At 66.5% G+C, this 56595-nt stretch carries 49 protein-coding genes (1 of these 49 only partly in view); 32 read left to right on the top strand and 17 right to left on the bottom strand.

The genetic code is table 11. The annotated features are described in order from the left end of the window. From J2T47_RS00245 to J2T47_RS00230, 4 genes are all read left to right on the top strand, one after another. On the top strand, positions 1–752 hold the 3' portion of the coding sequence (locus tag J2T47_RS00245) for an ABC transporter substrate-binding protein (protein ID WP_253441415.1). 295 nt of this gene lie to the left of the window's left edge; 752 of the gene's 1047 nt are visible here — the last part of the coding sequence; its start codon lies beyond the left edge, outside the window; it ends in the stop codon at positions 750–752. A 66-nt stretch (positions 753–818) separates the two neighbouring features. Beyond that, on the top strand, positions 819–2210 hold the full coding sequence (locus J2T47_RS00240; RefSeq protein WP_054909650.1) for a purine-cytosine permease family protein: 1392 nt from the start codon (positions 819–821) through the stop codon (positions 2208–2210). After that, a complete protein-coding gene (locus tag J2T47_RS00235; protein ID WP_253441413.1) occupies positions 2207–3319 on the top strand; it encodes a class II histone deacetylase in 1113 nt (370 codons plus the stop codon). The genes J2T47_RS00240 and J2T47_RS00235 overlap by 4 nt, the downstream gene beginning before the upstream one ends. Before the next feature lie 158 nt (positions 3320–3477). After that, entirely contained in the window at positions 3478–3870 is a 393-nt protein-coding gene (locus tag J2T47_RS00230; protein WP_253441411.1) for a lysozyme inhibitor LprI family protein, read from the top strand. Between the two features lie 191 nt (positions 3871–4061). Here the strand turns inward: J2T47_RS00230 and fdhA are convergent, their stop codons facing one another. From fdhA to glyA, 7 genes are all read right to left on the bottom strand, one after another. Beyond that, on the bottom strand, positions 4062–5261 hold the full coding sequence (fdhA, locus tag J2T47_RS00225) for a formaldehyde dehydrogenase, glutathione-independent (protein WP_253441409.1): 1200 nt from the start codon (positions 5259–5261) through the stop codon (positions 4062–4064). Positions 5262–5582: 321 nt separating this feature from the next. Beyond that, on the bottom strand, positions 5583–6440 hold the full coding sequence (locus tag J2T47_RS00220; RefSeq protein WP_253441407.1) for a formyltetrahydrofolate deformylase: 858 nt from the start codon (positions 6438–6440) through the stop codon (positions 5583–5585). A 55-nt stretch (positions 6441–6495) separates the two neighbouring features. Next, positions 6496–7131, bottom strand: a complete 636-nt coding sequence (locus J2T47_RS00215; protein WP_253441405.1) for a sarcosine oxidase subunit gamma — start codon at positions 7129–7131, stop codon at positions 6496–6498. Positions 7132–7308: 177 nt separating this feature from the next. After that, a complete protein-coding gene (locus J2T47_RS00210) occupies positions 7309–10329 on the bottom strand; it encodes a sarcosine oxidase subunit alpha (RefSeq protein ID WP_253441403.1) in 3021 nt (1006 codons plus the stop codon). Further along, positions 10329–10655 carry a sarcosine oxidase subunit delta gene (locus tag J2T47_RS00205; protein WP_253441401.1) on the bottom strand — a complete coding sequence of 109 codons (327 nt, stop codon included), beginning with the start codon at positions 10653–10655 and terminating at the stop codon, positions 10329–10331. Before J2T47_RS00205 ends, J2T47_RS00210 begins: the two co-directional genes overlap by 1 nt. Positions 10656–10786: 131 nt before the next feature. Further along, a complete protein-coding gene (locus tag J2T47_RS00200; RefSeq protein WP_253441399.1) occupies positions 10787–12037 on the bottom strand; it encodes a sarcosine oxidase subunit beta in 1251 nt (416 codons plus the stop codon). A 114-nt stretch (positions 12038–12151) separates the two neighbouring features. Then, positions 12152–13405 (bottom strand): serine hydroxymethyltransferase, encoded by a 1254-nt coding sequence (gene glyA, locus J2T47_RS00195; protein ID WP_081519121.1) that lies wholly within the window; start codon positions 13403–13405, stop codon positions 12152–12154. A 237-nt stretch (positions 13406–13642) separates the two neighbouring features. On the opposite strand from glyA, the gene J2T47_RS00190 reads away from it, so the two are divergent. The 4 genes from J2T47_RS00190 (at position 13643) to J2T47_RS00175 (ending at position 16580) form a co-directional block, all read left to right on the top strand. Next, on the top strand, positions 13643–14170 hold the full coding sequence (locus J2T47_RS00190; protein WP_253441397.1) for a hypothetical protein: 528 nt from the start codon (positions 13643–13645) through the stop codon (positions 14168–14170). 65 nt (positions 14171–14235) lie between these two features. Then, the gene (locus J2T47_RS00185) at positions 14236–14916 is read left to right on the top strand and encodes a hypothetical protein (protein ID WP_253441395.1); all 681 of its coding nucleotides are present in this window, start codon (positions 14236–14238) and stop codon (positions 14914–14916) included. Positions 14917–15035: 119 nt separating this feature from the next. Next, positions 15036–15461, top strand: coding sequence for a hypothetical protein (locus tag J2T47_RS00180; protein WP_253441393.1), 426 nt, complete (start codon positions 15036–15038; stop codon positions 15459–15461). 75 nt (positions 15462–15536) lie between these two features. Then, positions 15537–16580, top strand: coding sequence for a threonine aldolase family protein (locus J2T47_RS00175; RefSeq protein ID WP_253441391.1), 1044 nt, complete (start codon positions 15537–15539; stop codon positions 16578–16580). 185 nt (positions 16581–16765) lie between these two features. On the opposite strand, the gene J2T47_RS00170 is transcribed toward J2T47_RS00175, so the two are convergent. Next, positions 16766–17083, bottom strand: a complete 318-nt coding sequence (locus J2T47_RS00170) for a heavy metal-binding domain-containing protein (protein WP_253441390.1) — start codon at positions 17081–17083, stop codon at positions 16766–16768. 913 nt (positions 17084–17996) lie between these two features. On the opposite strand from J2T47_RS00170, the gene fusA reads away from it, so the two are divergent. After that, positions 17997–20045, top strand: coding sequence for an elongation factor G (fusA, locus tag J2T47_RS00165; protein ID WP_253441389.1), 2049 nt, complete (start codon positions 17997–17999; stop codon positions 20043–20045). A gap of 235 nt (positions 20046–20280) precedes the next feature. On the opposite strand, the gene gbcB is transcribed toward fusA, so the two are convergent. Then, positions 20281–21384: a glycine-betaine demethylase subunit GbcB gene (gene gbcB, locus J2T47_RS00160; RefSeq protein WP_253441388.1), complete on the bottom strand. Its 1104-nt coding sequence runs from the start codon at positions 21382–21384 to the stop codon at positions 20281–20283. A 429-nt stretch (positions 21385–21813) separates the two neighbouring features. Here gbcB and gbcA point away from each other — a divergent pair, with 429 nt between their 5' ends. The 9 genes from gbcA (at position 21814) to J2T47_RS00115 (ending at position 32752) form a co-directional block, all read left to right on the top strand. Beyond that, positions 21814–23103: a glycine-betaine demethylase subunit GbcA gene (gbcA, locus tag J2T47_RS00155; protein ID WP_253441387.1), complete on the top strand. Its 1290-nt coding sequence runs from the start codon at positions 21814–21816 to the stop codon at positions 23101–23103. 602 nt (positions 23104–23705) lie between these two features. Beyond that, the gene (locus tag J2T47_RS00150; protein WP_253441385.1) at positions 23706–24683 is read left to right on the top strand and encodes a dipeptidase; all 978 of its coding nucleotides are present in this window, start codon (positions 23706–23708) and stop codon (positions 24681–24683) included. A gap of 170 nt (positions 24684–24853) precedes the next feature. Further along, the gene (locus J2T47_RS00145) at positions 24854–25384 is read left to right on the top strand and encodes a 4-vinyl reductase (RefSeq protein WP_138213637.1); all 531 of its coding nucleotides are present in this window, start codon (positions 24854–24856) and stop codon (positions 25382–25384) included. 74 nt (positions 25385–25458) lie between these two features. Continuing rightward, on the top strand, positions 25459–27519 hold the full coding sequence (gene dgcA / locus J2T47_RS00140; protein WP_253441383.1) for a dimethylglycine demethylation protein DgcA: 2061 nt from the start codon (positions 25459–25461) through the stop codon (positions 27517–27519). Positions 27520–27708: 189 nt separating this feature from the next. Next, positions 27709–29676, top strand: a complete 1968-nt coding sequence (gene dgcB, locus J2T47_RS00135; protein WP_253441375.1) for a dimethylglycine demethylation protein DgcB — start codon at positions 27709–27711, stop codon at positions 29674–29676. 238 nt (positions 29677–29914) lie between these two features. Then, positions 29915–31147 (top strand): electron transfer flavoprotein subunit alpha, encoded by a 1233-nt coding sequence (gene etfA, locus J2T47_RS00130; protein WP_253441373.1) that lies wholly within the window; start codon positions 29915–29917, stop codon positions 31145–31147. A 40-nt stretch (positions 31148–31187) separates the two neighbouring features. Further along, a complete protein-coding gene (etfB, locus tag J2T47_RS00125; protein ID WP_253441371.1) occupies positions 31188–31964 on the top strand; it encodes an electron transfer flavoprotein subunit beta in 777 nt (258 codons plus the stop codon). Positions 31965–32228: 264 nt separating this feature from the next. Beyond that, positions 32229–32459 carry a hypothetical protein gene (locus tag J2T47_RS00120; protein ID WP_138213642.1) on the top strand — a complete coding sequence of 77 codons (231 nt, stop codon included), beginning with the start codon at positions 32229–32231 and terminating at the stop codon, positions 32457–32459. Beyond that, positions 32456–32752 (top strand): cell division protein ZapA, encoded by a 297-nt coding sequence (locus J2T47_RS00115; RefSeq protein WP_253441369.1) that lies wholly within the window; start codon positions 32456–32458, stop codon positions 32750–32752. Before J2T47_RS00120 ends, J2T47_RS00115 begins: the two co-directional genes overlap by 4 nt. Positions 32753–33037: 285 nt before the next feature. Here the strand turns inward: J2T47_RS00115 and J2T47_RS00110 are convergent, their stop codons facing one another. Next, entirely contained in the window at positions 33038–34462 is a 1425-nt protein-coding gene (locus tag J2T47_RS00110) for an aspartate ammonia-lyase (protein ID WP_184597676.1), read from the bottom strand. Positions 34463–34673: 211 nt separating this feature from the next. Between J2T47_RS00110 and J2T47_RS00105 the strand changes: the two genes are divergently transcribed. From J2T47_RS00105 to J2T47_RS00090, 4 genes are all read left to right on the top strand, one after another. Further along, the gene (locus J2T47_RS00105) at positions 34674–35588 is read left to right on the top strand and encodes a LysR substrate-binding domain-containing protein (protein ID WP_045214108.1); all 915 of its coding nucleotides are present in this window, start codon (positions 34674–34676) and stop codon (positions 35586–35588) included. A gap of 126 nt (positions 35589–35714) precedes the next feature. After that, the gene (locus J2T47_RS00100) at positions 35715–36302 is read left to right on the top strand and encodes an RNA polymerase sigma factor (RefSeq protein ID WP_253441367.1); all 588 of its coding nucleotides are present in this window, start codon (positions 35715–35717) and stop codon (positions 36300–36302) included. Next, the gene (locus tag J2T47_RS00095; protein WP_253441365.1) at positions 36299–37303 is read left to right on the top strand and encodes a FecR family protein; all 1005 of its coding nucleotides are present in this window, start codon (positions 36299–36301) and stop codon (positions 37301–37303) included. Before J2T47_RS00100 ends, J2T47_RS00095 begins: the two co-directional genes overlap by 4 nt. Positions 37304–37418: 115 nt before the next feature. Next, positions 37419–39845, top strand: coding sequence for a TonB-dependent siderophore receptor (locus tag J2T47_RS00090; protein WP_301295322.1), 2427 nt, complete (start codon positions 37419–37421; stop codon positions 39843–39845). A gap of 207 nt (positions 39846–40052) precedes the next feature. Here J2T47_RS00090 and adhP read toward each other — a convergent pair whose 3' ends face one another. Then, positions 40053–41087 (bottom strand): alcohol dehydrogenase AdhP, encoded by a 1035-nt coding sequence (gene adhP, locus J2T47_RS00085; protein ID WP_253441363.1) that lies wholly within the window; start codon positions 41085–41087, stop codon positions 40053–40055. A 317-nt stretch (positions 41088–41404) separates the two neighbouring features. On the opposite strand from adhP, the gene purE reads away from it, so the two are divergent. From purE to J2T47_RS00065, 4 genes are all read left to right on the top strand, one after another. Beyond that, a complete protein-coding gene (gene purE, locus J2T47_RS00080; RefSeq protein ID WP_017521570.1) occupies positions 41405–41896 on the top strand; it encodes a 5-(carboxyamino)imidazole ribonucleotide mutase in 492 nt (163 codons plus the stop codon). Between the two features lie 8 nt (positions 41897–41904). After that, positions 41905–42990 (top strand): 5-(carboxyamino)imidazole ribonucleotide synthase, encoded by a 1086-nt coding sequence (locus J2T47_RS00075; RefSeq protein ID WP_253441361.1) that lies wholly within the window; start codon positions 41905–41907, stop codon positions 42988–42990. 204 nt (positions 42991–43194) lie between these two features. Beyond that, a complete protein-coding gene (locus tag J2T47_RS00070) occupies positions 43195–43440 on the top strand; it encodes a GlsB/YeaQ/YmgE family stress response membrane protein (protein WP_081519143.1) in 246 nt (81 codons plus the stop codon). 85 nt (positions 43441–43525) lie between these two features. Beyond that, positions 43526–44068: a DUF3299 domain-containing protein gene (locus J2T47_RS00065; RefSeq protein WP_253441359.1), complete on the top strand. Its 543-nt coding sequence runs from the start codon at positions 43526–43528 to the stop codon at positions 44066–44068. Between the two features lie 196 nt (positions 44069–44264). Here J2T47_RS00065 and J2T47_RS00060 read toward each other — a convergent pair whose 3' ends face one another. The 3 genes from J2T47_RS00060 to J2T47_RS00050 all read right to left on the bottom strand — a co-directional run bounded on the left by J2T47_RS00060 (position 44265) and on the right by J2T47_RS00050 (position 46400). Continuing rightward, positions 44265–45176 carry a D-hexose-6-phosphate mutarotase gene (locus tag J2T47_RS00060; protein WP_253441357.1) on the bottom strand — a complete coding sequence of 304 codons (912 nt, stop codon included), beginning with the start codon at positions 45174–45176 and terminating at the stop codon, positions 44265–44267. Positions 45177–45257: 81 nt separating this feature from the next. Then, positions 45258–45938: a GNAT family N-acetyltransferase gene (locus J2T47_RS00055; protein WP_253441355.1), complete on the bottom strand. Its 681-nt coding sequence runs from the start codon at positions 45936–45938 to the stop codon at positions 45258–45260. Positions 45939–45950: 12 nt separating this feature from the next. Then, entirely contained in the window at positions 45951–46400 is a 450-nt protein-coding gene (locus J2T47_RS00050; RefSeq protein WP_253441354.1) for a GNAT family N-acetyltransferase, read from the bottom strand. 117 nt (positions 46401–46517) lie between these two features. On the opposite strand from J2T47_RS00050, the gene J2T47_RS00045 reads away from it, so the two are divergent. After that, positions 46518–47978 carry a PLP-dependent aminotransferase family protein gene (locus J2T47_RS00045; protein ID WP_253441353.1) on the top strand — a complete coding sequence of 487 codons (1461 nt, stop codon included), beginning with the start codon at positions 46518–46520 and terminating at the stop codon, positions 47976–47978. A gap of 209 nt (positions 47979–48187) precedes the next feature. Next, entirely contained in the window at positions 48188–49399 is a 1212-nt protein-coding gene (locus J2T47_RS00040) for a YeeE/YedE family protein (RefSeq protein ID WP_253441352.1), read from the top strand. A gap of 1 nt (position 49400) precedes the next feature. Here J2T47_RS00040 and J2T47_RS00035 read toward each other — a convergent pair whose 3' ends face one another. Continuing rightward, positions 49401–49571, bottom strand: coding sequence for a hypothetical protein (locus J2T47_RS00035; protein WP_253441351.1), 171 nt, complete (start codon positions 49569–49571; stop codon positions 49401–49403). Beyond that, a complete protein-coding gene (locus tag J2T47_RS00030) occupies positions 49564–50124 on the bottom strand; it encodes an HdeD family acid-resistance protein (protein WP_045214130.1) in 561 nt (186 codons plus the stop codon). The genes J2T47_RS00035 and J2T47_RS00030 overlap by 8 nt, the downstream gene beginning before the upstream one ends. A gap of 367 nt (positions 50125–50491) precedes the next feature. On the opposite strand from J2T47_RS00030, the gene betI reads away from it, so the two are divergent. The 3 genes from betI to betA all read left to right on the top strand — a co-directional run bounded on the left by betI (position 50492) and on the right by betA (position 54415). Continuing rightward, positions 50492–51085, top strand: coding sequence for a transcriptional regulator BetI (gene betI, locus J2T47_RS00025; protein ID WP_045214133.1), 594 nt, complete (start codon positions 50492–50494; stop codon positions 51083–51085). A 46-nt stretch (positions 51086–51131) separates the two neighbouring features. Beyond that, positions 51132–52604, top strand: a complete 1473-nt coding sequence (gene betB / locus J2T47_RS00020) for a betaine-aldehyde dehydrogenase (RefSeq protein ID WP_253441349.1) — start codon at positions 51132–51134, stop codon at positions 52602–52604. Between the two features lie 128 nt (positions 52605–52732). Further along, positions 52733–54415, top strand: coding sequence for a choline dehydrogenase (betA, locus tag J2T47_RS00015; protein WP_253441347.1), 1683 nt, complete (start codon positions 52733–52735; stop codon positions 54413–54415). A gap of 52 nt (positions 54416–54467) precedes the next feature. Here betA and J2T47_RS00010 read toward each other — a convergent pair whose 3' ends face one another. Continuing rightward, positions 54468–54872: an acyl-CoA thioesterase gene (locus J2T47_RS00010; protein ID WP_017521585.1), complete on the bottom strand. Its 405-nt coding sequence runs from the start codon at positions 54870–54872 to the stop codon at positions 54468–54470. 259 nt (positions 54873–55131) lie between these two features. Here J2T47_RS00010 and J2T47_RS00005 point away from each other — a divergent pair, with 259 nt between their 5' ends. Then, on the top strand, positions 55132–56451 hold the full coding sequence (locus tag J2T47_RS00005; protein ID WP_253441345.1) for an MFS transporter: 1320 nt from the start codon (positions 55132–55134) through the stop codon (positions 56449–56451). Positions 56452–56595 lie beyond the last annotated feature (144 nt).

The raw sequence follows: 56595 nt of genomic DNA, 5'->3' as shown, positions 1-56595 counted from the left end.
TGTTCGAGCGCATCGACCCGGCAGCCATCGGCGACGAAAAGAACTTCGTCCCCGGCACCCTCAGCGAGTGCGGCGTGGCCACCTACGTCTGGTCCATGGTCATGGCCTATAACGGCGCCAAGGTCGCCAAGGCCCCGCAATCCTGGGCCGACTTCTGGAACACCGCCGAATACCCGGGCAAGCGCGGCCTGCGCAAGGGCGCCAAGTACACCCTGGAAATCGCCCTGCTGGCCGACGGCGTGAAACAGGAAGATCTCTACAAGGTGCTCGGCACCCAGGAAGGCGTCGACCGCGCCTTCGCCAAGCTCGACCAGCTCAAGGGCAACATCCAGTGGTGGGAAGCCGGCGCGCAGCCGCCGCAGTGGCTGGCCGCCGGCGACGTGGTGATGAGCGCCGCCTACAACGGCCGCATCGCCGCCGCGCAGAAGGAAGGCGTGAAGCTGGGCATCGTCTGGCCCGGCAGCCTGTATGACCCGGAATACTGGGCCGTGGTGAAAGGCACGCCGAACAAGGCGCTGGCCGAGAAATTCATCGCCTTCGCCAGCCAGCCGCAAACCCAGAAGACCTTCTCCGAGAACATCCCCTACGGCCCGGTGCACAAGGGCACGCTGGACCTGCTGCCGGCGGACGTGCGCGACGCGCTGCCCACCGCGCCGGCCAACCTCGAAGGCGCCCGCTCGGTGGACGCGGCCTTCTGGGTCGACCACGGCGAAGAGCTCGAGCAGCGCTTCAACGCCTGGGCCGCCCGCTGATCCTTTCCTGATCCAAGCCCGGCGCCCGCGCCGGGCCTGCCTTGCCAACGACGCGTGAGAATCACAATGACAACGACGCAAAACCAGGCGACGACCCTGGAGCTGAGCACCATCCAGCCCATCGCCGCACACGAACGACACGGCCGCGCCCGCGACCTCTTCACCATCTGGTTCGGCAGCAACATCATGCTGCTGACCGTGGTCACCGGCGCCCTGGCGGTCACCGTGTTCAAGCTGCCGTTCTTCGCCGCCGTGCTGGCGCTGGTACTCGGTAACCTGGTGGGAGGCGTGTTCATGGCCCTGCACTCGGCCCAGGGCCCGCAGCTGGGCGTACCGCAGATGGTGCAGACCCGCGGCCAGTTCGGCTCCTTCGGTTCCCTCCTGGTGGTCGCCCTGGTGGTGATCATGTACCTGGGCTTCTTTGCCTCCAACCTGGTCCTCGGCGGCCAGGCGCTGCATGCGCGCTTCGAGGTGATCGGCACCAACACCGGCATCCTGCTGGTGGGCGCGATCAGCGTGATCGCCACGGTGTTCGGCTACCGCCTGATCCACGGCTACACCCGCGTGATGTCCTGGCTGTCCGGCGCGGTGCTGCTGGTCAGCTTCGTCTGGCTGGTGTTCGTCCACGGCCTGCCGGCGGACCTGCTGCAGCGCAACGAGAACAACATCCCCGGCTTCCTCGGCGCGCTGTCCATCGCCGCCCTGTGGCAGCTGGCCTACGCACCCTACGTCTCCGACTACTCGCGCTACATGCCGCAGGGCACCGGTTCGCGCACCGCATTCTGGTCGAGCTACTGGGGCTGCTGCCTGGGTTCGATCCTGCCCATGCTGCTGGGCGTGCTGGTCGGCCTGTCGGTGGGCGAGGGCGACGTCATTGCCGGCCTGATCGAGATGACCGGCGGCTTCAGCGCCATCATGGTCGCGGTGTTCTCCATCGGCATCGCCGCCACCAACTCGATGAACCTGTACTGCGGCACCCTCTCGGCCATCACCGTCGGCCAGACGCTGATTCCCGCCTGGTCGGCCAAGGCCGGCTGGCGCGCGGTGATCGCCCTGGCGCTGTTCGGCGGCTCGCTGACCATCGCCCTGCTCGGCCAGGACAACTTCATGGCCAACTACACCAACTTCATCCTGCTGCTGCTCTACGTGCTGGTGCCCTGGAGCGCGATCAACCTGGTCGACTACTACCTGATCGCCCATGGCGAGTACGACGTGCTGTCGTTCTTCCGCCGTGACGGCGGCATCTACGGCACCTTCAACTGGACCGCGGTGAACTGCTACATCCTCGGCATCCTGGTGCAGGTTCCGTTCATGTCCACCGCGCTCTACACTGGCGCTGCCGCGCAGGCCATGAACGGCGCAGACATCTCCTGGGTGGTCGGCCTGGGCGTGGTTTCGCCGGTCTACTGGCTGTTCAGCCGCAAGCGCCAGCGCGCCCTGAAGGCGGCCCGCGCATGAGCCGCCGCACCGGGTTTTTCTTCGACGAGCGCTGCTTCTGGCACGCGACCGGGCTGCATGCGCTGATCCTCCCCGTCGGTGGCTGGTTGCAGCCGCCGGTGGGCGCCGGCCACGCCGAGTCGCCGGAGAGCAAGCGCCGGCTGAAAAGCCTGATGGATGTCTCCGGGCTGAGCGCTCAGCTGCACCTGTCCAGCGCGCCGCTGGCCAGCGAGGAAGACCTGCTGCGGGTACACCCGGCCAGCTACCTGGAGCGCTTCAAGGCCTACAGCGAAGTCGGCCACGGCGACATGGGCGAAGAGACCATGGTCAGCCACGGCACCTACGACATCGCCCGGCAGTCCGCCGGCCTGACCATCGCCGCGGTGGATGCGGTGCTGCGCGGTGAACTGGACAACGCCTACGCGCTGTCTCGGCCGCCGGGCCATCACTGCCTGCCGGATCGCGGCATGGGCTTCTGCTACCTGGCGAACATCGCTGTGGCAGTGGAGACGGCCAAGGCGCGCCACGGTATCAAGCGTGTGGCAGTGCTCGACTGGGACGTGCACCACGGCAACGGCACCGAGGCGATCTTCTACGGCCGTGACGACGTGCTGACCCTGTCGATCCACCAGGCCGACTGCTATCCGACCGGCACCGGTGCGGTGGGCGATATCGGCGAGGGCGCGGGCAAGGGTTACAACCTCAACGTGCCGCTCTATCCGGGCAGTGGTGACGACGCTTACCGCGTGGCCATGGAAACCATCATCGTGCCGGCGCTGGAGCGCTTCCAGCCGGAACTGATCGTGGTCGCCAGCGGCTTCGACGCCAACGGCGTGGACCCGCTGGCGCGCATGCTCGCCCACAGCGAGACCTTCCGCTTCATGACCGCTGCTGTGCGCGATGCTGCCGAGCGCCTGTGCGACGGTCGCCTGGTGGTGGTCCACGAAGGCGGCTACGCGGAAGCCTACGTGCCGTTCTGCGGTCACGCGGTGATCGAGGAAATGGCCGGCGTACGCACCGCAGTGGTCGACCCCTTTCTGCCGATGCTCGAAGGCCAGCAGCCCGACGCGGACTTCCGCGCCTTCCAGCGCCAGGCGCTGGAGCGGATGGCGGCGAAGCTGCTTGGCTGAGTCTGGCGACCTCACGGCGGATAACCGCAAGCGGTTATTCGCCCTACGTTCAGGTTGCGGATTCTCGTAGGGCGCATAACGCCCCAAGCGTTATCCGCCGTTACCCTGCGAGAGCGGCTAGAGTGGGGACTCCATCCAAAACAACGGATAGCGTCCCCATGAAGTTCCTGCTCCTTCCCCTCGGCCTGCTGGCCTTCTCTTCCCTCGCTCACGCCGACGACTGTGCCGACGCCCAGACCCAGGCCGAGATCAATGCCTGCACCGGCGCTGCCTACAAGGCCAGCGACAAGCGTCTCAACGACCTCTACGGGCAGTACCGCCAGCGTCTGGATGCCGGGCAGAAGAAGGCCCTGACCGCCGCGCAGAAGGCCTGGCTGAACTACCGCGATCTCAGCTGCCAGTTCGAGACGGCCGGCGCCAAGGGCGGCTCGGGCTATCCAATGGCCTACAGCAACTGCCTGAAGGCCATGACCGATAACCGCATCAAGGAACTGCAGGTGCTGTCCGATTGCCAGGAAGGCGACTTCAACTGCCCTGCGCCCAAGCCGTGACTAGCACTTCGTAGGAGCGAGCTTGCTCGCGGACGGATTACCCGGCGACTCCATACTTGTGCGGGTTCGCGAGCAAGCTCGCTCCTACAGGTGAAGCAGTACCAACATGCAGACAAAAAAAGGGAGCCTTGCGGCTCCCCTGGAGAGACGGCCGCGGAAGTGGAGTCGCGGCCGGGGGTTCAGGTGCGCCGTCAGGCAGCGCTGAACAGGCTGTGCGGGTCGATGACGAATTTCTTCGGTACGCCGGCATCGAACTCGCCGTAGCCTTTCGGTGCCTGGTCCAGGGTGATGACCTCCACCCCGACGACGTCGGCGATCTTGATGCGGTCCCACATGATCGCCTGCATCAGCTGGCGGTTGTACTTCATCACCGGGGTCTGGCCGGTGTGGAAGCTGTGCGACTTGGCCCAGCCCAGGCCGAAGCGGATGCTCAGCGAGCCCTGCTTGGCGGCCGCGTCCACCGCGCCCGGGTCTTCGGTGACGTAGAGGCCCGGGATGCCGATCTTGCCGGCCACCCGCACCACACCCATCAGCGAGTTCAGCACGGTGGCCGGAGCCTCGTGCTGCGAGCCCGAGTGACCGTGGCCACGGGCCTCGAAGCCCACCGCGTCGACCGCGCAGTCCACCTCAGGCTCGCCCAGCAGATCGGCGATCTGCTCGTGCAGCGGGGTGTCCTTGGACAGGTCGGCGATCTCGAAGCCCTGGGCCTTGGCGTGGGCCAGGCGGGTCGGGTTGACGTCGCCGACAATCACCACGGCAGCGCCCAGCAGGCGGGCCGAAGCGGCGGCGGCAAGGCCGACCGGACCGGCACCGGCGATGTAGACGGTGCTGCCCGGACCGACGCCGGCCGTCACCGCACCGTGGTAGCCGGTGGGGAGGATGTCGGAGAGGCAGGTCAGGTCGCGGATCTTCTCCATCGCCGCGTCGCGGTTGGGCAGGCGCAGCAGGTTGAAGTCGGCGTAGGGAACCATCACGTACTCGGCCTGGCCACCGACCCAGCCGCCCATGTCGACGTAGCCGTAGGCACCGCCGGCGCGGGACGGGTTGACCGTCAGGCAGACGCCGGTGTGCTGCTCCTTGCAGGTGCGGCAGTGGCCACAGGCGACGTTGAACGGCACCGAGACCAGGTCGCCGATCTTCATGGTTTCCACACCGCGGCCGATCTCCACCACCTCGCCGGTGATCTCGTGGCCCAGCACCAGGCCTTCGGGCGCGGTGGTACGGCCACGGACCATGTGCTGGTCGGAGCCGCAGATGTTGGTGGAAACGACGCGCAGGATCACCCCGTGGTCGATCTGCTTGCCCAGCGGGTCCTGCATCTTCGGATAGGGGATGTTCTGAACTTCGACCTTGCCCGGGCCGAGATAAACCACACCACGATTGCCAGACATACGCATTCCTCATTGTGTTTGTGGGTACAAAGGCGGGCCTTGCGGCTCGCGGTTCGCACTGGGATGTCGTGTGTTGCGCGACAGGGCCGGGGGATTGGCAGCCGGCGGTCTGTCGGTGTTGCTCGGTGCTTGGGAGCGGGCTCAGGACCCTCTCCCCAACCCTCTCCCTGAAGGGAGAGGGGGCTTGTTCGGTACATCGGCTGGGCACCGGTTTCACCGGCCGCTCCAGAAACGCAGGGCGGATGAGCTCCATCCATCCGCCGTTCGGAGTGTCATGGCGCATAACGTCTGTGGCGTTATGCGCCCCACGGAGCGGTAGAGTTACAGCACCACCGTCCGGTTGGCGTTCAGGAAGACGCGTTTTTCGATGTGGTAGCCCACGGCCTTCGCCAGGGTCAGGCACTCCACGTCGCGGCCCTTGGCGATCAGGTCCTCGGGGTAGTGGGAGTGGTCCACGGGCTCGACGCCCTGGGCGATGATCGGGCCCTCGTCGAGGTCGTTGTTGATGTAGTGGGCGGTGGCGCCGACCAGCTTCACGCCCTTCTGGTAGGCCTGGTGGTAGGGCTTGGCGCCCTTGAAGCCGGGTAGCAGCGAGTGGTGGATGTTGATCGCCCAGCCGTCCAGGCGGCGGCACAGCTCGGGGGACAGCACCTGCATGTAGCGGGCGAGGATCACCAGCTCGGCGCCGGTCTCCTCGATCACCCGCCAGACCTTCGCCTCCTGTGCGCCCTTGTCGTTGGGGTCGAGGGCGAAGTGGTGGTAGGGGATGCCGTGCCAGCGTGCCAGCGGCTCCAGGTCCGGGTGGTTGGAGACCACCGCCACCACGTCCATCGGCAGCTGGCCGATGCGCTGGCGGTAGAGCAGGTCGTTCAGGCAGTGGTCGGCCTTGGAGACCATGATCACCACCTTGCTGCGGTAGCCCGGCGGGGTCAGTTCGACGTTCATCTGGAAGGGCGAGACGCGGTCGGCGAGGCCGGCGCGGAAGGCCGCTTCGTCGAAGCCGTCGCCGGCGCGGAATTCGATGCGGATGAAGAAACGCTGCGCCAGGCGGTCGTCGAAGGAGTGGTGCTCGGTGACGTAGCAGCTCTGCTCGAACAGGTAGCGCGTGACCACGTCCACCGTGCCCAGCAGGCTGGGGCTGTCGGCGGTGAGGATCCAGGTATCGGGGGTGCGGCTCATGGTCTGACTCCGAAGGATTTCCCCCCGCCGGTGCGACGGGGTGAATCGACGCCTGTTACGCCGCTACCTGCAGGCCATACTCGGCGCAGGAGTCCTGCAGCCACAGCCAGAAGTAGTCGGAGAAGCTGCGGCGCACCACCAGTTCCCAGGTGTGCTCGCCGGTATGGCGGATCACCAGCTGGGACTTGGCGAAGTTCGTACCCACCGCCTTGCCCACCGGGAAGTTGCTCGGGTGCACGTCGTAGCCAGTGGACTTCATCAGCACTTCGCGGACCTTGGCGCCTTCGAGCTCCAGCAGGGTCTGGCCGCCGCTGACGTTGATCACCGAGTAGTGCAGCTCTTCGCCCAGCGCCTCGCGCAGGCGCTGCTCGACGGCGAATTCCTCGCCGCCGGGGACGATCAGCAGCCACTCGTCCGGGCCGAGCCACTGCAGCGAGGTCTCGCCCTTGGCCACCAGGCCCAGGGCCACCGGCAGCTCCAGGCCCAGGGCCTTGTGCACGCCGCCGGCGAAGGCCGGGTCGTGGGCATCGCCACGCAGGGTCAGGTGGCCGAGGAATTTCTTCTCGCGCAGGGTCACGCCGGCATTGGCCAGCTTGCGCGCGGCGAGCTTGTCCAGCTCGGCGTGGTGCAGGGGCGACTCGGCCTGGATGCCGTCTGCGGGGCGTTGCTCGTAGAGATTTGCCTTGCTCATTCGTTTTCACCTTGGGGCGTCGTGCGCCCTGGAAGCCTGTCTGCCCTCTCCCTGACCCTCTCCCTGAAGGGAGAGGGGATATCCGAGTGCGCTTCACGCACCGTGCCATCCGGGAGCTTCAGTCACTCCCTCTCCTTTCAGGGAGAGGGCGGGGGAGAGGGGCGAACCCCACTCCGATCAATCCACGTTCTGCCGTTCGCCTTTCGGGTCGTAGAACACCGAGCTGCAGATTTCCGCCTCGATCACGCGGCCGTCCGGCAGCGGGGCGTAGACCTTCTCCCCCAGGCGCTTGATGCCGCCCTTCACCACCGCCAGGGCGAAGCTGTAGCCCAGGCTGCTGCTCATGTAGCTGGAGGTGACGTGGCCGACCATGGTCGCGGGGATGCTGTGCTGCGGGGTGAACAGCAGTTGCGCGCCCTCGGGCAGCAGGTCCATCGGGTTGGTCGGCTTGAGGCCTACCAGCTGCTTGCGGTCCTCGCGCTGGCAGTCGGCGCGGTTCATGCCGCGCCAGCCGATCCAGGAGAACGGCTTGGTGCGACCCACCGCCCAACCCATGTTCAGGTCGTCCGGGGTGACCGAGGCATCGGTGTCCTGGCCGACGATGATGAAGCCCTTCTCGGCGCGCAGGACGTGCATGGTCTCGGTGCCATAAGGCGTCAGGTTGTACTTGGCGCCGGCGGCGACGATGGCCTCCAGCACACCCATGGCGTAGTTGGCCTGGATGTTCACCTCGTACGACAGCTCGCCGGTGAAGGAGATGCGGAACACCCGCGCCGGTACGCCGGCGACCTTGCCTTCCTTCCAGGTCATGAAGGGGAAGGCGTCCTTGCCCAGGTCGATGTCGGTGACCTCGGCCAGCAGCTTGCGGCTGTTGGGGCCGGACAGGGTGAGGGTGGCCCAGTGGTCGGTGACCGAGGTGAAGTACACCTTCAGCTCCGGCCATTCGGTCTGGTGGTACAGCTCCAGCCACTCCATGACGCGCGCCGCGCCGCCGGTGGTGGTGGTCATGACGAAGTGGTTGTCCGCCAGGCACGCGGTCACGCCATCGTCGAAGACCATGCCGTCTTCCTTGCACATCAGGCCGTAGCGGGCCTTGCCCACTTCCAGCTTGGTCCAGGCATTGGTGTAGACGCGGTTGAGGAACTCGCGGGCGTCCGGGCCCTGGATGTCGATCTTGCCCAGGGTCGAGGCGTCCAGCAGGCCGACCGACTCACGTACGGCGCGGCACTCGCGGGCCACGGCGGCGTGCATGTCTTCGCCGCGCTTGGGGAAGTACCAGGGGCGCTTCCACTGGCCGACGTCCTCGAACTCGGCGCCGTTCTTCACGTGCCAGGCGTGCAGGGCGGTGAAGCGCACCGGCTCGAACAGGTGGCCGCAGTGACGGCCGGCGACGGCGCCGAAGGTCACCGGGGTGTAGTTCGGGCGGAACATGGTGGTGCCGGTGTCGGCGATGCTCTTGCCCTGGGCGCGGGCGGCGATGGCCAGGCCGTTGATATTGCCCAGCTTGCCCTGGTCGGTGCCGAAGCCCAGCGCGGTGTAGCGCTTGACGTGCTCGATGGACTCGAAGCCCTCGCGGCAGGCCAGTTCGATGGCGGCGGCGGTGACGTCGTTCTGGGTGTCGACGAACTGCTTGGGCGCCCGCGCCGTGGTTTTCTCGTGGGGCACCTGGAACAGCGCGAGGGTGGCGTCTTCGGCACGCTCGGCCACCACCGGCAGCTCGCCGGCGACGGACTTGAAGCCGCCATCGACAGCCGCCTGGCTGCCGGCCTGGTAGCCGTCGGCCAGGGCATCGGCGAGGCGGAACACACCGTTCACCGCACCGGCGCAAATGCGCTTCTGGAAGGCCAGGCCGGGAACGAAGGCGAGGATGTCCTCGCGCCATTCCGGCTTGCCGCCCAGGTGCGAGGCCAGGTGCACCACCGGGCTGTAGCCGCCGGAGCTGGCGACCAGGTCGCAGTCCAGCCACTCACCGGGCGCATTGACCTTGTGGCGGAAGGTGTCGATGGAGGCGACCTTCGCACCGGTCACGCGTTTGCTGCCGCGTGCCTCGATCACTGCGCTGCCGGTGATGACCCGCATACCGCGCTTGCGCGCTTCCTCGACCCACTCGCCGCGCGGATTGGGGCGGGCGTCGGCGATGGCGACCACCTGCAGACCGGCTTCCTGCCAGTCCAGGGCGACGCGGTAGGCGTAGTCGTTGTTGGTGGACAGCACCAGCTTCTTGCCCGGTGCCACGCCGTAGCGGCGTACATAGGTGGAGACGGCGCCGGCGAGCATGTTGCCCGGCACGTCGTTGTTGCCGTAGACCAGCGGGCGCTCGTGGGCGCCGGCGGCGAGCACCACGCGGTTGGCGCGGACCCGATGCACGCGCATGCGCACCTGGCCCAGCGGAGCGGTTTCGCCCAGGTGGTCGGTGCGGCGCTCGTGAATGGTGAGGAAGTTGTGGTCGTGGTAGCCGTTGACCGTGGAACGCGGCAGCAGGATCACGTCCGGGTTGCCCTGCAGCTCGGCGATGGCCTTGGCCACCCACTCCTCGGCCGGCTTGCAGTCGAGGGTCTCGCGGGTGTCGAGCAGGCTGCCGCCGAACTCTTCCTGTTCGTCGGCGAGGATCACCCGCGCACCGCTGCGCGAGGCGGCCAGGGCGGCGGCGAGGCCGGCCGGGCCGGCGCCGACGATCAGTACGTCGGCGTGGTGGTTCATCCAGTCGTAGCTGTCCGGGTCCACTTCGGTGGGCGCACGGCCAAGACCTGCGGCCTTGCGGATGTACTTCTCGTAGGTCAGCCACATGGACTGCGGGTACATGAAGGTCTTGTAGTAGAAGCCGGGCGGCATCATCTTCCCGCCGACCTTGCCGAAGATCCCCATGAGGTCGTTCTGCACGTTCGGCCAGCCGTTGGTGGCGGTCGCCACCAGGCCGTTGTACAGGGCCTGCTGGGTGGCGCGCACGTTGGGCACCTGGGTGGATTCGCGCGAGCCGATCTGCAGGATGGCGTTGGGCTCTTCGGCGCCGGCGGCGACGATGCCGCGCGGGCGCGAGTACTTGAAGCTGCGGCCGAGGATGTCGACGCCGTTGGCGAGCAGGGCGGCGGCCAGGGTGTCACCGGCGAAGCCCTGGTAGCTCTGGCCGTTGAAGCTGAAGGTGAGCGACTTGCTGCGGTCGATGCGACCGCCACGGGACAGGCGATTGATCTGGCTCATTAGGCCTTCTCCACGGCGGGCTTGACGGCGGTTTTCTTCTCGGATTCGGCGGTGATGCTCGGTTTTTCGCCGATCTTGTAGGTTTCCAGGATTTCGTAGGTCACGGTGTGGCGGGTGACGTTGAAGTACTGGCGGCAGCCGGCGGCGTGCACCCACAGCTCGTGGTGGATACCGCGCGGGTTGTCGCGGAAGAACATGTACTCGCCCCACTCGGCGTCGGTGCAGGCTGCCGGGTCGAGCGGGCGCGGGATGTGCGCCTGGCCCTTGGCGTGGAATTCCTCTTCGGAACGCAGCTCGCCGCAATGGGGGCAGAAGATATTCAGCATGGTGGAGCCTCCCGAGTTTCCTTCCGAGTGGCGTGGGGGTGTTGGCACTTCGCCGAACCACCCTCTCCCGCCCTTCGGGCACCCTCTCCCTGAAGGGAGAGGGTCATCAGATTTCGCCCTTCGGGCGGTTGTTAATGCGCGACGGCGGCAGCGCCGTGTTCGTCGATCAGCGCGCCGGTGTGGAAGCGTTCGATGGAGAAGGGCGCCGCCAGCGGATGCGGCTCGCCCTTGGCGAGGGTGGCGGCGAAGACGTTGCCCGAGCCGGGAGTGGCTTTGAAGCCGCCGGTGCCCCAGCCGCAGTTGAAGAACAGGTTCTTCACCGGGGCCTTGCCGATGATCGGGCAGGCGTCCGGGGTGGTGTCGACGATGCCGCCCCACTGGCGGTTCATGCGCACGCGCGAGAGCACCGGGAACATCTCGACGATGGCCTGCAGGGTGTGCTCGATCACCGGGTAGGAGCCGCGCTGGCCGTAGCCGTTGTAGCCGTCGATGCCGGCGCCGATGACCAGGTCGCCCTTGTCCGACTGGCTGATGTAGCCGTGCACGGCGTTGGACATGATCACGCTGTCGATGATGGGTTTCAGCGGCTCGGAAACCAGCGCCTGCAGCGGGTGCGATTCGATCGGCAGGCGGAAGCCGGCGAGCATGGCCATGTGCCCGGAGTTGCCGGCGGTGACCACGCCGACGCGCTTGGCGCCGATGAAGCCGCGGTTGGTCTCGACGCCGATGACCGCGCCGTCCTGCTTGCGGAAGCCGATCACTTCGGTCTGCTGGATCAGGTCGACGCCCAGGGCGTCGGCGGCGCGGGCGAAGCCCCAGGCCACGGCATCGTGACGGGCCACGCCACCGCGGCGCTGCACGGTGGAACCCATGACCGGGTAACGGGCGCTTTTAGTGCAGTTCAGGTAGGGAATCTCTTCGGCCACCTGCTGGGCGTTGAGCAGTTCGCCGTCCACGCCGTTGAGGCGGTTGGCGCTGACGCGGCGTTCGCCGTCGCGCATGTCCTGCAGGGTGTGGCAGAGGTTGTAGACCCCGCGCTGGGAGAACATGACGTTGTAGTTGAGGTCCTGGGACAGGCCTTCCCACAGCTTCATGGCGTGTTCGTAGAGCAGCGCCGACTCGTCCCACAGGTAGTTGGAACGCACGATGGTGGTGTTGCGCGCGGTGTTGCCGCCGCCCAGCCAGCCCTTCTCGACCACCGCGACATTGGTGATGCCGTGCTCCTTGGCCAGGTAATAGGCCGTGGCCAGGCCGTGCCCGCCGCCGCCGACGATGACCACGTCGTAGACCTGCTTGGGCGTGGGCGTGCGCCACATGCGCTGCCAGTTCTCGTGGTGGCTCAGGGAATGCTTGAACAGGCCGAAGCCGGAGTAGCGTTGCATGGGGTGCTCCTGATTGTTCTTGTCGCCGTGGCTGCTCTTGGTAGGAGCGAGCTTGCTCGCGAATGAGTTGTCGGGATCGCGAGCAGGCTCGCTCCTACAGACGGCTGAAATTTCTCAACGGTAGACCGGGAAGTCCGCACACAGGCCCGCGACCTGGGTGGCCACCTTGGCCTCCACGTCGGCGTCACCCAGGTGGTCGAGCACGTCGCTGATCCAGCCGGCCAGCTCGCGGCACTGTTCTTCTTTCAGCCCGCGGGTGGTGACGGCCGGGGTGCCGATGCGGATGCCGGAGGTGACGAACGGGCTCTGCGGGTCGTTCGGCACGGCGTTCTTGTTCACCGTGATGCCGACGCGGCCGAGGGCGGCGTCCGCTTCCTTGCCGGTCAGGCCCTGCTTCACCAGGCTGATCAGCATCAGGTGGTTGTCGGTGCCGCCGGAGACCACGTCGTAGCCGCGCTCGATGAACACCGAAGCCATGGCCTGGGCGTTCCTGATCACTTGCGCCTGGTAGTCCTTGAAGCCGGGCTCCAGCGCTTCCTTGAAGCACACCGCCTTGGCGGCGATCACGTGCATCAGCGGGCCGCCCTGGGCGCCGGGGAAGACCGCGGAGTTGAGCTTCTTCTCGATCTCTTCGTTGGATTTCGCCAGGATCAGGCCGCCGCGCGGGCCGCGCAGGGTCTTGTGGGTGGTGGTGGTGACCACGTCGGCGTAGGGCAGCGGGTTCGGGTACAGGCCAGCGGCAACCAGGCCGGCGACGTGGGCCATGTCGACGAACAGCAGCGCCCCGACCTTGTCGGCGATGGCGCGGAAGCGCGGGAAGTCGAGGGTCTTGGAGTAGGCGGAGAAGCCGGCGACGATCATCTTCGGCTTGTGCTCCACGGCCAGGCGCTCGACCTCGTCGTAGTCGATCAGCCCGGTGTCGGTGTTCAGGCCGTACTGCACGGCGTTGTAGAGCTTGCCCGAGGACGACACCTTGGCGCCGTGGGTCAGGTGGCCGCCGTGGGCCAGGCTCATGCCCAGGATGGTGTCGCCGGCATTGATCAGCGCCAGATAGACGGCGGAGTTGGCCGAGGAACCCGAGTGCGGCTGGACGTTGGCGTAGTCGGCGCCGAACAGCTGCTTGGCGCGATCGATGGCCAGCTGCTCGACTTTATCCACATGCTCGCAGCCGCCGTAGTAGCGCTTGCCTGGATAACCTTCGGCGTACTTGTTGGTCAGCCCGCTGCCCTGAGCCTGCATGACGCGCTTGCTGGTGTAGTTCTCCGAAGCGATCAGCTCGAGGTGGTCCTCCTGGCGCGCTTCCTCGGCATCCATCGCCGCGAGCAGTTCGTCGTCATAGCCCTGGATCTGGTCTTGCTTGCTGAACATCGCTGGTCTCCCTGTGGCGCCGCAGCGCCCTGGCCGGTACGGGACGCAATTGGCCCCCTTGGCAGCGATGGTATGACTGGCCCTGCCAGCCCAGATGCCTGCGCACGTCGCGGGTAGGTGCGTTTGCGACATGCCGCGACCGGCGCAAAAGCGACCGGGTGCGTGGAATTGCATGCGGCGGCTGGTCAGAATGCGACATGCCCGCGCCAGGACGGCGCGGCCCGCGGAGCCCTGCCGATGAAGCGCTTCCTCTTATGTGGTTCGCTGTGCCTTGCGCTGCTGTCGCCGGCCTTGTCGGCCTGGGGCATGTCGCGCCTGTTCGACGGCGACGCGCGGGTCTGGGTGCAGGGCCGGACGCTGTGCTTCGGCGGCGCGGCATTCAAGTCGCCGGGCCTGTTCTTCAACCGCACGCTGCAGGTGGATGAACGGCAGGTGGCGGTGCACTCCATCGAAGTCGCGCGTGATCCCTACGAGCCGTTCTGGTCGGCGGCCAGCATCGAACCGACCCAGGGCATGCCGCTGCGCAGCGACACCTGCTTCGCCTACGGCCAGGCGATTCCCGGCTTTCACGAGAAAGTCCCGGCTCGGCCCCTGCAGCCCGGCCTGTACAACGTCACCCTCGGCGGGCGCGACAGTACCGGGGACGGCCAGCGGGCGACCTTCATGAAGACCTTCTGCCTGGAAGCGCGCGGCGCCGGGGTGGCGGTGATCGATGCCGGCTTTGACGAAAAGCAGGGGCGCTGGGTCTGCAACCCCCCGCAATGAAGCTGCTGATAGGAACCGCAGGGCCAAGGGACTAAACTGCGCCCCTCACGAAATGCGAGGACGCCATGAACCGTTCCCTGACTCTGTTTTCCGCCCTGCTGCTCACCGCGACGCTGCAGGGCTGTGGTGACGACAGCAAACCCGCCAAGGCCGAAGCGCCCGAAGCCGCCAGTAGCGCCGCCGCGGCCACCCCGGCCGGCGACAGCTGCACCGGCCATGTGCTGGAGAAGGCGTTGCCGCCGACGAAGGCCGTCTACGGCTATGCCTACCTGTCCCGCGAGTGCGGCTACGATGATGCCACCATCGTCTATGGCAAGGCCGACGGCAGCCAGCACCTGGTCGTGACCCTGACCGACACCGGCCTGCCGGCGCCGGGTACCGACCAGCAGGGCGAGGCCGCCAAGCAGTACCTGGCCGCCCAGGCCAAGCTGCGCGACACCACCGCGAAGAACGTCTCGCTGCTCAACCAGGCGCGCCAGGCCGCGCTGCAGAACGGCACCGCAGCGCAGTTCGGCGGCGAGCAGTATCTGCCGGTGATCGACAGCACCCGCATGGGCGACCCGCTGGCCATCAGCGTGCCGGGCCCGGACGACAAGGCCGGCGAATCCAGCCTGACCGGCCTGATCAAGGGCCGCTACGTGCTCAACATGACCTCGCCGGACAAGCCCAACGGCGGCACTGCCCAGTCCCTGCGCGAGCTGTTCGTGCCCATCTCCGAACAGATGGCGCTGACCAAGCTGCCCTGATCGATCAAGAGACTTCTGACAGAGGTGCGTCCCTCTTTCTGATCCTCCACCTTGCCTAGTTCTTAGGAAAATTCCCGGCGTCGTTAATCAACCCCAACGCCGGGAAGAGGTGGAGGACCATGAATTTCAAGACGAGAGGCCTGCCGGTATTCCTGGCGGCCCTGCTGTCGCTTTCCGTGCAGGCGACGCAGATGCCGGTGCCGGTCCATGAAGTCAAAGCCTACAGCGGCGCCGACGGCGTCAAGGTATGGGTGGAGCAGGTCGGGCCCCGCCGGGCCAACATGTTTCTGGTGCGCATTGGCGGCGTCGATCATGCCTGGAACATGCGCATCCACCGGATGGATGGGCTGAGCCTGCTGGATGAGTCACTGTTCAAGCTGCATTCCCCGCACGAGGAGCCTGTCGCCCTGGTCCTGCATGGCGACTGCGGCGAAGTGATGCTGCCCGGCGAATCCGCCGGCCGGAAGGTCTGCTATGACCAGGCGCTCTCGGCCACTCAGGATGCCCGGCAGTTCGTTTCGGCCTATGTGAATCAGCGCCTGTAGGTTGCCGGGCTGCACGAGCCGCGGGGATTTCGCTACGCTGCTGACTGACTTTCCGTGCAGTGCCGAGGCAAGCCCATGACCGACAACACCCAACAGTTCGCCAGCGACAACTACTCCGGCATCTGCCCCGAAGCCTGGGCGGCCATGGCCGAAGCCAACCGCGGCCACGAGCGCGCCTACGGCGACGACCAGTGGACCGCCCGCGCCTCCGACTACTTCCGCGAGCTGTTCGAGACCGACTGCGAAGTGTTCTTCGCCTTCAACGGCACCGCGGCCAACTCCCTGGCCCTGGCGGCGCTGTGCCAGAGCTACCACGGCGTGATCTGCGCCGAGACCGCCCACGTCGAGACCGACGAGTGCGGCGCGCCGGAGTTCTTCTCCAACGGCTCCAAGCTGCTGCTGGCGCGCACCGATGCCCAGGGCAAGCTGACCCCGGAAGCGATCCGCGAGATCGCCGGCAAGCGCCAGGACATCCACTACCCGAAGGCGCGCGTGGTCACCATCACCCAGGCCACCGAGGTCGGCACCGTCTACCGCCCCGACGAACTGCAGGCGCTCAGTGCCACCTGCCGTGAGCTGGGCCTGCACCTGCACATGGACGGCGCGCGTTTCTCCAACGCCTGCGCTTTCCTTGGCGCCACCCCGGCGGAGCTGACCTGGAAGGCCGGCGTCGAAGTGCTCTGCTTCGGCGGCACCAAGAACGGCATGGCGGTGGGCGAGGCCATCCTGTTCTTCAACCGTGAACTGGCCGAAGGCTTCGACTACCGCTGCAAGCAGGCCGGCCAGCTGGCCTCGAAGATGCGCTTCCTCGCCGCGCCCTGGGTTGGCGTGCTGCAGGACGACGCCTGGATGCATTACGCCAGCCACGCCAACCGCTGTGCACAACTGCTGGCCGAACGCGTCGCCGACGTACCGGGCGTACAGCTGATGTTCCCGGTGGAAGCCAACGGGGTGTTCCTGCAGATGTCCGAGACCGCCCTTGAGGCCCTGCGCCAGCTGGGCTGGCGCTTCTACACCTTCATCGGCGCCGGCGGCGCGCGCTTCATGTGCTCGTGGGATACCGAGATCGCCCGCGTCGAGGAGCTGGCGGCCGACATTCGTAAGGTGATGGGCGCTTGAGCCTGAGTTGTCCCCAGGCGCTGGGGACGGTTGCTCGCGCAACCTGTCCCCAACCTGTGGATGAATCCCTGCAGGCCACGGTTGGCATGGCCTGCACCACTCTGCTCAAAATTTGACCAATGCCTGTAGGAGCGGGCCAGGCCCGCGATCGCGCGCATGGCGCGCTCCTACAGCGACCTCCGGCTTCAGATACGCACCGCCGTACCGCTCACGCTGACCATCAGCATGCTGCCGTTCTGCCCCACCACCTCGTAATCCAGGTCGATGCCGACCACGGCATTGGCGCCCAGCTCCTGCGCGCGCTCCTGCAGTTCCTCGAAGGCGATCTCCCGCGCCCTGCCCAGTTCCTTCTCGTACGCACCGGAGCGGCCGCCGATGATGTCGCGCAAGCCGGCGAACAGGTCGCGGAACACGTTCGCACCGAGGATCGCCTCGCCCACGACGATGCCGCGGTATTCCCGGATGGTCTTGCCCTCGATGGTGGGTGTGGTGGTCAGGATCATGGGACTGGCTCCTCTGCCGGGGTGGAAATCCAGCATAGCCCCGCACCCTGTCGAAGGCCGCACCGGCTGTGTTTCAGCATTTGCCGAAAATCCGGGGGCAACCTTGTGATAAAGCTGTGGACAACCGGGTGGAAAATGACAGCGCCGTGGCACTTTGATGAACGGCGCGGAATCGCCGATAAATTTCACAAGATCCACGTAATCCGTGGCTTTCAGCCGGGTCATGGGGTGTTTTGGAGATCTCCACAGCCACTGTGGAGGCAAGCTTGTCCAACCTGTGGAAAAACTGTTGGGAGGTGCCTGCAAAGCTGATGGCGCGGGGCTTCCCTGAAGCTGGTTGTTTTCTGATCAATCACGCTTTTTCAATGAGTTGCGGGGCTGTGTATCGATTGCGGCGGAATTTCTGTGCACGATCTTTCCACCGCTATCCCCGGTTTGTGTTGACCCACTTGTGCGCCACCTGTGGAAAACATCACCCATGCCACGCCCGGCGCGGCTTCTGCAGGCTTGTTCAAGGATTGATCAGCGGTGCGCGCAAACGACTGATCCACAGTCACTTTTCCCCAGCGGTGCGGGGTGCATGAAACTTTCCACAATGCCTGTGGGGCGAACCTCGCAGAAGGTGTGGACAACCTGTACCCAGAACGCTGCAGGCCACGCGCGGCGCGCCCCTGTCGGGTTAGTACGTTTTTTGACCAATTGATGAAAGTCGCGCCGTTACTGGGTTTCAGGGGATTTTCGGCGGGTTTTCCACATCGGCTGTGCAGCGTTCTGCCGGGAACTTGTGAGCGGGTTGTGGATGGATCGCTGCGAGCCGCGCTGGCTCTGGCTCGCGCCGGGCTGGTCAATATTTGTCCAGGAGCGCAGGGCCGGCTGCTTATACTTCAATCACCCTGGGGGCGGGAGATTCAGCATGTCCAGTTACTCGGTGGAACAGATCCGCACCGTGGCCCTGGTCGGCCATGGCGACAGCGGCAAGACCCTGCTTGCCGAAGCGCTGCTGCAGCACAGCGGCGCCATTCCCAGCATGGGCTCGCTGGAGCGCGGCGACACCCTGTGCGACTCCGACCCGCTGGAGCGCGAGTACCATCACTCCCTCTCCGCCGCCCTGGTGCACTTCGAGCATGAGGGCGCGCAAGTCCGCCTGATCGATACGCCCGGTTATCCCGATTTCATCGGCCATGCGCTGCCGGCACTGGCGGCCGTGGAAACCGCGCTGGTGGTGGTCAATGCGCAGAACGGCATCGAGCTGAGCACCCGCCGCATGATGGACTGGGCCGGCGAGCGCGGGTTGTGCCGGATGCTGGTGGTGAACAAGATCGACGCCGAGCGCATCGACCTTCCGGGCCTTCTGGCGGGTTTGCGCGAGTCGTTCGGCAAGGAGGTATTACCCATCAACCTGCCTGCCGGGGGCGGCGCGAGGGTGGTGGATTGTTTCTTCAATCCCGACGGCGAGGCGGATTTCTCCTCGGTAGCCGAAGCGCACCAGGCGCTGGTGGACCAGGTGGTGGAGGTCGACGAGGCGTTGATGGCGCATTACCTGGAGGAGGGCGAGGTGGCGCCCGAGGCGCTGCATGAGCCTTTCGAGCGCGCCCTGCGCGAAGGCCACCTGATCCCGCTGTGCTTCGTCTCCGCCCGTACTGGCGCCGGGGTGCCGGAGCTGGCGGATATCCTCGCGCGCCTCGCGCCGAACCCCACGGAGGGCAATCCGCCGCTGTTCCTGCGCACCGACGGGAAAGGCGCCGAGCACCCGGTGAAGTCCAGCCCGGACCCGGCCGCCCATGTGCTGGCCCACGTGTTCAAGGTGGTGATCGACCCCTTTGTCGGTCGCCTGGCGGTATTCCGTGTACACCAGGGCACCATCCGCCGGGAAATGCCGCTGTTCGCCGGCGACGGGCGCAAGCCGTTCAAGGTCGGCCATCTGTTGCGCCTGCAGGGAAAGAAGCACGAAGAAGCGCCTTGGCTGATCCCCGGTGACTTCGGCGCCCTGAGCAAGGTCGACGAACTGGAATACGGCGTGGTGCTGCACGATTCCCACGACGAGGACCACATCCACCTCAAACCGCTGGATTTCCCCACGCCCATGCAGGGCCTGGCCATCGAAGCGAGCCGCCGAGGCGACGAGCAGCGCCTGGCGGAAATCCTCCAGCGCCTGCAGGCCGAAGACCCCTGCGTGCGCCTGGACTACAACGCCGCCACCCAGGAGACCGTGCTGCGCGGGATGGGCGAGTTGCACCTGCGCTACCTGCTCGAGCGCATGGCCGGGCAGTACAAGCTGGAGGTGCAGACCCGCGCACCCAGCGTGCCCTACCGCGAGACGGCGACCCGCAGCGCCGAGGGCCATAGTCGGCACAAGAAGCAGACCGGCGGGGCAGGGCAGTTCGGCGAGGTGTTCCTGCGCATCGAGCCGCTGCCGCGCGGCGAGGGCTTTGCCTTCATCGATGCGATCAAGGGCGGGGTGATCCCGGGCAACTTCATCCCCTCGGTGGAGAAGGGCGTGCGCTCGGCGCTGGCGGCCGGGCCGCTGGCCGGTTTCCCGGTGGAGGACGTGAAGGTCACGGTGTTCGACGGCAAGAGCCATTCGGTGGACTCCAAGGACATCGCCTTCCAGGCCGCCGGGCGCAAGGCCATGCTCGATGCGCTGCGCAATGCTGGCGGTATCGTGCTGGAGCCGGTGATGCAGATCGAGGTGACGACGCCGGATTCCCATCTGGGCGACATCACCGCCGACCTCACCGGCCGCCGCGGCCAGGTACTGGGCACCGAGTCGCTGTCGGCCAGCGTTGCGCTGGTGCGCGGGCAGGTGCCGTTGGCGGAGCTGGATGGTTATGCCAACCGGCTGAAATCCATCACCGCCGGCCAGGGCCTCTACAGCCTTTCCTCCAGCCACTACAGCGCCGTCCCACAGGACGTGCAGCAACGCCTGTCCAGCGGCTACAAGGCAGTCCCGGAAGAAGATTGAGCGAATGTGGATAGTCGTCGCAGCCGGTGCGCTGAAAGGCCCGTTGCTGGGCGTTCGCGCGTGCCTGTCCGGCGTGCCCGTGGAGAAGGCCAAAGCCACGTGGCATGCGGGTTGCAGACGGGATCGAGACGGCCAGGCGGTTCGGCCAGAGGTGTCTCCGAGCTTGCCTCGGGACACCTTCTGCCTGTGGATAACTCAGTGGGTAACGTGTGGGGCAGGTGGGGGCAGGCTGTGATCAGTACTCGATCACCACATCGCCCTTGGGCACGCTGCAGCAGGACAGGATGTAGCCTTCGGCGACGTCTTCGTCGGTGATCCCGCCGTTGTGCTCCATCTCCACCTCGCCGGAGCGCTTCATCACCTTGCAGGTGCCGCAGATACCCATGCCGCAGGCCTTGGGAATGTGCAGGCCGAGCTGGGCGGCAGCGGCGTGGACGGTCTCGCCGGGCGCCACGCGGATGCTCTTGCCGGTCTCGCAGAACTCCACCAGGTTCTGCTCGGCCAGGGGCACGGCCGGCGCCTCGGCGGCTTCGGCGGCCAGTTCCTTCACGTCGGCGCGGACTTCCGGCGGGGTCGGGCCGAAGGCCTCCTCGTGGTAGCGCGACATGTCGTAGCCCTCGGCTTCGAGCAGGCGCTTGACCGCGTGCATGTAGGGCGTCGGGCCGCAGCAGAAGACCTCGCGCTCGAGAAAGTCCGGCGCCATCAGCTGCAGCATCGCCTTGTTAAGGAATCCCCGGTAGCCGGCCCAGGACTCGCCCATCTCGTACTTCTCGCAGACCAGGTACAGCTTGAAGTTGTTGATCCGCGAGTTCATGTGCTCCAGCTCGCGGTGATAGATGATGTCCTTGGGCGTGCGCGCGCTGTGTACGAAGACCATGTCGACGTTGGCGTTGGTGTCGAAGAACCAGCGCGACATGGACATCACCGGGGTGATGCCGACGCCGCCGGAGAGGAACAGCACCTTTTCGGCCGGGAAGTCGATGGCGTTGAAGTTGCCCACCGGCCCGTGCACCGGGACCTGGTCGCCTTCCTTGAGGTTGTCGTGCAGCCAGTTCGAGACCTTGCCGCCGGGCACGCGCTTGATGGTGATGGAGAAGCTGTAGGGCACCGAGGGCGAGCTGGAGATGGTGTAGGAGCGCATGATCGGCTGGCCGTCGATCTCCAGCTCGAGGGTGACGAACTGCCCCGGCTTGAAGAAGAACATGATCGGCGCGTCGGCCATGAAGCAGAAGGTGCGCACATCCCAGGTTTCCTGGATGGCCTTGACGCAGCGCACCAGGTGGCGCCCGTTGGCCCAGGTCTGGGTGTTCACCGGATTGAGGAAGTTGTTCGTCGACATGCTGTCTCTCCGCGCACGCGGGCCGTGCTGGGCCTGATGGGGCAGCGCCGGGGCCCGCTTGCCTACGTCGTTTCAGCGTAGAAAGCACGGGGCCTTTCGGCATGCCTGATGGGGCGGATTGTGTGCACGACGCCCGCCCGCGCATTTACCTGCCTGCGACATTTGCATGCTTATCGCGACCTGCCGCCTGGGACGTGCCGTGGCGCGTCGGGAAATGATCTGGCCGTGTCGCCCATGGATAAGGGTAATCCCGGGGTGCGGCCCCACACTCAGCTCCATGCCGAGCAACTCCCAAGGTTGAGCGAGACGGCGGGAAACGGCGCACTCGGCGCGCCTGGCACCTGCCGCAAACCCGCCCTGCGTGGCAAACCGTATCAGCCACTTATTTCCGCCGGCAGCCCGACCGGGCTGCGGCATGAGGACCGAGCAATGGACGTCACCACTACCCTGAGTCTGGGCGACCCGCTGGAACCGGCCCGCAAGGCCACCGCCGAGATGCTGCGCAGCCGCGACCACAACTTCTCGCTGCCGCAGCCCTTCTACAACGACGAGCGCCTGTTCCAGCTGGACATGCAGGAGATCTTCCACAAGGAGTGGCTGATCGCCGGCATGACCTGCGAGATCCCCGCCAAGGGCAATTTCCTCACCCTGCAGATCGGCGACAACCCGGTGATTGTGCTGCGTGGCGCGGAGGGCAAGATCCACGCCTTCCACAACGTCTGCCGCCACCGTGGCTCGCGCCTGTGCGTCAGCGACAAGGGCAAGGTCGCCAAGCTGGTCTGCCCCTACCACCAGTGGACCTACGAGCTGGACGGCCGCCTGCTGTTCGCCGGCACCGAGATGGGCGCCGACTTCGACATGAAGGACTACAGCCTCAAACCGGTGAACGTGAAGACCGCCGGCGGCTACATCTTCATCTCGCTGGCGGAGAACCCGCCGGCCATCGATGACTTCCTGCGTACGCTCGAGCACTACATGGAGCCGTACGACATGGAGAACACCAAGGTCGCGGTGCAGACCACGCTGATGGAAAAAGCCAACTGGAAGCTGGTGCTGGAGAACAACCGCGAGTGCTACCACTGCAACGGCTCGCACCCGGAGCTACTGAACACCCTGCTGGAGTGGGACGACGTCACCGACCCGCGCGCCAGCCAGGCGTTCAAGGACCAGGTCGCCGCCTGCACCACCGCCTGGGAGGCCGAGAAGATTCCCTACGCCCATGAAAGCTTCGGCCTGCGCAACCGCATCGTGCGCATGCCGCTGCTGCAGGGCACCGTGTCCATGACCATGGACGGCAAGCAGGGCAGCAAGAAGCTCATGGGCCGCATCCAGAACCCGGACCTGGGCTCGATGCGCATCCTGCACCTGCCGCACTCCTGGAACCACTGCATGGGCGACCACCTGATCGTCTTCACCGTGTGGCCGATCAGCGCGCAGCAGACCATGGTCACCACCAAGTGGCTGGTACACAAGGAGGCGGTGGAAGGCGTCGACTACGACGTCGCCCGCCTGCGCGAAGTCTGGGACGCCACCAACGATCAGGACCGTCGCCTGGCCGAAGAGAACCAGCGCGGCATCAACTCCACCGCCTACCAGCCGGGGCCGTATTCCAAGACCTACGAGTTCGGCGTGATCAACTTCCTCGACTGGTACAGCGAGCGGATGCTGAACAACCTGGGCGAGGAATCCGCCCACGCCCGCCTGGTCGCCGAGAAGTAAGCCCCAGTCACCCAGCGCCCCCGTCTCCGGGGGCGTTGTCGTTAGTGAGGAAGCCACATGGACGCGATGCTCTTCTACAGCAGCTCCGCCTTCGTCACCGGCCTGGTGGCGTGGAACCTCTTTGCCTGCTGGCGCAAGCGCTGACGCGCCCTGCACTACACGCTAGCCGCTCATTGTAGGAGCGAGCTTGCTCGCGAACATCTTCCCGGCAGGCTCCGCACCGCCGCCGTATCACCCCCTCCCTAACCCTCCCCCTGAAGGGAGAGGGGACTGTTCGGCGCAGGATGTCGCCTATGGCTTCAGTCGGCACGTACGGCGCCCTCTCACTTCAGGGAAAGGGCGCTTCCCACCCGCGCGGTGTCCCGCAACGAAGAGCGTTCGCGAGCAAGCTCGCTCCTACAAGTCCGCGCCACTCCTCGCCTCCAGCCCCCACATTCCCCAGCACGACGCAAACGCTGTCGCCCATGTCGCCGGCTTGACGCTTTCGGTATGACCCTGGTCGTTTTCGAACCGGGTCGCCTCCGGGGGCAGGGATATCCTGCCTGCAAAGCGTCGGCACAAGTCCCGCCGCAAGAGCCTTGCCTGAATAGAGAGACGCCAAGATGAGCCCAGCCGAACTTCACGCCGACAGCATCGTCATCGATGGCCTGATCATCGCCAAATGGAACCGCGAGCTGTTCGAGGACATGCGCAAGGGCGGCCTGACCGCCGCCAACTGCACCGTGTCGGTGTGGGAAGGATTCCAGGCGACGGTGAACAACATCGTCTCCAGCAGCAAGCTGATCCGCGACAACAGCGACCTGGTGCTGCAGGTGCGCACCACCGCCGACATCCGCCGGGCCAAGGAGCAGGGCAAGACCGGCATCCTCTTCGGCTTCCAGAACGCCCACGCGTTCGAGGACCAGCTGGGCTACGTCGAGGTGTTCAAGCAGCTGGGCGTGGGCATCGTGCAGATGTGCTACAACACCCAGAACCTGGTCGGTACCGGTTGCTACGAGCGCGATGGCGGCCTCTCCGGCTTCGGCCGCGAGATCGTCGCGGAGATGAACCGCGTCGGCATCATGTGCGACCTGTCCCACGTCGGCTCCAAGACCTCCGAGGAGGTCATCCTCGAGTCGAAGAAGCCCGTCACCTATTCCCACTGCCTGCCGTCGGGCCTCAAGGAGCACCCGCGCAACAAGTCCGACGCCGAGCTGAAGTTCATCGCCGACCACGGCGGCTTCGTCGGCGTGACCATGTTCGCGCCGTTCCTCGCCAAGGGCATCGACTCGACCATCGACGACTACGCCGAAGCCATCGAGTACGTGATGAACATCGTCGGCGAGGACGCCATCGGCATCGGCACCGACTTCACCCAGGGCCACGGCCAGGACTTCTTCGAGTGGCTGACCCACGACAAGGGTTACGCCCGCCGCCTCACCAACTTCGGCAAGATCGTCAACCCGCTGGGCATCCGCACCGTCGGCGAATTCCCCAACCTCACCGAGACCCTGCTCAAGCGCGGCATGCCCGAGCGCGTGGTGCGCAAGGTCATGGGCGAGAACTGGGTGCGCATCCTCGGCGAAGTCTGGGGCGAATGATTCAACCTCAACAGCGCCCTCTCCCCCAGCCCCTCTCCCGCAAGCGGGAGAGGGGAGCAGAGCGGCCGGCATGCACTTGACCTTCCGCATGCACGGATAGCTCCCTCTCCCTTCAGGGAGAGGGCTGGGGAGAGGGCAACCGCACACACGAATTCTGGAGTCTTGCCACCATGGCCAAACACGCCCCCGAACTGCCCATCGAAGTCGACAGCGAAACCGGCGTCTGGACATCCGACGCCCTGCCGATGCTCTACGTGCCGCGGCACTTTTTCGTCAACAACCACATGGGCATCGAGGAAGAGCTGGGCGCCGAGCGCTATGCCGAAATCCTCTACAAGGCCGGCTACAAGTCCGCCTGGCACTGGTGCGAGAAGGAAGCCGAGTGCCATGGCCTGGTCGGCGTGGAAGTCTTCGAGCACTACATGAAGCGCCTGTCTCAGCGCGGCTGGGGGCTGTTCCAGATCGAGCAGATCGACCTCGACAAGGGCACCGCCCAGGTGCGCCTGAAGCACTCGGCCTTCGTCTACGTCTACGGTAAGGTCAACCGCAAGGTCGACTACATGTTCACCGGCTGGTTCGCCGGTGCCATGGACCAGATTCTCCAGGCGCGCGGCAGTGACCTGCGCACCGTGGCCGAGCAGGTCTACAGCGGCGCCGAGGAAGGCCACGACGACGGCCTGTTCGTCGTCAAACCGCTCTGATCCACGACTTCGGCACCGGCGGCCCGAGGGCCGCCACCACAACAAGAAACCTCTGATCCCGTGAGGATGCCGCAATGGCTTTCGAGTCTATGTTCCAGCCGATCCAGATCGGCAAGCTGACCATCCGCAACCGCGTGCTCTCCACCGCCCACGCCGAGGTCTACGCCACCGACGGCGGCATGACCACCGAGCGCTACGTGAAGTACTACGAGGAGAAGGCCAAGGGCGGCATCGGTCTGGCCATCTGCGGCGGTTCCTCCGTGGTTGCCATCGACAGTCCGCAGGAATGGTGGAGCTCGGTGAACCTCTCCACCGACCGCATCATCCCGCACTTCCAGAACCTGGCCGACGCCATGCACAAGCATGGGGCCAAGATCATGATCCAGATTACCCACATGGGCCGCCGCTCGCGCTGGGACGGCTTCAACTGGCCGACCCTGATGTCGCCCTCGGGCATCCGCGAACCGGTGCACCGCGCCACCTGCAAGACCATCGAGCCGGAAGAGATCTGGCGGGTGATCGGCAACTACGCCCAGGCGGCACGCCGGGCGAAGGAAGGCGGCCTGGACGGCGTCGAGCTGTCCGCCGTGCACCAGCACATGATCGACCAGTTCTGGAGCCCGCGCGTCAACAAGCGCACCGACGAGTGGGGCGGCACCTTCGAGGGCCGCATGAAGTTCGGCCTGGAAGTGCTCAAGGCCGTACGCCAGGAAGTCGGCGACGACTTCTGCGTCGGCATGCGCATCTGTGGTGACGAGTTCCACCCGGACGGCCTCACCCACGACGACATGAAGCAGATCGCCAAGTACTACAGCGACACCGGCATGATCGACTTCATCGGCGTGGTCGGCTCGGGCTGCGACACCCACAACACCCTGGCCAACGTCATCCCGAACATGACCTACCCGCCGGAGCCCTTCCTGCACCTGGCTGCCGGCATCAAGGAAGTGGTCAACGTGCCGGTGCTGCACGCGCAGAACATCAAGGACCCGAACCAGGCCACGCGCATCCTTGAGGGCGGCTATGTGGACATGGTCGGCATGACCCGCGCGCACATCGCCGACCCGCACCTGATCGCCAAGATCAAGATGGGCCAGATCGACCAGATCAAGCAGTGCGTCGGCGCCAACTACTGCATCGACCGCCAGTACCAGGGCCTGGACGTGCTGTGCATCCAGAACGCCGCTACTTCCCGTGAGTACATGGGTGTGCCGCACATCATCGAGAAGACCACCGGCGTGAAGCGCAAGGTGGTGGTGGTCGGCGGTGGCCCGGCTGGCATGGAGGCGGCGCGTGTCGCCGCCGAGCGTGGCCACGACGTCACCCTGTTCGAGAAGAAGGACCAACTGGGCGGGCAGATCACCACGGCCTCGAAGGCCCCGCAGCGCGACCAGATCGCCGGCATCACCCGCTGGTACCAGCTGGAGCTGGCGCGGCTGAACGTCGACCTGCGCCTGGGCACCGGCGCGGACGCCGACACCATCATGGACCTGCGCCCCGACGTGGTGGTGCTGGCCAACGGCGGCCATCCGTTCCTCGAGCAGAACGAACACTGGGGCGCCGCCGACGGGCTGGTGGTCAGCAGCTGGGACGTGCTCGACGGCAAGGTCGCGCCGGGCAAGAACGTGCTGGTCTACGACACCATCTGCGAATTCAGCGGCATGTCGGTGGCGGACTTCCTCGCCGACAAGGGCGCCCAGGTCGAGATCGTCACCGACGATATCAAGCCCGGCGTAGCCATCGGCGGCACCACCTTCCCGACTTACTACCGCAGCATGTACCCCAAGGAAGTGATCATGACCGGCGACCTGATGCTGGAGAAGGTCTACCGCGAGGGCGACAAGCTGGTGGCGGTGCTGGAGAACGAATACACCGGCGCGAAAGAGGAGCGGGTGGTCGACCAGATCGTCGTGGAGAACGGCGTGCGCCCGGACGAGAGCCTGTACTACGCGCTCAAGCAGGGCTCGCGCAACAAGGGTCAGATCGACGTCGAGGCGCTGTTCGCGATCAAGCCGCAGCCGTGCCTCAGCGAGGCCGGCGACGGCTACCTGCTGTTCCGCATCGGCGACTGCGTGGCCCAGCGCAACACCCACGCCGCGATCTATGACGCGCTGCGTCTGTGCAAGGACTTCTGATACAGGCCCGGCAAGGATCTCCGGCTGGCTCGGATAGCCGCCTCTCCCGCTTGCGGGAGAGGCGGGGGGAGAGGGTGTTTCAGGGCATGCGCAGTGCCCGCTCGAACACCCTCTCCCTGACCCTCTCCCTGAAGGGAGAGGGGACTGGTCCGGAGTCCCCATTTCGGTCCCGTAGGGAGACCCATAACAATGCTCAACATCATCCTCCCCATCCTGCTCTTCAGCGCCCTCGGCCTCGCCGTGCTGGGCGCCGTGAAGCGCTTTTCGATGTGGCGCCGCGGCCGGCCCGCCCAGGTCGACTGGATCGGCGGCCTGCTGAAGATGCCGCGCCGTTACCTGGTGGACCTGCACCACGTAGTCGAGCGCGACAAGTACATGTCGAAGACCCACGTGGCCACCGCCGGCGGTTTTGTCGCCGCGGCGCTGCTGGCCGTCCTGGTGCACGGTTTCGGCCTGCACAGCCGCATCCTGGGCTTCGCCCTGCTGGCTGCCACCGCACTGATGTTCTGCGGCGCGCTGTTCGTCGCCAGGCGTCGTCTCGACCCGCCGTCGCGGCTGTCGAAAGGCCCGTGGATGCGCCTGCCGAAAAGCCTGCTGATGTTCTCGGCGAGCTTCTTCATTGCCACCCTGCCGGTGGCGGGCATCCTGCCGGAAGGTTTCGGTGGCTGGTTCCTCGCGGCCATCCTCGCCGTTGGCGTGGCCTGGGGCGTGTCCGAGCTGTTCTTCGGCATGACCTGGGGCGGCCCGATGAAGCACGCCTTCGCCGGCGCCCTGCACCTGGCCTGGCACCGTCGCGCCGAGCGCTTCGCTGGTGGCCGCTCCACCGGCCTCAAGCCGCTGGACCTGGCCGACCCCATGGCCCCGCTGGGCGTCGAGAAACCCACCGACTTCACCTGGAACCAGCTGCTCGGCTTCGACGCCTGCGTGCAGTGCGGCAAGTGCGAGGCCATGTGCCCGGCCTTCGCTGCCGGCCAGCCGCTGAACCCGAAGAAACTCATCCAGGACATGGTCATCGGCCTGGCCGGCGGCAGCGATGCGAACTTCGCCGGCTCTCCCTACCCCGGCAAGCCGCTCGGCGAACACAGCGGCGGTCCGCACCAGCCGATCGTCGCGCTGGACGGCAAGGCGCTGGTGGATGCCGAAACCCTCTGGTCCTGCACCACCTGCCGCGCCTGCGTCGAGGAGTGCCCGATGATGATCGAGCACGTCGACGCCATCGTCGACATGCGCCGCCACCTCACCCTGGAAAAGGGCGCGACCCCGAACAAGGGTGCCGAGGTGCTGGAAAATCTCATCGCCACCGACAATCCCGGCGGCTTTGCCCCCGGTGGCCGGCTGAACTGGGCGGCGGACCTGAATCTGCCGCTGCTGGCCGACAAGCAGCAGGCCGACGTGCTGTTCTGGGTCGGCGACGGCGCCTTCGACATGCGCAACCAGCGCACCCTGCGTTCCTTCGTGAAGATCCTCAAGGCCGCCAACGTCGACTTCGCCGTGCTCGGCCTGGAAGAGCGCGACAGCGGCGACGTGGCCCGCCGCCTGGGCGACGAAGCCACCTTCCAGACTCTGGCCAAGCGCAACATCGCCACCCTGGCCAAGTACCGCTTCAAGCGCATCGTCAGCTGCGACCCGCACAGCTTCCACGTGCTGAAGAACGAATACGGCGCGCTGGGCGGCAACTACCAGGTGCTGCACCACACCACCTTCATCGACGAGCTGGTGCAAAAGGGCGCGCTGAACCTCGGCCAGAGCAAGGCCGCCAGCGTGACCTACCACGACCCGTGCTACCTCGGCCGCTACAACGGCGAGTACGAAGCCCCTCGCGCTGTGCTCAAGGCCATCGGCATCGAGGTGAAGGAAATGCAGCGTTCCGGCTTCCGCTCGCGCTGCTGCGGCGGTGGCGGCGGCGCGCCGATCACCGACATCCCCGGCAAGCAGCGGATTCCCGACATGCGCATGGTCGACATCAAGGAAACCGGCGCCGAGCTGGTGGCCGTGGGCTGCCCGCAGTGCACCGCAATGCTCGAAGGCGTGGTCGCACCGCGCCCGGAGATCAAGGACATTGCCGAACTGGTCGCCGAGGTCCTCATCGAGGCCACCGAGGTGCCGGCAAAAAAGCCCTCGCTGGTGCGCCGTGAAGAATCGGCGGAGGTGCACTGATGAATGCCTTTCTGATGGCGCAAGGTCCTTGCTCCCTCTCCCTAACCCTCTCCCTGAAGGGAGAGGGGACCGTCCGTGCAGTGGCGAACCGCAGTTTTTGTCGGGTATCCCGCTGCACCGAATTGCCTACAGGCTCCATCTCTCTCAGAGCAGCACGGATAGCTCCCTCTCCCTTCGGAGCGGGGCGCGTAGCCAGGGCGGGGGGAGAGGGTAGCCGCAGCCAAAGGAAGTATTTCGCATGAGCGACATCATCCGCCGCGACCCGCGCGCCGAGTGGATCGCCCGCAACCGCCTGCATCCGCTGCACGCGGCCATGCAATCGGCCGAGGGCGGCGAGAGCCGCTGGATGGGCCCCAACGGCGTGCTGCGCAAGAATCCCCACGCGGTCGGCTTCACCGGCCCCAATGGCGTCAAACGCATCGACCGCTCCGGTGGCCAGCAGGGCACCGGGGGCAAGCGCAGCAGCGCGCCGGAAGTGGTGCAGTTGCCGCTGGTGGTTATCCAGCAACCGGCGTTCCTGATTGCCGTGGTGCCGGACATGGTCGGCGGCCGTCTCTCCAGCCACGACCGCGACCTGCTGGGCCTGGCCCGCAAGCTCGCCGGCAGCGATGGCGCGGTATTGGCCGTGGTGTTCGGCGAGTACAAGGAAAGCGCCTTCGATACTGCCGGCGTCGATCGCCTGCTGCAGATCGACGGCAACGAGTACGACGGCTACGCCCCGGAACAACGGGTTCTGGCGCTGCGTTCAGCGAACAGCCAGTTCGCCCCGCGCCACTGGTTGCTGCCCGACAGCCGCAGCGGTGGCGGCGAGCTGGGTCGCCGTCTGGCCGCGAGCCTCGGCGAACGCCCGGCGACCCGCGTCTGGCAGGCCGAAAGCGAACGCTGTGTCGGTCGTGCCGGTGCTGGTCAGCAGGACCTGCACCGCGAGCTGCCGCGCCTGATCCTGGCCGCTGCCGAGTGCGCCGAGCCGGTCAGCGAGACCCGCCATGAAGCCCGTGCTGTCGAGCTGGAAAGCAACGTCGCGCGCAATCTGCCGCGCATCGAGGACCTCGGCCCAGTGGCCGTTGACCCGGCGCAGATCCCCATGGCCGAGGCGGAGTTCATCCTCTCCGGCGGCAATGGGGTGAAGGACTGGGAGCTGTTCCACCGCGCCGCTGTCGCTCTCGGCGCCACCGAAGGCGCCTCCCGCGTGGCAGTGGACGACGGCCACATGCCGCGTGCCCGCCAGGTTGGCGCCACCGGCACCTGGGTCACGGCGCGGGTCTATCTCGCCGTCGGCATCTCCGGGGCGATCCAGCACCTGCAGGGCATCGGCTCCTGCGACAAGGTGGTGGCGATCAACATGGACCCGGGTTGCGACATGATCAAACGCGCCGATCTCTCGGTGATCGGTGATTCCACCGCGATCCTCGAGGCGCTGATGGCCCTGGCCGAAGCCCATCGCAACGGAGCGGCGCGAGATGCGGCCTGAACCCGGAATGCTCGCTCCTACACCGGTTCTGAGGTGTCTGATGAATGACCTGAACATCGTTGCCCTGGTGTCCATCGGCGCCCACCCGGCCTCCGGTCGCGCGCGTCGCGCCGACCAGGATGCCCGGGCGGTGGAGCTGGGCATGAGCCTCGCTGGCAAACGCCTGCGCGTGGTGCATGCCGGCGACGCCGGGGAAGAAGCGCTGCGTGGCTACCTTGGCATGGGACTGGACGAGTTGGCAGTGCTGGAACAGCCTGCAGGCGCCGACGCCCTGCCGGCGCTGGCGGCCTACCTGGGCGACAGCGGCGCGCAACTGGTACTCACCGGCACTCAGGCGGAAACCGGCGAAGGCTCCGGCATGCTGCCCTTCCTGCTGGCCGAGCGCCTGGGCTGGCCGCTGGTGGTCGGCCTCGCGGAAGTGGAGAAGGTGGAAGGCGGCAGCGCCCAGGTGCTGCAGGCCCTGCCCCGTGGCCAGCGCCGTCGGCTGAAGGTGCGTCTGCCCTTCGTCGCCAGCGTCGACAATGCCGCGCCGGTGGCTCGCCAGAGTGCCTTCGGCCCGGCCCGTCGCGGTTATCTGGAAGCCCATGAAGTGGAAGTGGTGGACGACCCGCTGCTCGCCGAAGGCAACCTGCAACCGGCGCGCCCGCGTCCCAAGCGGTTGAAGGTGATCAAGGCGAAGACCGGCGCCGAGCGTATGAAAGCCGCCACCGCCAAGGCTTCCGGTGGCACCGGGCAGGTGCTCAAGGATGTCACGCCCGAGGCGGGCGCCGAGGCGATCTTCAAGCTGCTGCGCGAAGAAGGCGTGATCCGCGTCTGACGTTTCGCTCCCTGTAGGAGCTCCCCATGGGCGCGATCGCGGGCATGGCCCGCTCCTACAGGTGTCCGTGCCAGCGAACCTTGCGGACGAATTTCCGGTCCAAATCACGCTGACGGCCGGAAATCATTGAAATGACACGAGAATTATCTCGTAAGCTATTGAATTGACAGCATACGGCTTGTCAGAAGATTCCCGTTTCTGCTGGCCCCGCCGCGCCCCTTTCTTTATCCTCCGCACCCTTTGAAAGGCTTTGCGGAGGCTCCCATGCTCGATTCCACCCTCGAACAACTTGAACAGCTGGTCGCCGAACTGCTGCAGCAGAACGAAGTGCTGGTGCAGGACAACGCCGCTGTGCGTGAAGAACTGCTCAAGGCCCGTGAGGAAAACGACAGCCTGCAGCTGTCCCTGATGGAACAGGAAGAGAAGCACAACGCCACGGCTACCCGCCTGCAGGCGCTGATCCGCCGCGTCAGCGACAGCCGCGCCCACGCATGAGTGGCGACGGCGTCCGTGTCCTGCGCATCCTCGGGCGCGAGTACAGCGTCCGGGCGCCGGCCGGTGAAGAGCGTCGGCTGCAGGACGCGGCCGCGCTGCTGCAGGCGGAGATCACCGCCAGCAAGAAGAAATTCCCCTACGTCACCAGCAATGAGCTGATGGTGCTCTCCGCGCTCAACCTCTGTGCCCGTCAGCTCGGCGCGCAGGACGAGGAGTGCGACGAGGCGGACGCCGTGGAGCGTATCGCCGCCCTCAACCGCCGGATTCTCGATCACCTGCAGCGGCAGGACTGATCCCCGCGACTCTCTTCTAGACACCCTGCGCATCGCGGACAACGTTCGCGGTGCATTTTGTCGTGCCCGAATCGCAGGCAAAAAAAGGGGACACCGGGGTAAGCGGTGTCCCTTCTAAAGGAGAGTGGGCCAAGAGGCCCCTCAACCGGTGAGACGTGGCGCTTCGGACAAGTCCGCCGCGCCGGGCATAAAAGAAGGGAGTGGGGGTAACCAATCCCTGAAAGGTGAGGAAGGAGTACTCCCCCTCAACCGGTGAGACGTGCCCGGCTGGCGCCGGGCGGGTGATCAGGCGCGCAGCGGAATCAGGCGCGGGGCGATCATGTTCTCCGGCAGCAGGATGTCGGCCAGGGTGGCTTCGTCCAGCAGCTGTTCCTCGCGAACCAGTTCCAGTACGCCGCGGCCGGTTTCCAGCGCGATCTTGGCGATGCGGGTGGAGTTCTCGTAGCCGATGTACGGGTTCAGCGCGGTGACCAGGCCGATGCTGTGCTCCACCAGCTGGTGGCAGCGCTCGACGTTGGCGGTGATGCCGGTGATGCAATGCTCGCGCAGCATGTCCATGGCGCGCTGGAGCAGGCGGATCGAGTCGAAGATCTTGTAGGCGATCAGCGGCTCCATCACGTTCAGCTGCAGCTGGCCGCCTTCGGCAGCGATGGTCAGCGCCAGGTCGTTGCCCATGATTTCGAAGGCGCACATGTTCACCGCCTCCGGGATCACCGGGTTGACCTTGCCCGGCATGATCGAGCTGCCCGGCTGACGCGGCGGCAGGTTGATCTCGTTGATGCCGGTGCGCGGACCGCTGGACAGCAGGCGCAGGTCGTTGCAGATCTTCGACAGCTTGACTGCGGTGCGCTTGAGCATGCCGGAGAACAGCACGAAGGCGCCCATGTCGGAGGTGGCTTCGATCAGGTCGGCGGCCGGGACGACCGGCTGGCCGCTGATTTCAGCCAGGCGCTCGACGGCCAGCTTCTGGTAGCCGGGGTCGGCGTTGATGCCGGTACCGATCGCGGTGCCGCCGAGGTTCACTTCGGTCAGCAGTTCCGGCGCCAGGCGACGCAGGCGGTCGAGGTCTTCGCCCAGGGTGGTGGCGAAGGCGTGGAATTCCTGGCCGAGGGTCATCGGCACCGCGTCCTGCAGCTGGGTACGACCCATCTTCAGTACGCCGGCGAACTCGACGCCCTTGGCGGCGAAGGCCTGGATCAGGCTGTCGAGGCTGGCCAGTAGGGTGTCGTGGCCGAGCAGCAGGCCCAGGCGGATGGCGGTCGGGTACGCGTCGTTGGTCGACTGCGCCATGTTCACGTCGTTGTTCGGGTGCAGGTACTTGTACTCACCCTTGGTGTGGCCCATGGCTTCCAGCGCGATGTTCGCGATCACTTCGTTCGCGTTCATGTTGGTGGAAGTGCCGGCGCCACCCTGGATCATGTCCACCACGAACTGGTCGTGGAAGTCGCCGCGGATCAGACGGGCACAGGCTTCGCTGATGGCGGCGTGCTTGTCTGCCGGCAGGTGGCCGAGCTTGTGGTTGGCATCGGCTGCCGCCTGCTTGACCATCGCCAGGGCGACGACCAGTTTCGGGTAGTGCGACAGCGGCACGCCCGAGAGGCGGAAGTTGTTCACAGCGCGCAGGGTCTGGATGCCGTAGTAGGCGTCAGAAGATACTTCGAGGGTGCCGAGGAGGTCTTTCTCGATGCGGAACGATGCAACAGGGGACATGACAGGGATTGTCTCAAAGGAACACGGCCAGTGCCGCGATGCCCGGTAGACTAGGGATTTCGCCTTTCGTCGGCCAATGCTGTTAAAGGCTGCCTCATGCACGAACGGCATAATGTACCCTGTGACGAATTGATGACGGCGAGCGTATGACTGTGCTACGCGCGCCCGGCTCCTGACCAATCGATCAGCGCGTGACAGCGTTGGAGTTGACGTGAACCTCGAGACCAAATGGCTGGAAGACTTCAGCACCCTGGCCACCACCCGCAGTTTTTCCCAGGCCGCTGAAAAGCGCTTCGTGACCCAGCCGGCGTTCAGCCGGCGCATCCGCAGCCTGGAAGATGCCCTCGGCCTGACCCTGGTGAACCGCCAGCGCACGCCCATCGAGCTGACCGAGGCGGGCCAGCTGTTCCTGGTCACCGCCCGCGCGGTGGTCGAGCAGCTCGGCCAGGTAGTGCGCCACCTGCACCACCTGGAAGGCGGGCAGGGCGAGGTGCTGCAGTTCGCCGCCGCGCACTCCCTGGCGCTGGGCTTCTTCCCGGCGTGGATCTCGCGGCTGCGCTCCGAGGGCCTGAACATCGCCAGCCGCCTGGTGGCGACCAACGTCGGCGAGGCGGTGCACCTGCTGCGCGAGGGCGGCTGCGACCTGATGATGGCCTTCTACGACCCGGACGCCGCGCTGCAGATGGACCCGGAAGTCTTCCCCTCGCTGCACCTGGGCCGTACCGAGATGCTGCCGGTGTGCGCGGTGAATTCCGCCGGCGTGCCGCTCTACGACCTGGACAGCGGCCAGAGCGTGCCGCTGCTGGCCTACAGCGCCGGTGCCTTCCTCGGTCGCGGGGTCAACCTGCTGCTGCGCCAGCGCAACCTGCGCTACACCACCGTCTATGAAACGGCGATGGCCGACAGCCTGAAGAGCATGGCGCTGCAGGGCATGGGCGTGGCCTGGGTGCCGCGCCTGAGCATGGAGTCGGAGCTGGCCCGTGGTGAGCTGGCGCTGTGTGGCGGCCCGCACTGGATCGTCCCGCAGGAAATCCGCCTGTACCGCTGCGCCCTGGTGCGCAAGGCGCAGATCCGCCTGCTCTGGCGCAAGCTGGAAGGCGGCCTGGGGCTGGACGAGACGCCCTGATCCGCTGGGCGGAGGCGGACGACCGGGGCTGTTCCGTTTATTTGATAAGCATTATCATTTGCGGCTTTCCAGGGTCTTCCCCTCGCGCCGGCTTCGGTGCGGACCGCTGGCGAGCTTCCGTCCCCGATGTCCCATTCCGACCGCCCGGCCGACTCCCGTGCCGCGGACGCCCCGGCACCCGCCGAGGCGTTGCCGCGCGAGGATTTCCTGCAGGTGTTCCTCACCCAGCGCCCGCGCATGGAAGCCCTGGTGCAGCGCCGCGTCGGCTGCCGCGCCACCGCGGCGGACCTGGTGCAGGACCTGTTCCTGCGCTTCTGGAAGCGCCCCCAGGCGCCGGTGGAAGAACTCGCCAGCTACCTGCTGCGCAGCGCGCGCAACCTCGCCATCGACCATCTTCGTGGCGAGGACTCGCGCGGCCGTACCCTGAGCACGCTGCTGCCCGATGACGATGATGCGCAGCCTTCGCCGGAACAGGCGGTGCAGGCCGGCGCCGAACTGGAGCTCATAGAAGGTGCGCTGCGCCAGTTGCCCGAACGCACTCGCCACATCTTCCTGCTCAGCCGTGTACATGGCCGCACCTACGGCGAGATTGCCACCGCCATGGGGCTTTCCCAGAGCGCGGTGGAAAAACATATGATGCGCGCCCTCGATGCCTGCAAGGCGAGCCTGGTGCCCGCCGCGCCGGCCACTCGCCGTGGAGCCGCCGACCGATGAAGCCCGAAATCGCCACCTCGCCCGAAGACGCCCAGCGTCAGGCGCGCCAGTGGCTGCTGCGTTTGCAGGATCGCGGCGGTGAAGCCTGGCTGGGCGCTTTCCAGGCCTGGCTGGCGGCTGATCCCCGGCACGCCAGCGCCTATGCCGAAGTCGATGCACTGTGGCAGGCCAGCGCTGCACCGGCGCAACGACTGGCGGTGGAGGAGGGCGCTGCCCTGAACGCCTATCTGGCGCAAATGGATCGCCCCGCTGCGCGCCGCGCGCAGCTCAATCACCGGCGCTGGGCCTATCCACTGGCCAGCGCCGCCTGCCTGCTGCTGATGCTCTGGGCCGGCGGCTGGTGGTCGCCGGGCAACTGGCTCACCGACCTGTCCGCCGACTACGTCAGCGCGCCGGGTGAAGTGCGCGAAATCACCCTCGGCGACGGCTCGCGCCTGACCCTGGACGCCGACAGCGCCGTGGCCGTCTCCCTGGAGGGCGAGCAACGCCGCGTCGACCTGCTGCGCGGCGCCGCTTCCTTTGCCGTGAAGCACTTGCCCAAGCCCTTCGTGGTGCGCGCCGGAGAGGGCGAAGCACGGGTGCTCGGCACCGAATTCGAAGTCCGCCGTCTGGGCGGGCAGACCCGCGTCACCGTCGCCGAAGGCCGCGTCTCGGTGCGTGGCAGCCGCGCGGTGGGCGTTCCGGAGGTGGTGCTCGGCGCGGGCGAACGCGTCGGTATCGACGGGACGAAGCTGGGCGATGGCCAGCCCGCCGACGCCCAGGCCGCGCTGGCCTGGCGCCAGGGTTGGCTGACCTTCTACCGTGCGCCGCTGGGCGAGGTGCTGGAGCGTCTGGGTACCTACTATCCGGGGCGCATCGTGCTGCTCGACAACGAACTGGCGCAGCGGCGGGTCAGCGGCAGTTTCCCCAGCGCCGACCCGCAGGCCGCGCTGGATTCGCTGCAGGCGGTGGTGGGCTTCCGCCAGCAGCCGCTGCTCGGGCGTTTCGTGCTGATTCGCTGAACGCGGAAAATATTTTCGAAAAAGGGGTGAGGTACTGCCTCGGCTGCTCCGTGTAGTGGTCATGAATGCGATTTATTCGCATGTGTAATCGACCTGTCGAGCAAGTGAGCCCCCGATGACCCCGCTGCGTCGCGCTGTCCCCGAACTGTCCCTGAAACCGCTCGCCGCCTTCGTGCTCGGCGCCGCCCTGGCTGCCGCGCAGGCGCCGGCCGCCCTGGCTGAAGCCGCCGCCGCCAGTTCGGCGCTGCAGGCCCGGTTCGGCTTTGCCATGGCGGCCCAGCCGCTGCCCCAGGCGCTCAGCGAGTTCAGCCGGGTGACCGGCCTGAGCGTGGTCTACACCGACGAGGCGCCCTACGACCTCAGGGCCCCGGCAATCTCCGGCCAGCTCAGCGCCAATGACGCGCTGAATCGCCTGCTCGCCGGTTCCGGCTACCGCTTTCGCGCCCTCGACGGCCGCACCCTGACCCTGGAGCGCCTGCCTGCCGATACCCTGAGCCTGACCGACACCACCGTCACCGGCCAGGCCGCCGCCACCAGCTATCAGCCAGCGCCGGTAGCTGCCATCGGCCGCACCGACACGCCGGTGCTGGAAACCCCGCAGGCCATCGTCACGGTTCCGGCGCAGGCGCTGCGCGACCAGAAGCCGCGCAACCTCGACGATGCGCTGGGCAACATCAGCGGCGTGACCCAGGCCAACACCCTCGGCGGCACCCAGGATGCGGTGATGAAGCGCGGCTTCGGCGACAACCGCGACGGCTCGATCATGCGTGACGGACTGCCCTCGGTGCTGGGCCGCAACCTCACCGCCACTGCCGACCACGTCGAAGTGCTCAAGGGCCCGGCCTCCGTGCTCTACGGCATCCAGGACCCGGGCGGCGTGGTCAACGTGGTGAGCAAGAAGCCGCAGCTGCAGCAGTACAACGCCGTCACCCTGCGCGGTTCGACCTTCGCCCACGGCAAGCAGGGCAGCGGCGCGCAGATCGACAGCACGGGCGGGCTGGGTGAGAGCAACCTGGCCTACCGGCTGATCGTCGATCACCAGGACGAGAACTACTGGCGCAATTTCGGCCAGCAGCGCGAGACCCTCGTCGCACCGTCGCTGGCCTGGTTCGGCGAGGACACCACGGTCAACCTCAGCTACGAGCACCGCGAGTTCAAGACGCCGTTCGACCGTGGCACCGCCATCGATCCGCGTACCAACCGGCCGCTGGATATCCCGCGCACCCGCCGGCTGGACGAGCCGTTCAACATCACCGAAGGCCGTTCCGACCTGAGCCGCCTGGACATCGAACACCGCCTCGACGACGCCTGGAAAGCGCACTTCGCCTACGGCTGGACCCGCGAGACCTACGACGACAACCAGGCGCGGGTGACCAAGGTCAACAGCAACGGCACCGTGACCCGCCGCGTCGACGGCACCCACGGCGCGGTGAGCAGCGACAGCTTCGCCACCGCCAGCCTGAACGGCGACCTGCAACTGGGCGGCTTTCGTCACGAACTGGTGGTCGGCATCGACAGCGAGAAGCGCAAGATCTACCGCGCCGACCTGATCCGCGACACCAAGAACACCACGCTGAACTACCTCGATCCGGTCTACGGGCAGATTTCTCCCGCCACCAGCGTCAGCGCCAGCGACAGCGACCAGACCGACAAGCTGCGCAGCGACTCGCTGTTCCTGCAGGATTCCTGGCACCTGGACGACCACTGGATCCTGGTGGCTGGCGGGCGCTACCAGATGTACGACCAGTACGCCGGTCGCGGCCGGCCGTTCAAGGCCAACACCGACATCAGCGGGCAGAAGTGGGTGCCGCGCGGGGGCGTGGTCTACAAGGTCAACGACGAGGTCTCGCTGTACGGCAGCTACACCCAGTCGTTCAAGCCCAACTCCACCATCGCGCCGCTCTCCACCGGCGAGGTGATCGACTCGGCGATCCAGCCGGAAGAGGCATCGTCCTGGGAGATCGGCGGGAAGCTCGACATCCCCGGCCGCATCACCGCCAACCTGGCGTTCTTCGATATTCGCAAACGCAACGTGATGGTCACCCAGCTCGACGCCAACGGCGACAGCCGCGTCAGCACCGCCGGCAAGGTGCGCTCCTATGGCGCCGAGCTGGATGTCACCGGCCAACTGAGCGAAAGCTGGAGCCTGCTGGGCAGCTACGCCTGGCTGGATGCGGAAGTCACCGATGACCCGGAGCTGGAAGGCAATCGCCTGCAGAACGTGGCCAAGGAAACCGCCGCGCTGACAGCCGTATACGACGCCGGCTCGCTGCTCGGCGGTGACGACCTGCGCCTTGGGGGCAGTGCGCGTTACGTGGGCAAGCGCGCGGGCGATCCGTCCAACTCCTTCGAGCTGCCGTCGTACACCGTGGCCGATGTCTTCGCCAGCTACGACACCCAACTGGGCGGGCACAACGTCGGCTTCCAGTTCAACGTGAAGAACCTGTTCGACCGCACCTACTACCCGTCGGCGGCGAACAACCTCTATGTCGCCATCGGTGAACCGCGGCAGTTCGAGTTCTCGACCACGGTGGAGTTCTGACGGTTAGGAGCGATTGTCTTCCTCTGAGTTTCCGCGCCTGGGTTACCCTCTCCCCCGCCCTCTCCCTGAAGGGAGAGGGAGATTTCCGAGCATTTGGGAAGTGCTGAGTCAGCCGGCATACACGAAAACAACAGCCAGCACGGATGTCCCCTCTCCCTTCAGGGAGAGGGTTAGGGAGAGGGACTCCTGCTATGCACCGAACGAGCCTTACATCTCCACTACGATCCGTCCTTCGATCTGCCCGGCGCGCATGCGGTCGAGGATGGCGTTGATGTCATCCAGCTTGCCGGAGGCGACGGTGGCCTTCACCAGGCCCTCGCCGGCGAAGTCCAGGGCTTCCTGCAGGTCGGCGCGGGTGCCGACGATGGAGCCGGTGATGTGCAGGCCCTTGAGCACCACGTCGAAGATCGGCGTGGGGAAGTCGCCCGGCGGCAGGCCGACCAGCGACACGGTGCCGCCGCGCCGGGCCATGCCGATGCCCTGGCCGAAGGCGCTGTTGGATACCGCCGTGACCAGTACGCCGTGGGCGCCGCCGATATCGCGCTGCACCACTTGCACCGGGTCTTCCTTCTTCGCGTTGACGGTCAGGCTGGCGCCCAGACGCCTGGCCAGCTCCAGCTTGGCGTCATCCACGTCCACCGCCACCACGTGCAGGCCCATGGCCTTGGCGTACTGCACGGCCACGTGGCCGAGGCCGCCGATGCCGGAGATCGCCACCCACTGGCCGGGGCGCGCGCCGGTTTCCTTCAGGCCCTTGTAGACGGTGACGCCCGCGCAGAGGATCGGCGCGATTTCCAGGAAGCTGACGTCCTTGGGCAATATCCCGACATAGTTCGGGTCCGCCAGCACGTATTCGGCATAGCCGCCGTTCACCGAGTAACCGGTGTTCTGCTGGCTTTCGCAAAGGGTTTCCCAGCCGGTCAGGCAGTGCTCGCAGCAGCCACAGGCGGTGTACAGCCAGGGCACGCCGACGCGGTCGCCTTCCTTCACACGGCTGACGCCAGCGCCGACCGCGGCGACGAAACCGACGCCTTCATGGCCGGGAATGAACGGCAGGCTCGGCTTCACCGGCCAGTCGCCTTCGGCAGCATGCAGGTCGGTATGGCAGACGCCGGACGCCTCGATCTTCACCAGGATCTGCCCGGGGCCGGGCAGCGGGACTTTGACTTCCTCGATCCGCAGTGGCTCGCCAAAGGCGTGGACGACAGCGGCTTTCATGGTCGTGGGCAGGGTCGTGGACATTGCGCTCGCTCCTTGAAGGGTGAGGGACCTGCCCGTCCGGGCAGGTTCGTGTCAGACGAGTGTGAGCCTCTGAGCCTAGGCCATCTTGAGCTGCGGCAAGCTTTTTCGAGGTCGTCGCAGGCCCTGTCGGTGGTGGAATGACGAAATCGGGACCAACGGTCATGCCCAGTGCACTGCGGTACGGTCTTTGCGGTATACTGCGCCGCCTTCAAGCCGGCACTGCCCGCCGGTTTGGCCACGTACAAGCCACGCCCTCACGGAGTCGTGGCTTGTTGGTTTCTGACGCGCCCAAGAGCGCACTTGAGAGAGGCACGACGATGAGCGCACTGGTTGGCGTGATCATGGGTTCCAAATCCGACTGGAGCACCCTGAGCCACACCGCAGACATGCTGGACAAGCTCGGCATTCCGTACGAAGTGAAGGTGGTTTCCGCCCACCGGACCCCGGACCTGCTGTTCCAGTACGCCGAAGAGGCCGACGGCCGCGGCATCGAAGTGATCATCGCCGGCGCCGGCGGTGCCGCCCACCTGCCGGGCATGTGCGCCGCCAAGACCCACCTGCCGGTCCTCGGCGTGCCGGTGCAGTCCTCCATGCTCTCGGGTGTCGACTCGCTGCTGTCCATCGTGCAGATGCCCGCGGGCGTCCCGGTCGCCACCCTGGCCATCGGCAAGGCCGGCGCGACCAACGCCGCCCTGCTCTCCGCCAGCATCCTGGGCGCCAAGTATCCCCAATACCACGAGGCGCTGAAGCAGTTCCGCGCCACCCAGACCGAGACGGTGCTGGACAATCCCGATCCGCGCGAGGCCTGAGCAGAACCATGAAGATCGGTGTCATCGGTGGCGGCCAGCTGGGCCGCATGCTGTCCCTGGCGGGCACCCCGCTGGGCATGAACTTCGCTTTCCTCGACCCGGCGCCGGACGCCTGTGCGCAAGCCCTGGGCGAACACATCCGCGCTGACTACAGCGACCAGGACCACCTGCGTCAGCTGGCCGATCAGGTCGACGTGGTGACCTTCGAGTTCGAGAGCGTGCCGGCCGAGACCGTGGCCTTCCTCTCGCAGTTCGTCCCGGTCTACCCGAACGCCGAGTCGCTGCGCATCGCCCGCGACCGCTGGTTCGAGAAGTCCATGTTCAAGGACCTGGGCATCCCGACCCCGGCCTTCGCCGACGTGCAGTCCCAGGCCGAGCTCGACGCAGCCGTCGCCAGTATCGGCCTGCCGGCCGTGATGAAGACCCGCACCCTGGGCTACGACGGCAAGGGCCAGAAGGTCCTGCGCAAGGCCGAGGACGTCACGGGCGCCTTCGCCGAGCTGGGCAGCGTGCCCTGCATCCTCGAAGGCTTCGTGCCCTTCACCGGCGAAGTGTCGCTGGTGGCGGTACGCGCCCGCGACGGTGAGACGCGCTTCTACCCGCTGGTGCACAACACCCATGAGAACGGCATCCTGCGCCTGTCCGTGGCGAGCACCGACCACCCGCTGCAGGCGCTGGCCGAAGACTACGTCGGCCGCGTGCTGGACAAGCTGCAGTACGTTGGCGTGCTGGCTTTCGAGTTCTTCGAAGTCGACGGCGGCCTGAAGGCCAACGAGATCGCCCCGCGCGTGCACAACTCCGGCCACTGGACCATCGAAGGTTCGCAGTGCAGCCAGTTCGAGAACCACGTGCGGGCCATCGCCGGCCTGCCGCTGGGCTCGACGGCGAAAGTGGGCGAGAGCGCCATGCTCAACTTCATCGGCGAAGTGCCGCCGGTGGCCGAGGTGCTGAACATCGCCGATTGCCACCTGCACCACTACGGCAAGGCCTTCAAGGCCGGGCGCAAGGTTGGCCACGCCACCCTGCGCAGCGCCGACCTGGCGACCCTGAAGGCGCGCATCGCCGAGGTCGAGGCGCTGATCGCCAAGGCCTGACGGCCCGCCGATCGGAGTGCTCAAGAGAAAGCCGCGTCAATCGCTGACGCGGCTTTTTTCATGGGCGATCGTCAGACTGCTGTAAGGCTCGCGAAACACATCCGGTCGCTCTGGCACGCGGGAATACACGGAACGCGATGCTTTCCTACACTGTCCCATGACACGCGCGAACCCACCGCGCATATCCCACAAGGAGGGACTGTCATGGGCTTCATCGGAACCATCGTCATCGGCCTGATCGTCGGACTCATCGCACGCTTCCTGAAGCCGGGCGACGACAGCATGGGCTGGATCATGACCATCCTGATCGGCATCGGCGGTTCGCTGCTGGCCACCTACGGCGGCCAGGCACTCGGCATCTACGCGGCCGGCCAGGCGGCAGGCTTCATTGGCGCAGTGATCGGCGCCATCGTGCTGCTGGTCATTTACGGCCTGATCAAGAAGAATTGACGGTGATTTCCGCCCCTCTCCCGCCAAGGGGGAGGGCGCAGGAAGCCCTTACCGCCTGTGCCCGACCGGGCCCTTCGAGTCCACGATGCGCCGACCATTGCTCGCCTGCTGTCTGATCCTGCTGACTTCCCTGGCGTCCGCCGCCGAACTTCCCGAAACCGACTGGCTGTCCCTGATGCCGCCGAGCGACCGCAAGGCGCTGGAGGACATGCCGGAGATCACCCACAGTGGCCCCGAGGCCAACGGCACCTTCACCAACAAGGGCGGGCTGAAACAGTCCGACAAGAAGCTGCCGCAGGTGATGTATTCGACCAGGACGGTGGCCGCGTTGAACGGCAAGGCGTTGCGCCTGGGTGGCTACCCGGTGCCCCTGGAAAACGACGCCAAGGGCCGTGTCACCGAATTCTTCCTGGTGCCTTATCCAGGCGCCTGCATCCACGTGCCGCCGCCGCCGCCGAACCAGATCGTGCTGGTGCGCTACCCCAAGGGCATCAGGATTGACGACATCTACAGCCCGATCTGGGTCAGTGGCACGCTGAAGGTGGAGAAGGTCAGCAATGACCTGGCCGACGCGGCCTACGCCATCGACGACGCCAAGGTGCGGCCGGTGGAAGAGAGCGACCTGTAACCCCACCGCGTGAACCCTGCGTAGGAGTGGACTTTGTCCGCGAGAGTGTCCGGCGTGATGCGGGTCTATCGCGGACGGAGTCCGCTCCTGCGATATCGCGTGCCGTCAGAATCGTAGGGCGAATAACCTGGAACAGGTTATCCGCCAGATCGCCCGCGGCGGATAACGCTGGCGCGTTATGCGCCCTACGGGAAGATCACGCTTTCAGCGGCTCGCCCCAGACTTCCACCTTCATCGTCTCGCTGCGCCCCGGCGCCACGCTCATCACGTCGTCCCAGACCCGCGCCGTCTCGATGCAGAGCATGCCCTGCCAGGCCTCGGCCTCGAACTGCGACAGACGCGCGGCCTTGTCGATCCACGGGTTCCACACCACGGCCGAGCGCGAGCCGCTGGCCTGGATATGGATCGCGCGCTCCCAGGCCGGATCGCGGATCACCAGCGGTTTCTCCACGTCCAGGTAGATGCGGTCGGTCTCTCCGACGATGCGTACCAGGCCGTGCTGGTCGCGCAGCTCCCAGTTCTCCAGGGTTTCCACGTAGCGGCAGCCCTGCAGTCCGTCGATGCTGGCCTGGCGCACGTCGCCGACCGCGAAGTAGGTATGCAGCGCCTGGCTGATCGGCAGCGGCTTGTCGCCCAGGTTGTGGGTGGTCATTTCCAGGGTCAGGCGTTCGCCGAAGCGCATCACCAGCTCCAGCCGCGCCGAATGCGACCAGCCGGGCAGGCCGCTGCGTGCATCGAAACTGAAGTGCACGGAGAGCTGGCCCAGTTCGTCGGCGATGTCGTCCAGCTGCCAGTCCACCGCGCGCACCAGGCCATGGGCCGGCGCCTTGTCGCCCCGGTAGGCGGTGCGGATATCCACCGGGTTGCGTTCCAGGTTGCCGAACCACGGCCAGCACACCGGCACGCCGCCGCGCAGGGACTGGCCATGGTGGTACTCGGCGGTCTCGCTCAGCCAGATCAGCGGCGGCTGTTCGTGGGGCTGGTAGCTGAGCAGTTGCGCGCCCTGCTGGGCGATCAGAGCTTCACCCTGGGCGGTGTGGATGCGCCAGCAGGGCAGTTGGTCGATCTGCACCTGTTCGACGCGGGGAGTCTGGATGTCGCTGCTCATGCTGGTCTCCGGGACTGCGCTGCGAAAGTTTCAGTATCACCGATCCTTCGCGTAGCGGGCAGTTCCCGGAGAATGAAAAGATCAGCTCTGGCGCAGGTCTTCGAGGCGTTCGCGCTGCTGACCATCGGCATTGAGATTGGAAGCGTCCAGCCAGCGTTCGAAGGCCCGCTGGCAGCGCGGCCATTCGCTGTCGATGATGGAGAACCAGGCGGTGTCGCGGTTGCGGTCCTTCACCACCGTGGCCTGGCGGAAGGTGCCTTCGAAGACGAAGCCCAGGCGCACGGCGGCGCGCATGGAGCGGGCATTGAGCGCGTTGCACTTCCATTCCAGGCGCCGGTAGCCCATCTCGAACGCCCACCGGGCCAGCAGGTAGACCGCCTCGGTGGAGGCCGGCGAGCGCTGCATCACGCGGCCGTAGGCGATGTGGCCGATCTCGATGCTGCCGTCCTTGGGGAAGATCCGCAGGTAGCTGAGCAGGCCGACCGCGCGGCCGCTGGCGCGGTCGATCACGGCGAAGAACAGCGGGTCGTTGCTCGCGGCGTTGCCCGCCAGCCAGGCATCGAAGGGCGCACGCTCGGGGAAGGGGCCGTAGGGCAGGTAGTCCCACAGCACCGGGTCGGAATCCGGACCTTGCAGTGCCTGCCACAGGTCATCGCCATGCAGGGCGACGTCCAGTGCTACGAGGTTGATGTAGCGGCCGGTCAGGGTGCGGCGTTCGGGGCTGGCGGCGGGGCGCCAGTTCAGCAGGGGTTGGTCGTTCATGGGCGCTCCGGCTCAGAGGATCTTGCGGTACTGGAGGAACCCGGAGCGGTCGGCGATCCGGTCGTAGAGGAACATGGCGTCGGTGTTGCTCTCGTGGGTCAGCCAGTGCACCCGCGAGGCGCCGTTGGCGCGGGCGTCGGCGTAGACGTGTTCGATCAGCTGCGCGCCGATGCCGCCGCCGCGCTGGCCTTCGGCAACGAACAGATCCTGCAGGTAGACGTAGTCGCCCTGGGTCCAGCAGGAACGGTGGTAGATGAAGTGGACCATGCCGATGGCCACGCCATCACGCCAGGCGAGGGCGGCGTGCATCGGCTCGGCCGCATCGAGGAAGCGCTGCCAGGTAACGGCGCTGGTGGCCTCGTCGATGGTGGTCTTGTAGAAGCGCTGGTAGCCCTGCCACAGCGGCAGCCAGGCGGCGTGATCAGTGGCGCTGATCGGGCGGATCTCGATGGCGGAAGACATGCGGACAACCTTGTGTGCGTTGGAATGCTTCCAGACTAGGTCGGGAAATGGTTCTGCTAAAGAGCCATTCATGCTGAAATCAAGGGAACCATTGCCGTCGTCCCGGAAGCCTTCTCCATGAGCGTCCCGTTGCCTTTCAACCCTTCCGGTATCCGCCTCGATCCGGCCCGTCCGCTGGGCGTGCAGCTGTTCCAGGCGCTGCGCGAGCGCATCCTCGACGGGCGCCTGGCGGCCCGCTCGCGGCTGCCGGCGAGCCGCGACCTGGCCTCGTCGCTGGGGGTTTCCCGCAATACCGTGGTGCGCGCCTACGAGCAGCTCTACGCCGAGGGTTACATCGAGGGCCGCACGGGCGATGGCACCTACGTGGCGGAGCGTGTGCAGCCTTCGGTCGACGCGGTGCGCAATGAAACACGCAGCCCCGAGGCGCCGTCCCTGGAGCGCCTTGCGCGGCACCATCTGCCGCTGCCACCCACTGGTGCGCCACGGGCTTTCCGGGTCGGCGTGCCGGCCTTCGACCTCTTCCCCTTCGATACCTGGGCACGGCTGCAGGCACGCTTCTGGCGTGATCCGCCGCTGGATTGCCTCGGCTACGGCGACCCGGCCGGCGAGCAGCGCCTGCGCGAGCTGGTCGCGGCCTACCTGCGTACCACCCGTGGTCTGCACTGCGATGCCGGGCAGATCATCATCACCAGCGGCGCCCAGCAGGGCATTGCGCTGTGCGCCCAGGTACTGCTCGCCGACGGTGACGGTGCGGCCATCGAGAACCCCGGCTACCGCGCCGCCGGCCACGCCTTCGCCACGGCAGGTGCGCGCCTGCATGGCGTGCCGGTGGATGCCGATGGCCTGTGCACGGCGCAGCTGGAGCAATTGCCGGACTGCCGGCTGGTCTACGTCACCCCCTCGCACCAGTACCCCACCGGCGTGACCCTGTCGCTGTCGCGGCGCCTGGAGTTGCTGGAGTGGGCCGAGCGCAGCGGCGGCTGGATCGTCGAGGACGACTACGATGGCGAGTACCGCTACAGCGGGACGCCACTGATGCCGCTGGCCGCCTTGGATCGCCACGGCCGCGTGCTTTACGTCGGCACCTTCTGCAAGATCGCCTTCCCGGCGCTGCGCCTGGGCTACCTGGTCGTCCCGCCCGCGCTGGCGCAGGCCTTCGCCCGCCGCCGCGCGCTGGATGTACGTCATTCCGAAGTCGGTACCCAGCGGGTGATGGCGGACTTCATCGCCGAAGGGCATTTCCAGCGTCATGTGCGGCGCATGCGCCGGGCCGCGCGTAGTCGTCGCGATGCGCTGCTGCGTGGCTGGCCGGAGGTGGCGGGGTGCGCGCCGATGCCGGCGGTGGAAGCAGGCTTGCACCTGTGCGTGCGGGTCGATAGCCGCGAGCGCGAACTGGAACTGATGCAGCGCGCGGCGGCGGTTGGTGTGGAGGTGAATGCCCTGAGCGATTACTGGCTGCCGGAGTCCGCCGAGCCGGCGGATCAGAGGGCCGGGCTGGTGCTGGGTTTCGCGGCGGTGCCGGAGGCGCGGATCGCTGAGGCGCTCAAGGCGCTGCGCAAGGCTTGGGCACGAGCGTAGGGCGAATAACCGTTCACGGTTATCCGCCGTCCAGGCTCCGGCGCAGTGGGGCGGCGGATAACGCTTGGGGCGTTATTCGCCCTACGCTCAGCTCGGACTTTCCCCAAGGCTTGTAACTTCCGGCTATTTCCTTAGCTGCCTTACGAAGTTGGCGTCAGACGCTACGCTCCCTAGAATATCGCCCCTCTCGAATACACCCCGGAGCCGCCATGAGCCTAGCCCTGTCCACCGTCCCCGAGCGCAAGTCCACGGCGCCCTGGGTTGCCTTCCTTGTGCTGCTGGCGGGTGCGCTGTTCCTCGCCCAGGTGGTGAGTGGCCGGCAGGCGCTGCTGTTCCTGGTCGGCGGCGCGCTGGGGCTGACGCTCTACCACGCAGCCTTCGGCTTCACGTCCGCCTGGCGCGTGTTCATCCGTGAACGCCGTGGCGCCGGCCTGCGCGCGCAGATGGTGATGCTGGCGCTGGCGGTGCTGCTGTTCTTCCCGGCACTGGCCGCTGGCACGCTGTTCGGTGAGCCGGTGAAGGGGCTGGTGTCGCCGGCTGGTACGTCGGTCATCGTCGGCGCCTTCATCTTCGGCATCGGCATGCAACTGGGTGGCGGCTGCGCCTCCGGTACGCTGTTCACCGTCGGCGGCGGCAACGCGCGGATGCTGGTGACGCTGCTGTTCTTCATCGTCGGCTCGGTGGTCGCCACCCACCACATCGGCTGGTGGTTCGCCCTGCCGTCGCTGCCGCCGACCTCCATCGTGCAGTCGCTGGGCCTGTTCCCGGCACTGGCCGTGAGTCTTGCGCTGTTCGCCGCGATTGCCGCCGTCAGCGTGGTGCTGGAGCGTCGCCGTCATGGCGTGCTGGAGCTGATCGCCAGCAACGGCGAGAAGGGCATCGGTCGGCTCTTCCGTGGCCCGTGGCCCCTGGTGTGGGGTGCAGTGGCGCTGGCGCTGCTGAACTTCGCCACCCTGGCGCTGGCCGGGCGTCCGTGGGGTGTTACCTCGGCCTTTGCCCTGTGGGGTGCGAAGGCATTCGAAAGTCTCGGCATCGCCGTCGACCAGTGGGCCTTCTGGCAAGTCGAAGCCAACGCCAAGGCGCTGGCTGCACCGGTGTGGCAGGACGTCACCAGCGTGATGGACTTCGGCATCATGATCGGCGCACTGCTGGCCGCCGGCCTCGCCGGCCGTTTCGCGCCGAGCCTGAAGATTCCCGCGCGTTCGCTGATCGCCGCCGTCATCGGTGGCCTGCTGCTCGGCTATGGCGCGCGCCTGGCCTACGGCTGCAACATCGGCGCGTACTTCAGCGGTATCGCTTCGGGCAGCCTGCATGGCTGGCTGTGGCTGGTGGCGGCGTTCTTCGGCAACGCCGTGGGTGTGCGCCTGCGCCCGATCTTCTTCCCCGCCGAACGCGCGGAAGCGCGCCTGACCGGCTGTTGAGTCATTCCGGGTGGGGCGTTTCGCGCTCCGCCCAGTAGGTCTGCCGGTGGCCGCGGGCCTGGTACTCCCCCGCCAGGGCTTCGGCTTCGGCGCGGCTCAGCTGGCGGCGCATGACGAAGCGGTTGCCGTTGTCGTCCAGGCGCAGCAGGCACCAGTCCCGCTCCTCAGGCATTGAAGGTCGAGGTCTTGCGCAGGCGCAGCGCGAGCAGGATCAGCAGGACGCCGAAGAACACCGAGTAGGCGCCGATCACCCAGGCCACGGCGATCGCCCCGGCCCCCGGATTGCCGATCATCAGCACACCGAACAGCACCGATACCGCGCCGGAAAGCCCCAGCCACCATTCGTTCTGCAGCGCCTTGCGCAGGCGGATCGCGGCGATGATCTGCAGCACGCCCATGACCAGTGCCCAGCCGGCGATCAGCATCAGCAGGCCCAGCGCGGTCAGCTGCGGCCAGAGGAAGGCGACCAGCCCGGCAGCGATCCCCAGCAATCCCACCAGGACCAGCGGCCACAGGGGCCGGCCGGATTCGCGCATCTGCGCGGCGGCGATCAGGGTGAACAGGCCGTCGACGAAGGCGTAGGCGCCGAAGAACAGCACCATCACGGTCAGCACGATGCCCGGCCAGACCATGGCCAGGATGCCGAACAGCAGGGCGGCGACGCCGCGCAGGGCGATCCATTTCCAGTGGCGGCCCAGGGCTTGCCAGAGCGGGTGTTGCGACATGGCGGCGATCCTCGCGGGGGGTATGGCTGAAACCATAGTCGCTGGTGCGCGGCGCGGGCCCTGACGTGGGGCAAAAGAAAGCCCGGCACGGGCCGGGCTGTGAAAGGCCCGTCGCAACGGGCAGGTGCCGTCAGGCGACGTCACCGGGGAGAGCGGCTGCGACACATCCGGCGCGGATTCTGCGATCCTTGCGGGCTGGAATGCGGCGTAGCGATGAACGGTACGGGGCCCGCCATGCGGGCGCCTCGGAGGTGTTGATGCAGCGCAGCATATTCTTAGTTGATTGAGCGTTCAATAAAAAACGAATAGACTGGCCCACATTATCGCCGGACGGCACAGGTACGCCCGGCGAAGAGGAGATTGAAAAATGCCCAAGGTCGGTATGCAGCCGATTCGCCGCTCCCAGTTGATCCACGCGACCCTCGAGGCGGTGGACCAGGTGGGCATGAGCGACGCCAGCATCGCCCTGATCGCCCGCCTCGCGGGGGTCTCCAACGGCATCATCAGCCACTACTTCCAGGACAAGAACGGGCTGCTGGAAGCGACGATGCGACATTTGATGTCGGCATTGAGCAAGGCCGTCGCCGAGCGCCGCGCTACCTTGCGCAACGACGAACCGCGCTCGCACCTGCGGGCCATCATCGCCGGCAACTTCGACAGCTCGCAGGTCAACGGCCCGGCCATGAAGACCTGGCTCGCGTTCTGGGCGACCAGCATGCACCAGCCGGCGCTGCGCCGACTGCAGCGGATCAACGACCACCGGCTGTATTCGAACCTGTGCAGCCAGTTCCGCCGCGAACTGCCGCTGGCCCAGGCTCGCAGCGCCGCTCGCGGGCTGGCCGCGCTGATCGACGGCCTGTGGCTGCGGGGCGCGCTCTCGGGCGACGCCTTCGACACCGAGCAGGCGTTGGCGATTGCCTACGACTACCTCGACCAACAACTGGCCAAGCGCCCCGGATAGCGGGCGCAGCCTTGCGCTGACACCGACAAGAGAGGACCACCGCACCATGGCTCGATTCGAAGTACAGAAGCTCTACATTGGCGGTCGCTACGTGGAAGCCACCAGCGGCGCCACCTTCGAGACCATCAATCCGGCCAACGGTGAAGTCCTCGCCCAGGTACAACGCGCCTCGAAGGAAGACGTCGAGCGCGCCGTGCAGGCGGCGGTGGAAGGGCAGAAAGTCTGGGCTGCGATGACCGCCATGCAGCGCTCGCGCATTCTGCGCCGCGCCGTGGACATCCTCCGCGAGCGCAACGACGAACTCGCCGAACTGGAAACCCTCGATACCGGCAAGCCGCTGGCCGAGACCCGCTTCGTCGACATCGTCACCGGCGCCGACGTGCTCGAGTACTACGCCGGCCTGGTGCCCGCCATCGAGGGCGAACAGATCCCGCTGCGCGACACCAGCTTCGTCTATACCCGTCGCGAGCCGCTGGGCGTGGTCGCCGGCATCGGCGCCTGGAACTACCCGATCCAGATCGCCCTGTGGAAATCCGCCCCGGCCCTGGCCGCCGGCAACGCGATGATCTTCAAGCCCAGCGAAGTCACTCCGCTGACCGCGCTTAAACTCGCCGAGGTCTACACCGCCGCCGGCCTGCCCGACGGCGTGTTCAACGTGCTCACCGGCAGTGGCCGCGAAGTCGGCCAGTGGCTGACCGAGCACCCGCTGATCGAGAAGATCTCCTTCACCGGCGGCACCTCCACTGGCAAGAAGGTCATGGCCAGTGCGTCCAGTTCTTCGCTCAAGGAAGTCACCATGGAGTTGGGCGGCAAGTCGCCGCTGATCATCTTCGAGGACGCCCACCTCGACCGCGCCGCCGACATTGCCGTCATGGCCAACTTCTTCAGCTCCGGCCAGGTCTGCACCAACGGCACCCGCGTCTTTATCCCGCGCAACCTGCAGGCGCGTTTCGAAGCCAAGGTGCTGGAGCGCGTCAAGCGCATCCGCCTGGGCAACCCGCAGGACGAAAACACCAACTTCGGCCCGCTGGTGAGCTTCCCGCACATGGAGAGCGTCCTCTCCTACATCGAGTCCGGCAAGGAACAGAAGGCCCGCCTGCTGTGCGGTGGCGAGCGCGTCACCCAGGGCGAGTTCGGCCAGGGCGCGTACGTCGCGCCGACCGTGTTCACCGACTGCCGTGACGACATGACCATCGTCCGCGAGGAAATCTTCGGGCCGGTCATGAGCATCCTCGTCTACGACACCGAAGACGAGGCCATCCGCCGCGCCAACGACACCGAGTACGGCCTCGCCGCCGGCGTCGTGACCCAGGACCTGGCGCGCGCACACAGGGCGATCCACCGCCTGGAAGCGGGCATCTGCTGGATCAACACCTGGGGCGAATCGCCGGCCGAGATGCCGGTTGGCGGATACAAGCAATCGGGTGTCGGTCGTGAGAACGGCCTGACCACCCTGGCTCACTACACTCGCATCAAATCCGTACAGGTAGAGCTGGGCGACTACACCTCGGTGTTCTGATCGCCGCGATCGAGCCATGAAAGGCCGGTCGCAGGCATGACTCCCTGACCACCGGCCATCCCGAACACGCAGACACCGGCGCGCACGCGTCGCGGGCGGTGTCGTGCCTGAAAAAGAGGAAGGCCTGCATGTCCCAGGAATACGACTACATCATCATCGGCGCCGGTTCGGCGGGCAACGTACTGGCGACCCGCCTGACCGAGGACGCCGACGTCAGCGTCCTGCTGCTGGAAGCCGGCGGCCCGGACTATCGCGCCGACTTCCGCACGCAGATGCCCGCCGCGCTGGCCTACCCGTTGCAGGGTCGCCGCTACAACTGGGCCTACCTGACCGACCCGGAACCGCACATGAACAACCGCCGCATGGAGTGCGGGCGCGGCAAGGGCCTGGGTGGCTCCTCGCTGATCAACGGCATGTGCTACATCCGCGGCAACGCCATGGACTTCGACGGCTGGGCGCAGGAGAAGGGCCTGGAAGACTGGACCTACCTGGACTGCCTGCCGTACTTCCGCAAGGCCGAGACCCGCGACATCGGCCCCAACGACTACCATGGCGGCAGTGGCCCGGTGAGCGTGACCACGCCCAAGGCCGGCAACAACCCGCTGTTCCACGCCATGGTCGAGGCTGGTGTGCAGGCCGGTTACCCGCGTACCGAAGACCTCAACGGCTACCAGCAGGAAGGCTTTGGGCCGATGGACCGCACCGTCACCCCGCAGGGCCGCCGCGCCAGTACCGCCCGGGGTTACCTCGACCAGGCTCGCGAGCGGCCCAACCTGACCATCGTCACCCACGCGCTGACCGATCGAATCCTGTTCAGCGGCAAGCGCGCCATCGGTGCGACTTACCTGCATGGTGATGACAATGCGCTGAAGGAAGTCCGCGCACGTCGCGAAGTGCTGGTGTGCTCCGGCGCCGTCGCTTCTCCCCAACTGCTGCAGCGCTCCGGTGTCGGCCCTGCCGCGCTGTTGCGCGACCTGGGCATCGACGTCGTGCATGACCTGCCCGGCGTCGGCCAGAACCTCCAGGACCACCTGGAGATGTACCTGCAGTACGCCTGCAAGCAGCCGGTGTCGTTGTACCCGGCGCTGCAATGGTGGAACCAGCCGCAGATCGGCGCGGAATGGATGTTCCTCGGCACCGGCCTGGGCGCGAGCAACCAGTTCGAGGCTGGCGGCTTCATCCGCAGCCGCGCGGAATTCGAGTGGCCGAACATCCAGTACCACTTCCTTCCGGTGGCGATTAACTACAACGGCAGCAACGCGGTGAGCGAGCACGGCTTCCAGGCCCATGTCGGCTCCATGCGCTCTCCGAGCCGTGGGCGGATCAACCTGACTTCCCGGGATCCGCGCAAACACCCGAGCATCCTGTTCAACTACATGTCCTGCGAGCAGGACTGGCAGGAGTTCCGCGACGCAATCCGGATCACCCGCGAGATCATGAATCAGCCGGCGCTCGACCCCTACCGTGGCCGCGAGATCAGCCCGGGCCTGGACAAGCAGAGCGACGCCGACCTCGATGCCTTCGTCCGCGAGCACGCGGAAACGGCGTTCCACCCGTCCTGCTCCTGCAAGATGGGCGACGACGACATGGCGGTGGTCGATGGCGAAGGCCGTGTGCACGGCATGGAAGGGTTGCGGGTGATCGATGCGTCGATCATGCCGCTGATCATCACCGGCAACCTCAACGCCACCACCATCATGATGGCCGAGAAACTTGCCGATAAGGTGCGTGGTCGTCCGGCACTGCCGCGCAGTACCGCTGATTACTTCAAGGCGGAAGGCGCGCCAGTGCGCGGAAAACCGCAGCGCTGATTCGGAAGTGTGGAAATGAAAACGCCGGCGAGAGAGCCGGCGTTTTCAGTTTTCAGCCGCGACGCGGAGGAACCGGTCGGGTACGCCCGCTACCGTCGATGGCGACGAAGACGAACACCGCCTCGGTGACCTTGCGCCACTCGCTGGACAGCGGGTCATCGCTCCATACCTCGACCAGCATGCGGATCGAGCTGCGACCCACTTCCAGGGTCTGGGTATAGAAGGAGAGCTGCGCGCCGACAGCGACCGGAACCAGGAAGGCCATGCGGTCGATGGCTACCGTGGCCACGCGGCCTCCGGCGATGCGGCTGGACATGGCGGTTCCGGCGAGATCCATCTGCGCCACCAGCCAGCCACCGAAGATGTCGCCAAAGCCGTTGGTCTCGCGCGGCAGGGCGGTGATCTGCAAGGCGAGGTCGCCCTGCGGGATGGGATCTTCTTGTTCGAGCTCGATCATAGGTAAGGGCCTCTTGCCCCCGGCGTACTCATGGTGAGGGTATGGAAAAACTCTCCCAAGACACCTGCCGGCGCAAGGCCTTGGGACAGCTTTCGATCGGCCTGCCCGCATTATATAGAGGGCGAGCCGGCGCGACGACCGCGGGAATTCGAGAAATTGCCGCGGGCGCGGCCGCTGTGTCGCTTCCGCGCAATTTGCTATGGTGCGGCACCTGCGGCTGCCGGCCGCAGCTTCCTTGCCTGCAGAGATAACAAGCACCATGCCTTCTGTGAACGCTCCTGCCGCGCCCGCGTCACGTCCGTTGACCCGCAGCGACTACAAGACTCTTTCGCTGTCCGCCCTGGGCGGCGCCCTGGAGTTCTACGACTTCATCATCTTCGTGTTTTTCGCCACCGTGGTCGGCAAGCTGTTCTTCCCCGCCGACATGCCCGACTGGCTGCGCCAGCTGCAGACTTTCGGCCTGTTCGCCGCCGGCTACCTGGCCCGTCCGCTGGGTGGTGTGGTCATGGCGCACTTCGGCGACCTGCTGGGCCGCAAGAAGATGTTCACCCTGAGCATCTTCCTGATGGCCGTGCCCACACTGATCATGGGCCTGCTGCCCACCTACGCACAGATCGGCATCTGGGCGCCGCTGGCACTCCTGCTGCTGCGTGTCATCCAGGGCGCGGCCATCGGCGGTGAAGTGCCGGGCGCCTGGGTGTTCGTTGCCGAGCACGTCCCCCATCGTCACGTGGGCTACGCCTGCGGCACGCTCACGTCGGGTCTGACCGCGGGTATCCTCATCGGTTCGCTGGTGGCGACGCTGATCAACAGCGTTTACAGCGCCGAGGAAGTGCAGGGCTATGCCTGGCGTATCCCGTTCCTGCTGGGCGGAATCTTCGGCCTGTTCTCCGTCTACCTGCGCCGCTGGCTGCACGAGACGCCGGTGTTCGCAGAACTGCAGCAGCGCAAGCAGCTGGCCGAGGAAGTGCCACTGGGCGTGGTGGTGCGCGAGCATCGCCCGGCCATCGTGCTGTCCATGCTGCTGACCTGGGTGCTGTCCGCCGGCATCGTGGTGGTGATCCTGATGACCCCGTCGGTCCTGCAGACCGTGTACGGCTTCGACGCTGCTACCTCGCTGAAGGCCAACAGCGTGGCCATCGTCTGCCTGAGCGTCGGCTGCATCCTGTCCGGCCGCCTCGCCGACCGTTTCGGCGCTGGTCGCACCTTTATATACGGCAGCATCCTGCTGGGCGTCGTCTCCTGGACCTTCTACACCAGCCTGAAGGCGCATCCGGATTGGCTGTTCCCGCTGTACGCCGTCACCGGCCTGTGCGTCGGCGTCATCGGCGCGGTGCCTTACGTGATGGTCAACGCCTTCCCGGCGGTAGTGCGCTTCACTGGCCTGTCCTTCTCCTACAACCTGGCTTACGCCATCTTCGGCGGCCTGACCCCGATGGTGGTTGCCCTCCTTATGAAGGAAGACCCGTTGGGCCCTGCCTACTATGTAGTAGCCCTGTGCGTAGTGGGCCTGCTGGTGGGTGCCTACCTGCTGCGCCAGGAACGCCGGCTGGCAGGGCAGGCAATGGCAGTAAACTGATCGGACGGACAGTTTTTTGCAGAAAGATTAAATTAGTCGTTGACGGCCAATTTAAACTCCCTATAATGCGCACCACTCCCAGCGACGAAGCGCTGAAAGAACTTGAAAATCAAGTACTTACAGAGATTCGAAGTTGAGGGTGGT

This window comes from Pseudomonas nitroreducens, assembly GCF_024170165.1.
Classification (GTDB): Bacteria; Pseudomonadota; Gammaproteobacteria; order Pseudomonadales; family Pseudomonadaceae; genus Pseudomonas; species Pseudomonas nitroreducens_C.
This window is presented reverse-complemented; position numbering and strand designations above follow the sequence as displayed.

Excerpts from the sequence above, each read along its gene's own strand:
- J2T47_RS00240 (WP_054909650.1), top strand. The coding sequence starts at position 819 with ATGACAACGACGCAAAACCAGGCGACGACCCTGGAGCTGAGCACCATC.
- J2T47_RS00235 (WP_253441413.1), top strand. The coding sequence starts at position 2,207 with ATGAGCCGCCGCACCGGGTTTTTCTTCGACGAGCGCTGCTTCTGGCAC.
- J2T47_RS00230 (WP_253441411.1), top strand. The coding sequence starts at position 3,478 with ATGAAGTTCCTGCTCCTTCCCCTCGGCCTGCTGGCCTTCTCTTCCCTC.
- fdhA (WP_253441409.1), bottom strand. The coding sequence starts at position 5,261 with ATGTCTGGCAATCGTGGTGTGGTTTATCTCGGCCCGGGCAAGGTCGAA.
- J2T47_RS00220 (WP_253441407.1), bottom strand. The coding sequence starts at position 6,440 with ATGAGCCGCACCCCCGATACCTGGATCCTCACCGCCGACAGCCCCAGC.
- J2T47_RS00215 (WP_253441405.1), bottom strand. The coding sequence starts at position 7,131 with ATGAGCAAGGCAAATCTCTACGAGCAACGCCCCGCAGACGGCATCCAG.
- J2T47_RS00210 (WP_253441403.1), bottom strand. The coding sequence starts at position 10,329 with ATGAGCCAGATCAATCGCCTGTCCCGTGGCGGTCGCATCGACCGCAGC.
- J2T47_RS00205 (WP_253441401.1), bottom strand. The coding sequence starts at position 10,655 with ATGCTGAATATCTTCTGCCCCCATTGCGGCGAGCTGCGTTCCGAAGAG.
- J2T47_RS00200 (WP_253441399.1), bottom strand. The coding sequence starts at position 12,037 with ATGCAACGCTACTCCGGCTTCGGCCTGTTCAAGCATTCCCTGAGCCAC.
- glyA (WP_081519121.1), bottom strand. The coding sequence starts at position 13,405 with ATGTTCAGCAAGCAAGACCAGATCCAGGGCTATGACGACGAACTGCTC.
- J2T47_RS00190 (WP_253441397.1), top strand. The coding sequence starts at position 13,643 with ATGAAGCGCTTCCTCTTATGTGGTTCGCTGTGCCTTGCGCTGCTGTCG.
- J2T47_RS00185 (WP_253441395.1), top strand. The coding sequence starts at position 14,236 with ATGAACCGTTCCCTGACTCTGTTTTCCGCCCTGCTGCTCACCGCGACG.
- J2T47_RS00180 (WP_253441393.1), top strand. The coding sequence starts at position 15,036 with ATGAATTTCAAGACGAGAGGCCTGCCGGTATTCCTGGCGGCCCTGCTG.
- J2T47_RS00175 (WP_253441391.1), top strand. The coding sequence starts at position 15,537 with ATGACCGACAACACCCAACAGTTCGCCAGCGACAACTACTCCGGCATC.
- J2T47_RS00170 (WP_253441390.1), bottom strand. The coding sequence starts at position 17,083 with ATGATCCTGACCACCACACCCACCATCGAGGGCAAGACCATCCGGGAA.
- fusA (WP_253441389.1), top strand. The coding sequence starts at position 17,997 with ATGTCCAGTTACTCGGTGGAACAGATCCGCACCGTGGCCCTGGTCGGC.
- gbcB (WP_253441388.1), bottom strand. The coding sequence starts at position 21,384 with ATGTCGACGAACAACTTCCTCAATCCGGTGAACACCCAGACCTGGGCC.
- gbcA (WP_253441387.1), top strand. The coding sequence starts at position 21,814 with ATGGACGTCACCACTACCCTGAGTCTGGGCGACCCGCTGGAACCGGCC.
- J2T47_RS00150 (WP_253441385.1), top strand. The coding sequence starts at position 23,706 with ATGAGCCCAGCCGAACTTCACGCCGACAGCATCGTCATCGATGGCCTG.
- J2T47_RS00145 (WP_138213637.1), top strand. The coding sequence starts at position 24,854 with ATGGCCAAACACGCCCCCGAACTGCCCATCGAAGTCGACAGCGAAACC.
- dgcA (WP_253441383.1), top strand. The coding sequence starts at position 25,459 with ATGGCTTTCGAGTCTATGTTCCAGCCGATCCAGATCGGCAAGCTGACC.
- dgcB (WP_253441375.1), top strand. The coding sequence starts at position 27,709 with ATGCTCAACATCATCCTCCCCATCCTGCTCTTCAGCGCCCTCGGCCTC.
- etfA (WP_253441373.1), top strand. The coding sequence starts at position 29,915 with ATGAGCGACATCATCCGCCGCGACCCGCGCGCCGAGTGGATCGCCCGC.
- etfB (WP_253441371.1), top strand. The coding sequence starts at position 31,188 with ATGAATGACCTGAACATCGTTGCCCTGGTGTCCATCGGCGCCCACCCG.
- J2T47_RS00120 (WP_138213642.1), top strand. The coding sequence starts at position 32,229 with ATGCTCGATTCCACCCTCGAACAACTTGAACAGCTGGTCGCCGAACTG.
- J2T47_RS00115 (WP_253441369.1), top strand. The coding sequence starts at position 32,456 with ATGAGTGGCGACGGCGTCCGTGTCCTGCGCATCCTCGGGCGCGAGTAC.
- J2T47_RS00110 (WP_184597676.1), bottom strand. The coding sequence starts at position 34,462 with ATGTCCCCTGTTGCATCGTTCCGCATCGAGAAAGACCTCCTCGGCACC.
- J2T47_RS00100 (WP_253441367.1), top strand. The coding sequence starts at position 35,715 with ATGTCCCATTCCGACCGCCCGGCCGACTCCCGTGCCGCGGACGCCCCG.
- J2T47_RS00095 (WP_253441365.1), top strand. The coding sequence starts at position 36,299 with ATGAAGCCCGAAATCGCCACCTCGCCCGAAGACGCCCAGCGTCAGGCG.
- J2T47_RS00090 (WP_301295322.1), top strand. The coding sequence starts at position 37,419 with ATGACCCCGCTGCGTCGCGCTGTCCCCGAACTGTCCCTGAAACCGCTC.
- adhP (WP_253441363.1), bottom strand. The coding sequence starts at position 41,087 with ATGTCCACGACCCTGCCCACGACCATGAAAGCCGCTGTCGTCCACGCC.
- purE (WP_017521570.1), top strand. The coding sequence starts at position 41,405 with ATGAGCGCACTGGTTGGCGTGATCATGGGTTCCAAATCCGACTGGAGC.
- J2T47_RS00075 (WP_253441361.1), top strand. The coding sequence starts at position 41,905 with ATGAAGATCGGTGTCATCGGTGGCGGCCAGCTGGGCCGCATGCTGTCC.
- J2T47_RS00070 (WP_081519143.1), top strand. The coding sequence starts at position 43,195 with ATGGGCTTCATCGGAACCATCGTCATCGGCCTGATCGTCGGACTCATC.
- J2T47_RS00065 (WP_253441359.1), top strand. The coding sequence starts at position 43,526 with ATGCGCCGACCATTGCTCGCCTGCTGTCTGATCCTGCTGACTTCCCTG.
- J2T47_RS00060 (WP_253441357.1), bottom strand. The coding sequence starts at position 45,176 with ATGAGCAGCGACATCCAGACTCCCCGCGTCGAACAGGTGCAGATCGAC.
- J2T47_RS00055 (WP_253441355.1), bottom strand. The coding sequence starts at position 45,938 with ATGAACGACCAACCCCTGCTGAACTGGCGCCCCGCCGCCAGCCCCGAA.
- J2T47_RS00050 (WP_253441354.1), bottom strand. The coding sequence starts at position 46,400 with ATGTCTTCCGCCATCGAGATCCGCCCGATCAGCGCCACTGATCACGCC.
- J2T47_RS00045 (WP_253441353.1), top strand. The coding sequence starts at position 46,518 with ATGAGCGTCCCGTTGCCTTTCAACCCTTCCGGTATCCGCCTCGATCCG.
- J2T47_RS00040 (WP_253441352.1), top strand. The coding sequence starts at position 48,188 with ATGAGCCTAGCCCTGTCCACCGTCCCCGAGCGCAAGTCCACGGCGCCC.
- J2T47_RS00035 (WP_253441351.1), bottom strand. The coding sequence starts at position 49,571 with ATGCCTGAGGAGCGGGACTGGTGCCTGCTGCGCCTGGACGACAACGGC.
- J2T47_RS00030 (WP_045214130.1), bottom strand. The coding sequence starts at position 50,124 with ATGTCGCAACACCCGCTCTGGCAAGCCCTGGGCCGCCACTGGAAATGG.
- betI (WP_045214133.1), top strand. The coding sequence starts at position 50,492 with ATGCCCAAGGTCGGTATGCAGCCGATTCGCCGCTCCCAGTTGATCCAC.
- betB (WP_253441349.1), top strand. The coding sequence starts at position 51,132 with ATGGCTCGATTCGAAGTACAGAAGCTCTACATTGGCGGTCGCTACGTG.
- betA (WP_253441347.1), top strand. The coding sequence starts at position 52,733 with ATGTCCCAGGAATACGACTACATCATCATCGGCGCCGGTTCGGCGGGC.
- J2T47_RS00010 (WP_017521585.1), bottom strand. The coding sequence starts at position 54,872 with ATGATCGAGCTCGAACAAGAAGATCCCATCCCGCAGGGCGACCTCGCC.
- J2T47_RS00005 (WP_253441345.1), top strand. The coding sequence starts at position 55,132 with ATGCCTTCTGTGAACGCTCCTGCCGCGCCCGCGTCACGTCCGTTGACC.